The organism is uncultured Pseudoflavonifractor sp. (assembly GCF_944387275.1).
In the GTDB taxonomy this organism is placed as follows: Bacteria; Bacillota; Clostridia; order Oscillospirales; family Oscillospiraceae; genus Pseudoflavonifractor; species Pseudoflavonifractor intestinihominis.
This window is the reverse complement of record NZ_CALXEG010000021.1, coordinates 1-49,924: the sequence shown is the minus strand read 5'-3', so window position 1 is coordinate 49,924 and position 49,924 is coordinate 1. Positions and strand designations below refer to the sequence as shown.

At 64.1% G+C, this 49,924-nt stretch carries 38 protein-coding genes, 2 tRNA genes and 1 pseudogene; 17 read left to right on the top strand and 24 right to left on the bottom strand.

The features are described from left to right. Both Q0K23_RS06925 and Q0K23_RS06920 read right to left on the bottom strand, forming a co-directional pair. A tRNA-Pro gene (locus tag Q0K23_RS06925) sits at positions 1-73 on the bottom strand. Positions 74-158: 85 nt separating this feature from the next. Then, positions 159-235: transfer RNA gene (locus Q0K23_RS06920), tRNA-Pro, on the bottom strand. Positions 236-520: 285 nt separating this feature from the next. On the opposite strand from Q0K23_RS06920, the gene Q0K23_RS06915 reads away from it, so the two are divergent. From Q0K23_RS06915 to Q0K23_RS06890, 6 genes are all read left to right on the top strand, one after another. Continuing rightward, on the top strand, positions 521-1,102 hold the full coding sequence (locus Q0K23_RS06915; RefSeq protein ID WP_294519715.1) for a TetR family transcriptional regulator: 582 nt from the start codon (positions 521-523) through the stop codon (positions 1,100-1,102). A 7-nt stretch (positions 1,103-1,109) separates the two neighbouring features. Continuing rightward, positions 1,110-3,557: an RND family transporter gene (locus Q0K23_RS06910; protein WP_294519713.1), complete on the top strand. Its 2,448-nt coding sequence runs from the start codon at positions 1,110-1,112 to the stop codon at positions 3,555-3,557. After that, the gene (locus Q0K23_RS06905) at positions 3,538-6,768 is read left to right on the top strand and encodes a peptidase (protein ID WP_294519710.1); all 3,231 of its coding nucleotides are present in this window, start codon (positions 3,538-3,540) and stop codon (positions 6,766-6,768) included. The genes Q0K23_RS06910 and Q0K23_RS06905 overlap by 20 nt, the downstream gene beginning before the upstream one ends. A 138-nt stretch (positions 6,769-6,906) precedes the next feature. After that, positions 6,907-7,269 carry a metalloregulator ArsR/SmtB family transcription factor gene (locus Q0K23_RS06900; protein WP_294519708.1) on the top strand — a complete coding sequence of 121 codons (363 nt, stop codon included), beginning with the start codon at positions 6,907-6,909 and terminating at the stop codon, positions 7,267-7,269. Between the two features lie 61 nt (positions 7,270-7,330). Next, a complete protein-coding gene (locus Q0K23_RS06895) occupies positions 7,331-7,549 on the top strand; it encodes a cation transporter (RefSeq protein WP_294519706.1) in 219 nt (72 codons plus the stop codon). 61 nt (positions 7,550-7,610) lie between these two features. Then, the gene (locus Q0K23_RS06890; RefSeq protein ID WP_294519702.1) at positions 7,611-9,461 is read left to right on the top strand and encodes a heavy metal translocating P-type ATPase; all 1,851 of its coding nucleotides are present in this window, start codon (positions 7,611-7,613) and stop codon (positions 9,459-9,461) included. 44 nt (positions 9,462-9,505) lie between these two features. On the opposite strand, the gene Q0K23_RS06885 is transcribed toward Q0K23_RS06890, so the two are convergent. The 5 genes from Q0K23_RS06885 to Q0K23_RS06865 all read right to left on the bottom strand — a co-directional run bounded on the left by Q0K23_RS06885 (position 9,506) and on the right by Q0K23_RS06865 (position 17,204). After that, on the bottom strand, positions 9,506-12,226 hold the full coding sequence (locus tag Q0K23_RS06885; protein ID WP_294519699.1) for a DNA translocase FtsK: 2,721 nt from the start codon (positions 12,224-12,226) through the stop codon (positions 9,506-9,508). 173 nt (positions 12,227-12,399) lie between these two features. After that, on the bottom strand, positions 12,400-13,263 hold the full coding sequence (locus Q0K23_RS06880) for an undecaprenyl-diphosphate phosphatase (protein ID WP_294519695.1): 864 nt from the start codon (positions 13,261-13,263) through the stop codon (positions 12,400-12,402). A 174-nt stretch (positions 13,264-13,437) separates the two neighbouring features. Next, positions 13,438-15,561 (bottom strand): LTA synthase family protein, encoded by a 2,124-nt coding sequence (locus tag Q0K23_RS06875; protein WP_294519693.1) that lies wholly within the window; start codon positions 15,559-15,561, stop codon positions 13,438-13,440. Positions 15,562-15,714: 153 nt separating this feature from the next. Next, positions 15,715-16,638, bottom strand: coding sequence for a DUF4097 family beta strand repeat-containing protein (locus Q0K23_RS06870; RefSeq protein ID WP_294519690.1), 924 nt, complete (start codon positions 16,636-16,638; stop codon positions 15,715-15,717). Then, complete coding sequence (locus Q0K23_RS06865; protein ID WP_294519687.1) at positions 16,635-17,204, bottom strand: HAAS signaling domain-containing protein; 570 nt, start codon at positions 17,202-17,204, stop codon at positions 16,635-16,637. Before Q0K23_RS06865 ends, Q0K23_RS06870 begins: the two co-directional genes overlap by 4 nt. Before the next feature lie 376 nt (positions 17,205-17,580). Here Q0K23_RS06865 and Q0K23_RS06860 point away from each other — a divergent pair, with 376 nt between their 5' ends. The 6 genes from Q0K23_RS06860 to Q0K23_RS06835 all read left to right on the top strand — a co-directional run bounded on the left by Q0K23_RS06860 (position 17,581) and on the right by Q0K23_RS06835 (position 27,428). Further along, positions 17,581-20,544, top strand: a complete 2,964-nt coding sequence (locus Q0K23_RS06860) for an acyl-CoA dehydratase activase (RefSeq protein WP_294519685.1) — start codon at positions 17,581-17,583, stop codon at positions 20,542-20,544. Between the two features lie 74 nt (positions 20,545-20,618). After that, positions 20,619-21,929, top strand: a complete 1,311-nt coding sequence (locus Q0K23_RS06855; RefSeq protein WP_294519682.1) for a 2-hydroxyacyl-CoA dehydratase — start codon at positions 20,619-20,621, stop codon at positions 21,927-21,929. After that, on the top strand, positions 21,926-22,489 hold the full coding sequence (locus Q0K23_RS06850) for a GNAT family N-acetyltransferase (RefSeq protein WP_294519678.1): 564 nt from the start codon (positions 21,926-21,928) through the stop codon (positions 22,487-22,489). Before Q0K23_RS06855 ends, Q0K23_RS06850 begins: the two co-directional genes overlap by 4 nt. A gap of 135 nt (positions 22,490-22,624) precedes the next feature. Continuing rightward, positions 22,625-23,989, top strand: a complete 1,365-nt coding sequence (locus tag Q0K23_RS06845; RefSeq protein ID WP_349230854.1) for an MATE family efflux transporter — start codon at positions 22,625-22,627, stop codon at positions 23,987-23,989. A gap of 12 nt (positions 23,990-24,001) precedes the next feature. After that, positions 24,002-24,865, top strand: a complete 864-nt coding sequence (locus Q0K23_RS06840; RefSeq protein ID WP_294519673.1) for a hypothetical protein — start codon at positions 24,002-24,004, stop codon at positions 24,863-24,865. A 181-nt stretch (positions 24,866-25,046) separates the two neighbouring features. Then, entirely contained in the window at positions 25,047-27,428 is a 2,382-nt protein-coding gene (locus tag Q0K23_RS06835; protein WP_294519721.1) for a phosphoketolase, read from the top strand. Between the two features lie 54 nt (positions 27,429-27,482). Here the strand turns inward: Q0K23_RS06835 and Q0K23_RS06830 are convergent, their stop codons facing one another. The 9 genes from Q0K23_RS06830 to Q0K23_RS06790 all read right to left on the bottom strand — a co-directional run bounded on the left by Q0K23_RS06830 (position 27,483) and on the right by Q0K23_RS06790 (position 37,326). Continuing rightward, complete coding sequence (locus tag Q0K23_RS06830; protein ID WP_294519670.1) at positions 27,483-28,220, bottom strand: ClpP family protease; 738 nt, start codon at positions 28,218-28,220, stop codon at positions 27,483-27,485. A gap of 128 nt (positions 28,221-28,348) precedes the next feature. Further along, entirely contained in the window at positions 28,349-29,806 is a 1,458-nt protein-coding gene (locus Q0K23_RS06825; protein WP_294519667.1) for a sensor domain-containing diguanylate cyclase, read from the bottom strand. A 271-nt stretch (positions 29,807-30,077) separates the two neighbouring features. Further along, the gene (locus Q0K23_RS06820; protein WP_294519664.1) at positions 30,078-31,490 is read right to left on the bottom strand and encodes an aminopeptidase; all 1,413 of its coding nucleotides are present in this window, start codon (positions 31,488-31,490) and stop codon (positions 30,078-30,080) included. Between the two features lie 12 nt (positions 31,491-31,502). Beyond that, on the bottom strand, positions 31,503-32,120 hold the full coding sequence (coaE, locus tag Q0K23_RS06815; protein ID WP_294519661.1) for a dephospho-CoA kinase: 618 nt from the start codon (positions 32,118-32,120) through the stop codon (positions 31,503-31,505). 21 nt (positions 32,121-32,141) lie between these two features. Further along, positions 32,142-33,167 carry an L-threonylcarbamoyladenylate synthase gene (locus tag Q0K23_RS06810; protein WP_294519659.1) on the bottom strand — a complete coding sequence of 342 codons (1,026 nt, stop codon included), beginning with the start codon at positions 33,165-33,167 and terminating at the stop codon, positions 32,142-32,144. A 178-nt stretch (positions 33,168-33,345) separates the two neighbouring features. Then, positions 33,346-33,615: a hypothetical protein gene (locus Q0K23_RS06805; protein WP_294519656.1), complete on the bottom strand. Its 270-nt coding sequence runs from the start codon at positions 33,613-33,615 to the stop codon at positions 33,346-33,348. 29 nt (positions 33,616-33,644) lie between these two features. After that, a complete protein-coding gene (gene prfA, locus Q0K23_RS06800) occupies positions 33,645-34,712 on the bottom strand; it encodes a peptide chain release factor 1 (RefSeq protein WP_294519653.1) in 1,068 nt (355 codons plus the stop codon). A gap of 29 nt (positions 34,713-34,741) precedes the next feature. Beyond that, a complete protein-coding gene (locus Q0K23_RS06795) occupies positions 34,742-35,428 on the bottom strand; it encodes a YdcF family protein (protein ID WP_294519650.1) in 687 nt (228 codons plus the stop codon). Continuing rightward, on the bottom strand, positions 35,425-37,326 hold the full coding sequence (locus Q0K23_RS06790; protein WP_294519648.1) for an ABC-F family ATP-binding cassette domain-containing protein: 1,902 nt from the start codon (positions 37,324-37,326) through the stop codon (positions 35,425-35,427). The genes Q0K23_RS06795 and Q0K23_RS06790 overlap by 4 nt, the downstream gene beginning before the upstream one ends. An 86-nt stretch (positions 37,327-37,412) precedes the next feature. Between Q0K23_RS06790 and mtnA the strand changes: the two genes are divergently transcribed. Continuing rightward, a complete protein-coding gene (gene mtnA, locus Q0K23_RS06785) occupies positions 37,413-38,432 on the top strand; it encodes an S-methyl-5-thioribose-1-phosphate isomerase (RefSeq protein ID WP_294519644.1) in 1,020 nt (339 codons plus the stop codon). 1 nt (position 38,433) lies between these two features. Here mtnA and murF read toward each other — a convergent pair whose 3' ends face one another. From murF to tsaE, 5 genes are all read right to left on the bottom strand, one after another. Beyond that, positions 38,434-39,825, bottom strand: coding sequence for a UDP-N-acetylmuramoyl-tripeptide--D-alanyl-D-alanine ligase (gene murF, locus Q0K23_RS06780; RefSeq protein ID WP_294519641.1), 1,392 nt, complete (start codon positions 39,823-39,825; stop codon positions 38,434-38,436). A 33-nt stretch (positions 39,826-39,858) separates the two neighbouring features. Continuing rightward, positions 39,859-40,911 (bottom strand): D-alanine--D-alanine ligase, encoded by a 1,053-nt coding sequence (locus Q0K23_RS06775; protein WP_294519638.1) that lies wholly within the window; start codon positions 40,909-40,911, stop codon positions 39,859-39,861. A 367-nt stretch (positions 40,912-41,278) separates the two neighbouring features. Beyond that, a complete protein-coding gene (upp, locus tag Q0K23_RS06770) occupies positions 41,279-41,908 on the bottom strand; it encodes a uracil phosphoribosyltransferase (protein WP_294519718.1) in 630 nt (209 codons plus the stop codon). Between the two features lie 31 nt (positions 41,909-41,939). Next, positions 41,940-42,677, bottom strand: coding sequence for a tRNA (adenosine(37)-N6)-threonylcarbamoyltransferase complex dimerization subunit type 1 TsaB (gene tsaB, locus Q0K23_RS06765; protein WP_294519636.1), 738 nt, complete (start codon positions 42,675-42,677; stop codon positions 41,940-41,942). Then, complete coding sequence (tsaE, locus tag Q0K23_RS06760; protein WP_294519634.1) at positions 42,674-43,102, bottom strand: tRNA (adenosine(37)-N6)-threonylcarbamoyltransferase complex ATPase subunit type 1 TsaE; 429 nt, start codon at positions 43,100-43,102, stop codon at positions 42,674-42,676. The genes tsaB and tsaE overlap by 4 nt, the downstream gene beginning before the upstream one ends. A gap of 225 nt (positions 43,103-43,327) precedes the next feature. Between tsaE and Q0K23_RS06755 the strand changes: the two genes are divergently transcribed. Continuing rightward, entirely contained in the window at positions 43,328-44,515 is a 1,188-nt protein-coding gene (locus Q0K23_RS06755; RefSeq protein WP_294519630.1) for an FtsW/RodA/SpoVE family cell cycle protein, read from the top strand. 79 nt (positions 44,516-44,594) lie between these two features. Here Q0K23_RS06755 and coaBC read toward each other — a convergent pair whose 3' ends face one another. Continuing rightward, positions 44,595-45,800: a bifunctional phosphopantothenoylcysteine decarboxylase/phosphopantothenate--cysteine ligase CoaBC gene (gene coaBC, locus Q0K23_RS06750; protein ID WP_294519628.1), complete on the bottom strand. Its 1,206-nt coding sequence runs from the start codon at positions 45,798-45,800 to the stop codon at positions 44,595-44,597. Between the two features lie 240 nt (positions 45,801-46,040). On the opposite strand from coaBC, the gene Q0K23_RS06745 reads away from it, so the two are divergent. From Q0K23_RS06745 to Q0K23_RS06735, 3 genes are all read left to right on the top strand, one after another. Continuing rightward, positions 46,041-46,676 carry an ECF transporter S component gene (locus tag Q0K23_RS06745; protein ID WP_294519625.1) on the top strand — a complete coding sequence of 212 codons (636 nt, stop codon included), beginning with the start codon at positions 46,041-46,043 and terminating at the stop codon, positions 46,674-46,676. Between the two features lie 32 nt (positions 46,677-46,708). Next, on the top strand, positions 46,709-47,479 hold the full coding sequence (locus Q0K23_RS06740) for a type III pantothenate kinase (RefSeq protein WP_294519622.1): 771 nt from the start codon (positions 46,709-46,711) through the stop codon (positions 47,477-47,479). 148 nt (positions 47,480-47,627) lie between these two features. Next, the gene (locus Q0K23_RS06735; RefSeq protein WP_294519619.1) at positions 47,628-48,947 is read left to right on the top strand and encodes an Ig-like domain-containing protein; all 1,320 of its coding nucleotides are present in this window, start codon (positions 47,628-47,630) and stop codon (positions 48,945-48,947) included. A 65-nt stretch (positions 48,948-49,012) separates the two neighbouring features. Here the strand turns inward: Q0K23_RS06735 and Q0K23_RS06730 are convergent, their stop codons facing one another. Together Q0K23_RS06730 and Q0K23_RS06725 are read right to left on the bottom strand one after the other, a co-directional pair. After that, positions 49,013-49,639: a flavodoxin family protein gene (locus tag Q0K23_RS06730; protein WP_294519616.1), complete on the bottom strand. Its 627-nt coding sequence runs from the start codon at positions 49,637-49,639 to the stop codon at positions 49,013-49,015. 174 nt (positions 49,640-49,813) lie between these two features. After that, positions 49,814-49,924: pseudogene (locus tag Q0K23_RS06725) on the bottom strand (glutamate synthase); the annotation flags it as partial.

Below are 49,924 nucleotides of genomic sequence, written 5' to 3'. Positions count from 1 at the left end.
CCGAGTGACTGGATTCGAACCAGCGGCCTCTTGAACCCCATTCAAGCGCGATACCAAACTTCGCCACACCCGGATATTCACTTTTACCATTCGCTGACAACTTTATATCCCTCATAAAAGAAGTTGACAGTCCATTCTGCCAACTTCTTTTATGAGTTTGGTCCGAGTGACTGGATTCGAACCAGCGGCCTCTTGAACCCCATTCAAGCGCGATACCAAACTTCGCCACACCCGGATATCTCATATTGTTGTCGCTTCAGGCGACTTTGATATGATAGCACAGCTGCCCAGATTATGCAAGTGTTTTTTCGAAGTTTTTCAAAATTTTCTTTTCGTCCGTTCTATCCTCCGGCTCTCGGCCCTGCAATACACCCGTATACTAAAAGACATATGTATATTATCTTGACATTTGCAGGGTTGCATGGTATAGTGCCTCCACCTCGCGGGGCTCTTTTTCGGCCCTGTCTGTATAGATAACCTTCACATTATAATAATATGTTGTTTAAAAGGAGGCATTGCCATGCGGAACCAGCCAACTGAGGAGCCCAAAGAGGACCTGCGGCAGCGCAGAACCAAAAAGCTCCTCACCGAGGCTCTCCTGGCTCTGATGGAGGAGCGTCCCTTCAGCGAGATCTCCGTGGTGGACATCTGCCAGCGGGCCATGATCCACCGCACCACCTTTTACGCCCACTTTGAGGACAAATACGCCCTCCTCCGCTATGCTGTGGCCCGGCTCTACCGGGCCTTTGAGCCCACTGCCGAGGACCTGCGCGCCAACCCCCGGAGCTACCTCCTCTCCGTGTTTCAGAACGCCCTCTCCTTTGTGCGGGCCCACAAGGGCCTGTACCGCTCCGCCGTGTCCAGCGGGAGCATGGACATTCAGACCCTTGAGGATCTGGTGGCCGAACAGCTCCTCTCCCGCCTCCCCGCTGATGAGGCCCATCCCGCTCGGGCAGAGATAACCGCCCACTTCTACGCCGGCGGCATTCTCTCCCTTGTCCGGTGGTGGATAGAGCGGGATACCAATCTCTCTGAGGAGGCCTTACTCCAGCAGATGGACCAGGCGGGGCTGTTCCCCGAACTCTCTTCCCAGAAAGGCTGATCTTCTTATGTCCAGCGAGAAAAAAACCGTCAGTACCATGGATAAAATCGCGGGCTTCATTGTCGACAAGCGAAAGGCCTTCTATCTGGTCTTTCTGGCGGCAGTGATCTTCTGCGGCGCATCCATCAACAAGGTGGTCATCAACAGCGACATCACCTCCTACCTCCCTGCCGACACGGAGACCCGCCGGGGCCTCACCCTGATGGATGAGGAGTTCACCACCCTGGCCTCCGCCAACGTGATGGTCTCCAACATCACCTACGACCATGCCTGTCAGCTCTCCGACCAGCTGTCCCGGATCGAAGGCGTGGACTCCGTCACCTTTGACGACAGCGAGGACCACTACAGGGACGCCTCCGCCCTCTTCAACGTCAGCTTTGACGGCGAGGACGGCACCCCCGCCGTCACCCAGGCCACCCAGGCGGTCCAGGACGCCCTGGCGGGCTACGACAGCTACATCACCACCAGCGCCGGACAGTACGACTCCGCCACCCTGATGAAGGAGATGAGCTACATCCTGCTCATCGCGGCGGTGGTCATTGTGGCGGTGCTGCTCTTCACCTCCAAGAGCTACCTGGAGGTGGTGGTGTTCCTGATCGTATTCGTGGTCTCCGCCATTCTGAACATGGGCACCAACTACTGGTTCGGCTCCATCTCCTTTATCACCAACGCCATCGCCGTGGTGCTCCAGCTGGCTCTGGCCATCGACTACGCCATCATCTTCTGTCACCGGTACATGGAGGAGCGGGACAACGGCCTGAGCGCCCGGGACGCCGACGTGACCGCCCTGTCCAAGGCCATTGTGGAGATCTCCTCCTCCAGCCTGACCACCATCTCCGGCCTGGTGGCCCTGATGCTGATGCAGCTGAGAATCGGCCTGGACATGGGACTGGTGCTCTCCAAGGGCATTATCTGCTCCATGCTCACCGTGTTCCTGCTGATGCCCGGCCTGCTGATGCTCTTCAACCGGGGCATCGAGCGCACCCGGCACAAGAACTTCGTGCCCCGCATCTCTCTGTGGGGCAAGGCCGTGGTCAAGACCCGGTTCGTGCTCCCCGTTATCTTCGCCGTGATCGTGGTATGCGGCATTTACTGCTCCAACCGCTGCGACTACGTCTTCTCCACCAACTCCACCAACTCGGGCAACAAGCCCGCCTACCGCATCGCCATGGATAAGATGGACGAGACTTTCGGCTACAACAATACCATCGCCGTGCTGGTCCCCCGGGGAGACTACGACAGGGAGGGCGCGGTGCTCCGCCGGATCCAGGCCCTGCCCGGGGTCAAGAGCGCCCTGGGCCTGGCCAACATCGAGGTGGAGGAGGGCCGGATGCTCACCGACAAGACCAGTCCCCGCCAGTTCGCCGAGCTGGCCGGGGTGGACATCGAGCTGGCCCGGCTGCTCTACCAGGCCTACGGCCTGAGCGTGGAGGAGTACGGCGCCATCTTCCAGGACCCGGACAGCTACTCCGTGCCCCTGCTGGACGTGTTCCAGTTCCTGCTGGAGCAGAAGGACAAGGGCGTGGTCAATCTCAGCGGCGACCAGGCCGCCAAGGTGGAGGAGCTCCAGGACACCCTGGACGCCGGACTCAGCCAGCTCCAGGGCGAGCACTGGAGCCGGCTGGTGTTCACCGCCGACCTGCCCGAGGAGAGCGAGGAGACCTACGCCCTTCTGGACCAGATGCGCTCCATCGCCGCCGAGTACTACGGGGATAACGTGGTGCTGGTAGGCAACTCCACCAACGCCCGGGATCTGTCCGACTCCTTCTCCGGCGACAATATGAAGATCAGCGTGTTCACCGTGCTGTTCGTCATGGTCATCCTGCTCTTCACCTTTAAATCCGCCGGACTGCCCGTCCTGCTGGTGCTCACCATCCAGGGCTCCATCTGGATCAACTTCTCCTTCCCCTACCTGACCCACACCAACCTGTTCTTCCTGTCCTACCTGATCGTCAGCGCCATCCAGATGGGCGCCACCATCGACTACGCCATCGTCATCACCAACCGCTACCTGGAGCTCAAGCAGTTCATGGGACGGCGGGAGGCGGTGATCGAATCCCTCAACCAGAGCTTCCCCACCGTGTTCACCTCGGGCACCATCATGACGGTGGCCGGGTTCCTCATCGGCAAGCTCTCCACCGACTCCATCATCAGCTCCATCGGCACCACCCTGGGCCGGGGTACCCTGACCTCCATCATCCTGGTCATGACCGTGCTGCCCCAGTTCCTGCTGCTGGGCGACGCCCTCATCGAGCGCACCGCCATCACCCTGACCCGCAACCGGAAGCAGCGCTTCAACAACGGCGTGGTCCGGCTGGACGGCCACATCCGGGGCCACGTGTCCGGCTTTGTGGACGGCGAGATCAAGGGCGTCATCCGGGGCAGCGTGGACGCGCTGATCGAGAGCAAATACCAGGAAAGAGAGGTGTACGACGATGAGACGGAACACCAGTAAACGCATCGGGGCCCTGGCCGCCGCTCTGGCGCTGTGCCTGGGACTGCTGTCCCCCGCCGTACCGACCGCCCGGGCCGCGGAAAACAGCCCCAAGACCCTCTACATCTCCACCGCCGCCGAGCTGGCCCTTCTGTCCAGAGACTGCACCCTGGACGCCTACTCCCGGAACCTGACCGTGGTGCTCACCGCGGACATCGACCTCTCCGGCGTTGATTTTGCCCCCATCCCTGTGTTCTGCGGCGATTTCAACGGTGCGGGGCACACTGTCAGTGGTTTTTCCTTTACAGCAAAAGGCTCGGACCAGGGCTTCATCCGCTACCTCCAGGCCGGGGCCGTGGTGCGGGACCTGACGGTGGAGGGCACCCTCACCCCCGGCGGCAGCAAGTCCGGGCTGGGCCTCATCGCCGGGGAAAACAGCGGCACCATCTCCGGCTGCACCGTCTCCGGTACTGTGACAGGCGACGAGGACGTGGGCGGTATTGCCGGCCGCAACACGGTCACCGGCCTGATCTCCGGCTGCGTCAGCCAGGCGGCGGTGACCGGTGAGCTGCACACCGGCGGCATCGCAGGCTCCAACCAGGGCGTCATCGACGCCTCTACCGGTCAGGGCCAGGTCAACACCGCCGCAAACGAGAACGCCATGGACACCGGCGGCATCGCCGGATACTCCTCCGGCACCATCACCGGCTGCACCAACCACGCCGACGTGGGCTACCAGCACACGGGGTACAACACCGGCGGCATCGCGGGCCGCCAGAAGGGCGTCATTGAGAACTGCCGGAACCACGGCGTGATCCAGGGCCGGAAGGACATCGGCGGCATTGTGGGCCAGTTCGAGCCGGACACCAATCTAATCTACGGAGAAGACCCCACCCAGGCCCTCTCCGACGCCCTGGGCGGACTGACGCCCCTCCTCTCCCAGCTGACCGCCCAGGTCTCCGGCGCGGGCAGCAGCATTACAGAGGAGGTCTCCGCCATCAACACCGCCCTGGGCTCCATCACCGACACCGCCCACACCAGCGGCACCCAGGGCGCCGACCACGCCAAGGCCGCCCTGGACACCATCTATCGGGAGGCCCAGAACATCAACAGCGCCCTGGACAACCTGATCGGAGAGGCGGACAGTTTCCGCGCCGACGCCCACAACGCCCTGACCGGCATGGACACCGCCCTCTCCGACCTGCGCAAGGCTGTGAACTCCGGCATTACCAGCGGGGACGACCAGCTGGACACCACCCAGAGCCTGCTCTCCTTCTATCTGGACGCCATCGAGCGGGACCTGTCCACCCTCCGAAAGGAGCTGGACAGCCTGTCCGCCTCCCTGGAAAAGCTGCGGCAGTTCCAGCAGCGGCTCAATGAGATATCTGCCGACAGCGCCATGGGCCCCATCGAAAAGCTGGCCGCCATCCATGATGCGGTGGCGCTGCTCAACGGCTTCGACCTGGCCTCCCCCATCTCCGGCATCAGCGGCGCGCTGGAGGACCTCTTCATCCAGGCGGGCTTCATCCGGGACAGACTGGAGCAGACCGAGGGCAGCCTCTCCGATCTGGGAGATCAGGTCTACAAGCAGGTCAACAAGGCCCTGGACGACCTGAAGACCGCCTCCACCACCCTGGAAAACAGGTTCAACGACTTCTCCGCCGGGGCTGCGGACCGCCTGTCCGCCGTCAACAGCGCGGTCAACGTCATTGAGGACACGCTGAGTGTGTGGTATGACCAGACCGACACCGGCGGCCGGGCCGCCTTTGACAGCATCGACGCCCAGCTGGACACCATCAACACCCATGTATCCGCTCTGAACGACCAGTTCTCCGCCTCCAACGCCTCCATCACCGCCACCACTAACGCCATCATCGCCCAACTGGACGCGGTGCGGCTGGCCGCCTCCGGCCTGAAGGAGACCCCCACCAAGACCGTTGACGACGTGTCCGACAGTGAGGAGGACAGCAGCGGCAGCGGACGGGTGGTCTCCTGCGGCAACGAGGCCGCCGTCAGCGGCGACGCCAATGTGGGCGGTATCGCGGGCATCATGGCCCTGGAGCTGGACCCGGACCCGGAGGAGGACCTGGATCTGGACGCCGGGAAGCTGCTGGTGGACACCACAGCGGTCATCCGGGCCACAGTGCTGGACTGCCGCAACGACGGCGCCGTCACTGCCAAGAATGACTGTGCAGGCGGCATCACGGGCCGGGGCGACCTGGGCGCGGTGCTGGACTGCCAGAGCTACGGCGCTGTGGAGACCACAGGCGGCAACCTGTGCGGCGGCATCGCGGGCCAGGCCCGCATCCCCGTCCGCCGGTGCTATGCCCTGTGCGATCTCACCGGCCACGACGACATGGGCGGCATCGTGGGTGCAGGCCGGGACGTGGAGGAGTGCCGCGCCATGGTGCGCATCGACAGCGACGGCGAGCGCACCGGCGCCATCGCCGGCGGTATTGACGGCACGGCCCGGGACAACTTCTTTGTCCGGGAGTCCCTGGGCGGCATCGACGGCGTGGACTATGAGGGCGAGGCCGTCTCCCTGCCCTATGAGGAATTCATCGCCCTGGAGGGCATGCCGGAGGAGTTCCACACCCTTCAGGTCACCTTTGAGGCCGACGGCCAGGTGCTCAAGACCATCACCGTGGAGTACGGCGGCAGCGTCAGCACCGGCCAGTTCCCGGCGCTGCCCGAGCGTGAGGGCTGCTCCGCCGCCTGGGAGGAGGCTAACACGGAAAACATCCTCCGCAGCACCGTCATCCACGCGGTGTACACCCCCCTGGTCTCCACCATCTCCACCGGAGAGGCCCAGCCCGTCCTGCTGGCCGAGGGCAGCTTTACCCCCGACGCGTCCATCACCGCCCAGAGCTGGACACCCGATACCGCCGTCCCCCAGGGCTATCAGGTGTCGGCCGGCTATGACTACCAGATCCAAGGCATCGCCGGCGACAGCGGCAGTCTCACCCTGCGGCTCCGCTGCGGCGAAAAGGACCGGGCAGCCATCCTTCAGGACGGCAGGCTGGTGCAGGTGGACGGCAGGCGGGACGGCAGCTATCTGGTGTTCTCCGCCCCCGCCTCCGCCCAGGTGGCGGTCCTCTCCCCCACCACCCCTGTGTCCCTCATCGTCTCCGGTGCGGCGGGAGGCGCGGCAGTCCTGTTGGTGCTCCTGCTGCTCCTGCTCAGACGGCGGGGCCGCAAAAAAACCGCTGCCCAGTCTGAAAACGCTACTTAATTCCTGTTTAAGTCCGCGGTGTCTCCTCCCAGACACCGCGGACTTTTTTAAAAAATTTTCGCTTCCCTCTTGACATTCCTATGCCCGCGAATATAATAATATATGAACAATAGCTCATTTGTTTTTAGGAGGGATTCCATGGACGAGCAAACCGCCATCGAGCGCTGCGACTATATCCACGCCCACGAGGACATCATCGCTAAGGTCAACGAGAACATGCCCGACGAGGAGATTCTCTACGACCTGGCTGAGCTCTTCAAAATCTTCGGCGACTCCACCCGCATCAAGATCCTCTACGTGCTCTTTGAGTCGGAGATGTGCGTGTGTGACATCGCCCAGCTGCTCAACATGACCCAGTCGGCCATCTCCCATCAGCTGCGGGCCCTGAAGCAGAGCAAACTGGTCAAGTACCGCCGGGAGGGCAAGACCGTGTTCTACTCCCTGGCCGACGACCACGTCCGCTCCATCCTGGACCAGGGCATGGAGCACGTGGCCGAGTGAGCCGCCTTCCCTGCCCACCCCTACCCCGATAACAACAGAGATTTGGAAAGGAGTTTTCCCCATGAAGAAGCGCTACAAAATGGTGGACCTGGACTGCGCCAACTGCGCCGCCAAAATGGAGGACGCCATCCGCAAAATCGACGGCGTCCACGATGCGTCCGTCAGCTTCCTCACCCAGAAGCTGACCATTGACGCCGACGAGAGCCGCCTGGACGACATCATGGCCCAGGTGGTCAAGACCTGCAAGCGGGTGGAGCCCGACTGTACCATTGTCCTCTGATTGATTACGGGTGGCGCCCGAATCCGCCCGGAGCCGGAAGCTCCGTCTCTCAGGAGGCACTATGAACAAGAAACAGAAGCGGATGCTCTTCCGCATCCTTCTCAGCGCGGCCCTGCTGCTGGCCGCGGTTCTCCTCCCCCTCGGCAATCTCCCCCTGCTGCGCCTGGCTGTATTCCTGGTCCCCTACGGGGTCATCGGCTGGGACGTGCTGTGGCGGGCCATCCGCAACATCGCCCACGGCCAGGTCTTTGACGAGAACTTCCTCATGGCCCTGGCCACGGTAGGCGCCTTCTTCACCGGCGAGTTCCCCGAGGCCGTGTTCGTCATGCTCTTCTACCAGGTGGGCGAGCTGTTCCAGAGCTGCGCCGTGGACAAGTCCCGCAAATCCATCTCCCAGCTGATGGACATCCGGCCCGACTACGCCAACGTGGAGCGGGACGGCCAGCTGGTCCAGGAGGACCCGGAGGACGTGGCCGTCGGCGACGTGATCGTCATCAAGCCCGGCGAGCGGGTGCCCCTGGACGGCGTGGTGCTGGAGGGCTCCTCCACCATCAATACCTCCGCCCTCACCGGCGAATCCCTTCCCCGGGACGCGGAGCCCGGCAGCGACGTCATCAGCGGCTGCGTCAACCTGACCGGCCTGCTGCGGGTACAGGTCACCAAGGCCTTTGAGGAGTCCACGGTGGCCAGGATCCTGGACCTGGTGGAGAACTCCAGCAGCAAGAAGGCCAAGGCCGAGCACTTCATCACCAAGTTTGCCCGGATCTACACCCCCGCCGTGGTCATCGGCGCGGCCCTGCTGGCCCTGCTCCTCCCCTTCCTCATCCATGTCACTTGGGCGGAGAGCATCCACCGGGCCCTTATCTTCCTGGTCATCTCCTGCCCCTGCGCCCTGGTCATCTCGGTGCCCCTCTCCTTCTTCGGCGGCATCGGCGGCGCGTCCCGGCAGGGCATCCTGGTCAAGGGCGGCAACTATCTGGAGGCCCTGGCCAACACCGAGGCCGTGGTCTTTGACAAGACCGGCACCCTGACCCAGGGCGTATTCAACGTCACCGCCATCCACCCCGACCAGTGCTCCGAGCGGCACCTGCTGGAGCTGGCCGCCCTGGCCGAGTCCTACTCCGACCACCCCATCTCCCGCTCCCTCCGGGAGGCCTGGGGCATGGAGCTGGACCGGAGCCGGGTATCCGGCGTGGAGGAGCGCTCGGGCAAGGGCGTGTGCGCCCAGGTGGACGGCGTGCCCGTCTGGGTGGGCAACGGCAAGCTGATGGACGAGATCGGCGTCACCTGGCACCCCTGCCACAAGGTGGGCACCACGGTCCACGTGGCCTCCCAGGGCGCCTATCTGGGCCATATCGTCATCTCCGACCAGGTGAAGCCGGACGCCGCCCAGGCCATCCGGGACCTGAAGGCCGCCGGAGTACGCAAGACCGTCATGCTCACCGGCGACACCGCCGCCGTGGGCGAGGCGGTGGCCGCCGAGCTGGGCCTGGACGAGGTCCACGCCCAGCTGCTCCCGGCAGACAAGGTGGACCGGGTGGAGGCCCTGCTGAAGGAGAAGAGCGCCAAGGGCACCCTGGCCTTTGTGGGCGACGGCATCAACGACGCCCCCGTCCTCTCCCGGGCCGACGTGGGCATCGCCATGGGCGCTCTGGGCTCCGACGCCGCCATCGAGGCCGCCGACGTGGTGCTCATGGACGACAAGCCCTCCAAGATCGCCGTGGCCATCCGCATCGCCCGCAGGACCCGCCGCATCGTGCTCCAGAACATCGTCTTCGCCCTGGCCGTCAAACTGCTGGTGCTTTTCCTGGGCGCCACCGGCGACGCCACCATGTGGGAGGCCGTCTTTGCCGACGTGGGCGTGTCCGTCATCGCCATCCTCAACGCCACAAGGGCGCTGAAGGTCAAATAACAAAAGTGGTCCCGCCGGAGCTTCCGGCGGGACCACTTTTTACATTACATATCAAAGGGAGGCATCTCCCGGCTCTGGGGGATGGCGTCCCCCTCAAAGGCCAGCTCGTCGGGGACGGGACCCGCGTCGGGGGCTGTGTCCACCATGCCCTGGCGGAACTGCATCTCCTGCCACTGCTCCTTGGTGATGAGCACCTGGCGGGGCTTGGAGCCCTCAAAGGGACCCACCACGCCCTTCTCCTCCATCTGGTCCACCAGACGGGCGGCACGGGAGTAGCCCAGCTTCAGGCGGCGCTGGAGCATGGACACGCTGGCCATGCCGGTCTCCACCACCACCTCGATGGCGGAGGGCAGCAGCTCGTCGTAGTCCCCGCCGGCGTCCTCGGAGGCGGAGCTTCCGCCCCCCTTGCCCTGCTTGTCCTTCTCCGCGGCGTGCTTCTCGATCTCGTGGATGATGGACTCGTCATACTCGGCGGAGCCGCTCTGCTTCTTGATGAAGTCCACCACTGCGGCCACCTCCTCGTCGGAGATGAGGCAGCCCTGGACCCGCTTGGGCTTTCCGGTGCCCAGGGGGAAGTAGAGCATGTCGCCCTTGCCCACCAGCTTCTCGGCACCGGTGGTGTCCAGGATGATGCGGGACTCCAGCGAGGAGGCCACGGCAAAGGCGATACGGCTGGGGATGTTGGCCTTCATCAGGCCGGTGATCACGTCGGCGGAGGGGCGCTGGGTGGCGATGATCAGGTGCATGCCGGCGGCACGGCCCATCTGGGCCACCCGGCAGATGGACTCCTCCACCTCCTTGGCCGCCACCAGCATCAGGTCGGCCAGCTCGTCGATAACCACCACGATCTGGGGCATCTTCTCCATGCCCTCGGTGCGGGCGGCGTGGGCGTTGTAGGACGCCAGGTCACGGACGCCCACCTCGGAGAAGGCCCGGTACCGCTTCATCATCTCCACCACCGCCCACTGGAGGGCGCCGGCGGCCTTCTTGGGGTCGGTGACCACCGGGATGAGCAGGTGGGGAATGCCGTTGTAGATGCCCAGCTCCACCATCTTGGGGTCCACCATGATGAGGCGCACCTCGTCGGGGGTGGCCTTGTAGAGCAGGGAGATGATGAGGGAGTTGGTGCACACCGACTTACCGGAGCCGGTGGTACCGGCGATGAGCAGGTGGGGCAGCTTGGCGATGTTGCCCACGATACAGTTGCCGCCGATGTCCTTGCCCACGGCAAAGGCCACCTTGGAGGGGTTGTCCCGGAACTCCCGGGAGCCGATGACCTCGTTGATGTACACCGGGGACACCAGCTTGTTGGGCACCTCGATGCCCACCATGGAGATCTTGTCGGGGATGGGGGCGATGCGCACGCCGGTGGCGCCCAGGGCCAGGGCGATGTCGTCGGACAGGTTGGTCAGCTTGTTGAGCCGGACGCCCTGGTCCAGCTCCAGCTCGTACCGGGTCACCGACGGGCCCCGGGTCACGTTAACGATGTTGGCGTCAATGCCGAAGGAGCGGATGGTATCGGACAGCCGGGCCTGGTTGGCCTTCAGCTCGCCGATGGCCTCGGCGCCCACGATGCTGTCCCCCTCCTTCAGCAGGGAGAGAGGCGGATACTGATAGGCGCCGCCGCTCTGGCCCAGGTTCTTCTCCACCTCCTGGGCCACCTCCGCGGCGGCCTGGGCGGTCTCCTTGCCCTTGGCCTTGGGTACGGCGGGCTCCCGCTCGATCTCCGGCATGGGAGGCACAGGGGCGGGGGCAACGGGGACGGGCTGGAAGGGCTCGGGCTGGCGCACAGCCGCCGGACTGACGGCGGGTTCCACAGGCTGAGGCTGGGGCTCCGGCTCCGGCTGGGAGAAGGGTGGCTCCTCCTCTGCCTCCGCCGCAGAGGCGGTGAGTACCTGGTCGGGGGTGGGCACAGAGGGACGGCGGTTGAAGAGGCCGCTCTTTCTGGGCTTTTCCTCCTCCGGGGGCTGCTCGGTCGTCTCCTGGGCCGCCGCCTCAGCGGGCGCTTCATCCACCGGGATGTCGATCACGGGACGCCTGCGCCCGGCGGCAGGGGGCTTCTCAGCCGCCACAGGAGCTGGGGCGGGCGCGGGACGCCGGCCACGGGGCCGGGGCTCGGGCAGCTCCTCTTCCTCGTACTCCGGGTGGGGACGGTTGCGGATGGCGTCCACAATGTCCACAACGGTCACGTTGCACACGGTCATCACCATCATGGCCCCGCACAGCACAAACACCACGCCGGCGCCGATCTTGCTGAACACGGCGGTGAAGCCCATGGCGATGATGCCGCTGAGCAGGCCGCCGCTGGACATGGCCTGTCCCTGAGTCCACAGGGTCTTGATCAGTGCGCCGTCCCACTGGTAGCTGCCCTTGGCCAGCATCAGGTGGAGCAGCGCGCCCACCAGCACCGGGAGGAGCATGGCGCACCACACCCGCAGCCGCACAGGCCGTCCCCGGTGGAACATCAACACCACGCTGGACACCAGCAGCATGGGGGGCACCAGCCAGAAGCCGTATCCGATCAATCCCTTGGCAAGGCCGCAGAAAAAGTCGATGAAGATGGCGTGGACATTGAAATACCCAAAGGCGGCAAAGATGGCCAGCAGAAAGCAGACCACCGCCCCCACTTCCCTGCGGATGGGCTTGGGCTGGCTGACCGCCTTCTTCCGGCCGGCGGAGGCGCTCTTCCCGGCGGCGCTTGTCCGCTTGCCGGAGGAGGACGCAGTGCGCTTTCCACCGGTGCTTTTCTTTTGTGCCGTGGCCATGGAGCGTCATTCCTTTCAGGAGAGTATGGTAATGCGTACTGAACAATGGCTGAATTCCATAAAAGCAGCTCCTTTGAGCCGTTTTTATGGAATTGCGCGGCTGCCACCGCGCAAATAAACCAATCTGCGGTTTATCCAGCAGACATTATGGTAGAACGGGAGGGCGGGTCCGCTCAGGCGAAGATCACGAACTTGAGGATGCCCGCGATCAGCGACACGGCGCCCACCGCCCAGCAGTAGTAGGCAAAGTTGCCGAACTTGCCCTTGTCCGCCAGGGACTTGACCAGCCGGATGGCGAAGTAGCCCACCACGGCGGACACCACCACGCCCACCAGATAGACCGGCAGGAGGGGCAGGACCTGCTCACTGAAATTGGGGGCGGTCACGGCGTCCTTCAGCTCCAGCAGCGTGGCGCCCACCACGGCGGGCAGGGACATGAGGAAGGAAAAGCGGACGGCGAAGTCCCGGTCAAAACCTCTCAGCATGCCGGCGGAGATGGTGGAGCCGGAGCGGGAGATGCCGGGGATGATGGCCACCGCCTGGGCGCAGCCCACCAGTAGGGCGTCCACCACGGTGGCGTTCTTGGCAGTCTTGTGGCCCCGGGCCAGCCGGTCGGAGAAGAAGAGGATGAAGCCGGTGAGCAGCAGCATGCAGGACACCGGGATGGGGTTGGAGAAGAAGCGCTCCAGGGCGTCCTTGAAGAAGATCATCACGAACAGCGGCAGGGTGGCCACAATGATCAGCATCACCATCCGCCGGGCGGCAGGCGGCTTGCCCGCGCTCTCATCCCGCACCACCAGGGCGCGGATGCCCAGGAAAAACTCCCGGATCATATCCACAATGTCCCGCCAGTACACGATGCAGACGGAGATCAGCGTGCCGAAGTGGAGCAGCACGGTGAAGAGCATGTGGGTCTCCTCCATGTTCTCCATGCTGAAAAAGGCCTGGAAGAGGGTCAGGTGTCCTGAACTGGAAATGGGCAGAAACTCCGCCACACCCTGAATCACGCCCATCAGGATGGACATCAGATAATTCATAGATTTTCCTCCATACATATGTAGTCCCGCCTCATCAGGGACGGGCGGGTGCATATAGATTATATTACCACAAGCAGCCTGACATTTCCATCATTTTTCTTTGGATTATGTCAACAATCTGTTTACGGACAACAGAGCGGCGGCTCCCTGAGCCGCCGCTCTGTATGGCAATGCTTATTTCCGCTGCACCGGCTCGGTCATGGCCTGGGCGATGTAGCCCTGGCCGTAGAGAATGTCGTAGACGATGGTGCGGTAGGTCTCCACCGTCCTCTGGTCCTCCTCCGGCGGCTCGTAGTAGGGCGTGCCGTCCGCCGCCACAAAGAGCCGCTGGCGGTAGAGCAGCATATCCTCCAGGGCCATATCCACCCACTGGAAGTACAGCGGGCGGGGCACCCCGGCCCAGTCCAGAATATGCACCCCCAACCCTGTGGCGCTCAGGGTCTCGGGCACATCCAGCTCCGCGCCGTAGTTGTTCCAGACCAGGAATCGGGTGGTGTGCATCCGCTTGAGCTCCTCCGGGGACCAGGACTGGGTGTCCGCCGTGGTGGAGTAGCCCAGCTCCGAGTAGATGGTGTTCTCCTCGTCCATGGACAGCCCGGGCAGATGGTCGCCCCAGAAGATCACGATCACCGGCTCCTCGCACTGCTCAAAATAGTCCAGCAGCGCCCCAAGGGCCGCGTCCGCGTCGTGGATACCGTGGAGCAGGGCGTCGATGGAGCCCAGCTCCTCCTCCCCCAGCTTGTCGCTGGAGAAGTCCAGACCGGAGCTGTCCTCGAATTTCCCGGTGTAGTAGGGCTGGTGGTTCTCCATGGAAAGGCCGTAAAGGAGAAGTGGTTTACTCTTGTCCCGGTTCTCAAACTCCGAGATCATCATCTCGGTCAGGGCCATGTCGGACAGATAGGGCCCCTCCCGCTCCGCGTCCTCGGGGAAGTCCGGCTCAAACACCAGCTTGTCAAAGCCGATGCGCTGGAAGTTCTCCTCCCGGTTGTACAGCTTCGACGTGTAGGAGTGGACGAATTCGGTGGCGTAGCCCTGGGCTGAGAATGCCTTGATGATGGACGGCGCACGGTCGTAGGCCGTCTCGTCCTGGAGGGAGGTCAGGTCCTCCCCCTCTCCCACAAAGGCAATGGGAATGCCGGTCATGACCTCCATCTCCACGTTGCCGGTGCCTCCGGCGTATGTATTGGAGAGAAACTTGCCCGAGGGCCATTCAGCCGCCAGGGCCCGGTAGTTGGGGATGGGATCGTCCTCAAACTCCACGCCGGGCAGCACCGCCTCCGGGTCGCAGAAGCTCTCGGACATGAGCATGATCACATTGGGCTGCACCTCCGGCGCCGGCGTGGACGCCGCGTTCTGCTTCACCTTCAGCAGGATGGCGTTCATGTTGTTCTCATTGTACGCGTCCGGCTCCTGCACCGCGCTGTCCAGCACGCCGCTGTACAGGCCCGCCAGAAAGCCCAGCCGGTCGTTCCGCTCGGCCTGGATCTCTCCCCCCGGCCCGCTGAGAAAGTCCCGGGTCGCAGGCAGATTGGCCGACCCCACCATCACCAGCAGGCCGCACAGCCCCACGGTCAGGGAGGCATACCACCGGATGCGCCGGGGCCGCTTGGCAAAGAGCAGGGTCAGCGCCAGCAATCCAAGCACCGCCAGCACCGACGGGACGGTACATGCGCCGAAGCTCATGCCCGGGCGCATGAAGCCCGCGATGGTGCCCATATGGGTGGCCATGGCCAGGTCGCTGACCATCAGAGGCACGCCGTTGACCACTTCCTTGAAATAACTGACAATGGCCATGGTCAGCAGGGGGACCGTCAGGATCAGTCCGGCGGAAAAGATGCCGCCCGTTATAGCAAGCAGGATCCCTTCACAGGCCAGCAGCAGCAGGTATCCCAGCCCAAAGGCGGCCGGGTTCTGCCCGATCCAGGCCACGGTGTCCTCCACCGACTGGATCGTGATGAGCTGTGTGGCCACCAGGATGGCCAGCGGGATGAGAAAGGCCATCAGATACCACACCCAGGGGTGATACCGCCAGGGCGCCCGGGGCTTTTTCTCCCGCCTCCACAGCGAAAAACGCCGCCTGCCTCCATCCTGCGCCCCGCCGGACTCAACCGGCCCCGGGGCTATGGGCGCCGTGCCCGCGCCCTGGGGCTCCGCCGGAGCGGCCAGGGCAACCGCCCGCTCCTCTTCCGGCACAAGCCCCTCCCGCGCCATCCGGGCGGCCCGCTCGGCGTTCTGCCGCCGGCGGTTCTTGCGCCGCCGCGCCTCCAGCGCGCTATGTTTTCCCTTCTTCTTGGCCAATCGATTCACCCTCAGGGCAGAATTTTTCTTACAGTCAGGTGCTATTTTAACGTCCTTCCTCCGGCCTGTCAACGGCATTTACCGCCAAAAATCATAGATTGTCAAGAGCGCGTTCCGGGTATCTCCGGAACGCGCTCAACAGGCTGCTTTCTCTCAGGGAAACTGGACCGACACATCTCCCATTCCGCTGGACAGTTCCATGCTTCCCCGCTCACCATCCTGGGAAAAGGATGTGCCCAGGCTCCGGCCGTTCACCATCACCTGGCCCAGGTCCGTGCTCAGGCCGTACTCGTACCACTGCTCTTCCCGGGCCGGCTTCACACTGATATCGCCCAGGTCCGCCGTTACGCTGACCTTCTCGCCCAGCTCGCCCTCCAGGGAGAACGAGCCCGTGCTGCCGGTGACGGTCAGACGGTCGGCCACTGCCATGCCGGTGGCCGTCATATTTCCCATGGCCAGCTCCGCCTCCAGCTCGCCCGCCTCTATGCCCGTCAGGCTCAGGGAGCCGCAGTTCAGCGTCAGCACTGCGCTGTCCACCCGCAGCTCGCTGCCGTTCACCTCGCCCAGGTCTGCCGTAGCGGTCAGGTTGTCTGCCCGGAGGCCGTCCAGGGTCAGGCTGCCCAGGCTGCTGGCGATATCCGCGTCCGTCAGGGCAGCGCTGTCAGGCAGAAAAATCTCCACGCTGCCCCCCTTCTGCGTCGACAGCACCCCTGCGGGCCGGTCGTCCCACACCTTCAGCACACCGTCCTCCAGCGCGTACTTCAGCTCCACGCTTCCGTCCCGCAGACGCATGCCGTAGGTCTCGCCGGTCGTGACGGTGACATTGCCGGCAGACAAGTTGACCTCCAGTCTGGTGAACGGCTCCAGCTCCATATTTTTCTCCACAGACGCCACCTCCTCCATAGAATTCCAGCCGGAAAAACGGATCCCGTCCCAGCCTACGCGGATGTGCTCTTTCCCCACCGGGACCTCGATGTGGGTGTCCGCCCCCATGTACCAGCCGATCCCGGTGAGCACTCCGCCGATGAGAAACAGCGGCGCGGCAATGCCAGCGATCACCTTGGCGAATTTCTTCATGCCGCTTCCCCCTCTCTCACGCCGCCGGAGAACATGCGGCGCACCAGAGCCGCCATTCCCTTATACCAGAGCACACACAGCGCCGCGCCGCCCAGAAAGAGCAGCAGCCCCATTGCCGCCGCAAGGAAGCCCAGGCCGCAGAAGAACACCATGGTGGGGATGCTGTAAAAGACCTGGGTAAAGCCGCACCACATGCTGAAGAGCCCGCCGCCCACACAGGCCACTCCTCCGGCAGCGACGCAGACCCCTATCCCCAGCAGGCCCACCACTACCGTCAGCAGCACAGGCACCCAGATGGGTGAGAGCACGATGACCGCCGCGATCCGGCCGCCGGTCCAGCGGCGGGGTTCCCGCAGGTCCCGTCCGCCGGTCCGGGGCATGGCGCCCAGGATACGGGCCGCCGCCTCGTCCGGCGTGCCCAGCTCCTCCTCCGCCCTCCATGCCTGGTCGGGTCCTTTCTCCTCGAAGTACTCCTTATAATACTTCAGGATGCTCTCCAGCTGCCGGTTGGATATCCGGCCGGTGAGATAGTCTGAGAGCTGACCCAGATACTCCTGCTCGCTCATGTCGGTTCCCCCTGTCCCTGCACCGGCGTATGTCCTGCGACAGACCCCCAACGCGGTGATTTTATATTTTTATTATATCGGTCTTTTCTTTATGGACCATTGAGAGCTTCTTAAAATCAGATGAAAATCCGCCTGTTCTCCTGTTTTTGCGTTCTCCTTTCCCCCTAATGTCGTTTTTCTCCTTGCCCGGAAAACAATTCCTCTCTTTTGTCCCTTTTCCCACGTTTTCACCAAATTTCGTTCCGTTCCGCTTCTTAAATTTCCATGTTCGGAATACCCGGTAATTTACTAGGTTAGGCTTGTAATCTCCGCGTTTTTGTTATATTATGTAATGAACAACCGAAATAACCCACCATGGGATTTTAGGAGTGACCCTATGAGCCTGCGCATCGGTATCGACATCGGCTCCACCACCGTCAAGGTCGTGGTGCTGGATGAACAGAACAAGCTGCTGTTCCGCTCCTACGAGCGGCACTATTCCAAGGCCCGGGAGCGGGCCTGCGAGACCCTCCACTCCATTCAGGATATGCTGAAGGGACAGATGGTCCGGATGGTCATCACCGGCTCCGCCGGTCTGGGCGTGGCCAAGGCCGCCGACGTGGACTTCGTCCAGGAGGTGTACGCCACCGCCGCCGCCGTCCGCGCCTACTACCCGGACACCGACGCCGTCATCGAGCTGGGCGGCGAGGACGCCAAGATCATCTTCTTCGGCGGCGCCCTGGAGGAGCGGATGAACGGCTCCTGTGCCGGCGGCACCGGCGCCTTCATCGACCAGATGGCCACCCTGCTGAACGTCTCCGTCAACGAGCTGGACGAGCTGAGCCTGAAGCACGAGAAGATCTACCCCATCGCCTCCCGCTGCGGCGTGTTCGCCAAGAGCGACATCCAGCCCATCCTCAACCAGGGCGGCCGCAAGGAGGACGTGGCCGCCTCCATCTTCCAGGCCGTGGTGGACCAGACCGTGGCCGGTCTGACCCAGGGCCGGGAGCTCAAGGGCAAGATCGTGTTCCTGGGCGGCCCCCTCCACTTCCTCATGGGCCTGCGGCAGCGGTTCGTGGAGACCCTGAAGCTGGACGATGAGCACGCCATCTTCCCCGAGGACGGCGACTGCTTCGCCGGTATCGGTGCGGCCCTGTGCTCCTCCGACTACCCCGAGCACCCCTTTGACGACCTGCTCAAGCGCCTGGAGGAGAGCGTGGACGCCACCAATACGGTGGACACCATGCCCCCCCTCTTCACCGACAAGGCCGACTACGACGCCTTCCTGGCCCGCCACAACGCCAACCACCCCCCCGAGGCGGATATCCATACATACACCGGCGACGCCTTCCTGGGCATCGACGCCGGCTCCACCACCACTAAGGTGGCCCTCATCGCCCCCGACGGCGGCCTGCTCTACACCTACTACCACTCCAACCTGGGCAACCCGGTGGCCGTGGTGCTGGAGCAGCTGAAGGAGATCTACAAGCTGTGCGGCGACCGGATCACCATCAAGGGCTCCGCCGTCACCGGCTACGGCGAGGACCTGATCAAGAACGCCTTCGGCTGCGACCTGGGCCTGGTGGAGACCGTGGCCCACTACAACGCCGCCCGCCACTTCAACCCCGACGTGGACTTCATCATCGACATCGGCGGCCAGGACATGAAGTGCTTCAAGATCCGCAACGGCGCCGTGGACTCCATCATGCTCAACGAGGCCTGCTCCTCCGGCTGCGGCTCCTTTATCGAGACCTTCGCCAAGGCCCTGGGCTACTCCATCGCCGACTTCGCCAAGCTGGGCCTCTTCGCCAAGCACCCGGTGAACCTGGGCTCCCGCTGCACCGTGTTCATGAACTCCAGTGTGAAGCAGGCCCAGAAGGACGGCGCCAGCGTGGAGGACATCTCCGCCGGTCTGTCCATCTCCATCGTCAAGAACGCGGTGTACAAGGTCATCCGCGCCGCCAGCGCCGACGACCTGGGCAAGCATATTGTGGTCCAGGGCGGCACCTTCCACAACGACGCGGTGCTCCGGGCCTTTGAGCTGGAGCTGGGCCGGAACGTGACCCGCCCCACCATCGCCGGCATCATGGGCGCCTTCGGCGCCGCCCTGGCCGCCCGTGACCTGCATCTGAACGCCAGCGGCCTGCTCAGCGAAAAGGCTTTACAGTCCTTCACCCACACCGCTAAGCCCGTCACCTGCGGCCTGTGCACCAACCACTGCGCCCTCACCGTCAACCAGTTCGACGGCGGCCGGAAGTTCATCTCGGGCAACCGCTGCTCCCGCCCCCTGGGCAAGGAGAAGGTGGAGCTGCCCGACCTGATGAACTACAAGTACAAGAAGCTCCGGGCCATGCACGGCAAGGGCGAGGGCACCGGCGTCCGGGGCCGGATGGGCATCCCCTTCGGCCTGAACATGTACGAGAACCTGCCCTTCTGGTTTACCTTCTTCACCAAGCTCAACTTCGAGGTGGTCCTCTCCCCCGAGTCCTCCCGAAAGCTCTACATCAAGGGCCAGCACACCATCCCCTCCGACACGGTGTGCTACCCCGCCAAGCTGCTCCACGGCCACGTGGAGGCCCTGGTGGAGGAGGGCGTGGACGCCATCTGGTACCCCTGTATGTCCTACAACAACGACGAGGGCATCGGCGACAACCACTACAACTGCCCCGTGGTGGCCTACTACCCCGAGCTGCTGGCCGCCAACGTGCCCGCCCTGAAGCAGACCAAGTTCCTCAACCCCTACGTGGGCCTGTGGCGCCACAAGGACTTTGCCAAGCGCATCGCCAAGATGATGGAGGAGGAGTTCTCCATCCCCAAGCGGGAGACCCTGGCCGCGGCCAAGGCCGCCTATGCCGCCTACGACGCCTACGTCCACGACGTGCGCTCCACCGGCAAGAAGTACATCGAGTACGCCCGGGCCATGAACATGCCCATCCTGGTGGTCTGCGGCCGCCCCTACCACATCGACCCGGAGATCAACCACGGCATTAACGACCTTATCACCTCCTTCGGCTTTGTGCTCATCACCGAGGACGCCCTCTCCTACCTGGAGGGCTACGCCCCCCGGAAGGTGCTCAACCAGTGGACCTTCCAGAGCCGCATGTACAACGCCGCCCGCTATGTCTGCACCCAGCCCGACATGCAGGTGGTCCAGCTGGTCTCCTTCGGCTGCGGCACCGACGCCATCACCACCGACGAGATGCGCTCCATCCTGGAGAGCGGCGGCAAGCTGTACACCCAGCTGAAGATCGACGACATCAGCAACCTGGGCGCGGTGCGCATCCGTATCCGCTCCCTCATCGCCGCCATCGACGCCCGCAAGCAGCAGGCCCGCAGCGGCCAGGACGCCGCCAACGCCTGACAGGGCGGCCCCTTCCTCTCAGAATCCCCCACGCCCCAGGGGCGTGAATGTATGCGGAAAGGACTTAGCTTTCTATGGCAAAACTGGAATACGACAAGACCGGCCGCCTTCTCTTCACCAAGGAGATGAAGGAGGAGTACACCCTTCTGGTGCCCCAGATGCTGCCCATGCACTTCGCCATGCTGGTGCGCATCATGCAGACCGAGGGGTACAAGGTGGAGATGCTCAACACCTCCGGCAAGAGCATCCTGGACTACGGACAGAAGTACGTCCACAACGACGCCTGCTTCCCCGCCATTCTGGTCATCGGCCAGCTCATCGACGCGGTGAAGAGCGGCAAGTACGATCCCCATAAGGTGGCCCTGGTCATCACCCAGACCGGCGGCGGCTGCCGCGCCTCCAACTACATCCACATGCTCCGCAAGGCCCTGGAAAAGGCCGACCTGGCCTATGTGCCCGTCATCTCGGTGAACCTGTCCGGCCTGGAGCACAACCCCGGCTTCAAGCTGTCCCTGGGCTTTATCCGCAAGGCCGTGTTCGCCGTGTTCTACGGCGACATCCTCATGAATATCTCCAACCAGGTCCGGCCCTATGAGGTCAACCCCGGCGACACCGATCAGGCCATCGAGGACTGCATGGACTTCCTCCTGGCGGAGATGAACGTGGGCAGGGGCATGAACCACAAGTCCATGATCGCCAACTTCGAGCGCATCATCGACCGGTTCAAGGCCGTCCCCGTGGCCGGAGAGCAGAAGGTCCGGGTGGGCGTGGTCGGCGAGATCTACGTCAAATACTCCCCCCTGGGCAACAACAACCTGGAGAAGTTCCTCCTCTCCGAGGGCGCCGAGCCCGTGGTGCCCGGCCTGGCCGACTTCGTCATCTTCAAGATCTTCAACCGTGACGTGGATGTGGACATCTACGGCGGCAAGTGGATCAAGCAGGCGGTGTGCCGGGTGTTCGCCGGGTACATCAAGAAGAAGCAGCGGGCCATGATCGACACCATCAAGCGCTCCGGCCGCTTCCGCGCCCCCGGCGACTTTGACGAGCTCCATAGCTACATCAAGGGCTATCTGGGCGACGGCAACAAGATGGGCGAGGGCTGGCTCCTCACCGCTGAGATGCTGGAGCTCATCCACACCGGCGTGCCCAACATCGTGTGCACCCAGCCCTTCGGCTGCCTGCCCAACCACATCGTGGGCAAGGGCATGATCCGCAAGCTGAAGGACGACTACCCCTGGAGCAACATCGTGGCCATCGACTATGATCCCGGTGCCACCAAGATCAACCAGGAGAACCGGATCAAGCTCATGCTGGCCAACGCCCGCGGCCTGGCCAAGCAGCACGAGGAGGAGGCCGCCCGGGAGCAGGAGCCCGCCGGCGTATGAACGGCCTCCGCTTTGTAGATGCCTGCACCGACGAGCACTTCGCCGCCATGTCCCTCATCCATGCGCTGGGCTGGCGGGATACCTATGTAGGCTATGTGCCCGACGACTATATGGCCCGGGAAATTACCGATGACCGGTGGATAAAGTTCTTCCGGGAGGACTACCAGACCGGGCGCTGTCATGGACTTCTCCTTTACAGCGGCGACACCCCGGTGGCCGCCATCAACTACGGCCCCGCCCGCACGGAAAACTACAATGCAGGCACCAGCGAGGGCTCCGACTTCCCCAACGAGGCCTACCGGGGCTGGGGGGAGATCATCTCCTTCTACACCCACCCGGACCACCGGGGCAAAGGGTACGGCGGCCTGCTCTTTGAGGAGGCCCTCCGCCGTCTGAAGGCCGACGGCTTCCGCAACGCCTTTGTGTTCGTCCTGCGGGAGAACAGCGGCGCCCGGCGGTTCTACGCCGCCCACGGCTTCCAGTGGGACGGCACCCATGCAGATATTCCCTTCCCGCCTGACGCCATTTGTGTTGACTTGCGGTACACCAGGGCATTATAATAGTGCCATAAGTAAATGGCCGTCCGTTTTTCCCCTCGCCTTTTCCGGCGGCCCACAGGGATCAAAACCACTGTATCAACGGGTTTTCCTCACAGAGGGAAACCCGTTGTTTTTTACGAAAGGAAGATGAATTTGATGGAAAACAAGATGGGCACCATGCCCATCCGGCGGCTCATCATCCACATGTCCTGGCCCATGATGCTCTCCATGCTGGTCCAGGCCCTGTACAACATGGTGGACAGCTACTTCGTCTCCCTCATCGACGACAGCGCCTTTGTGGCCCTGGGACTGGCCTACCCGGCCCAGACCATGATGGTGGCCATCTGCGTGGGCACCGGCGTGGGCGTCAACGCCATGCTCTCCCGCCGCCTAGGAGAGAAAAAACCGGAGGCCGCCTGCGCCGTGGCCCTGAACGGCTACTTCCTCTATCTGCTCTCCTGGGTGGTCTTCCTCCTCTTCGGCCTGACCCTGGGTCCCCGCTTTGTGGGCTTCTTCAACAGCGACCCCCTGGTGCGGGAATACGGCGGACAGTACCTCACCATTGTGACCGTGTTCTCCCTGGGCGTATGCATGCAGTTCGCCGGCGAGCGGGTGCTCCAGGCAACGGGCAACGCGGTGGGGCCCATGATCATCCAGGGCGTGGGCGCGGTGGTCAACCTGTTCCTGGACCCGGTGCTCATCTTCGGCCTGGGGCCCTTCCCCGCCCTGGGGGTGGCGGGCGCCGCCATCGCCACAGTCTTCGGCCAGCTGGTGGGCATGGCGGTGGGCTTTGTGCTGGTGGCCCGAAACAGGGTGATCCGGCTCACCCTGCGGGGCTTCCGCCCCTGCCCGGCCACCATCCTGGACATCTACCGCATCGGCGGCCCCGCCATTGTGATGCAGTCCCTGAGCACGGTGATGACCCTGGGCCTGAACAAGATCCTCAGCCTACCCAAAATGCTGGTGCTGTACGGCGACGCCCCCGTGTTCATCCTCTCCGCCTACTTCAAGCTCCAGTCCTTCGTCTTCATGCCGGTCTACGGCATGAACAACGGCCTCACCCCCATCCTCAGCTACAACTACGGCGCCCGGCAGCGGGAGCGCATCGCCGGCGGCGTCCGCTTCGCCCTGGCCGCCGCCCTGTGCATCATGGGGGTGGGCATGGTCATCTTCCTGCTCTTCCCCTGGCTGCTCATGGGGATCTTCAGCGCACCGGAGCTGGCCATGGCCATGGGCGTACCGGCCCTGCGGATCATCTCCCTCTCCTTCCTGTTCGCCGGGGTGTCTATCATCCTGGGCGCCGCCTTCCAGGCCCTGGGCGTGCCCATGTTCAGCCTGATCCTCTCCGTGCTGCGCCAGGCCGCCATCGTGCTGCCCGTCTGCCTGTTCTTCGTGTTCACCGCCCCTGAGCTGGTCTGGTGGTGCCTGCCCGTGGCCGAGGCGGTCTCCTGCGCCGTGGCCCTTGTCCTGTACCGCTGGGTCTACCACGCTAAAATCCTGCCCCTTGGGGCAGCTTCCTGAGGAGGTCATTCTATGAAGTCCCTGCTTCCCGCGCTTCTGGCCGCTGCGCTGCTCCTCTCCGCCTGCACCGGCGAGACGGCCGTCTCCCCTTCCCCGTCCCAATCCGCCCCCGTCTCCTCTGCCCGGCCCTCCGATGCGCCTCCCAGTTCCTCGGACGCTCCGGAGGCCCCCGCCTGGTGGGAGAATATCTCCACAGAGGACCTGCCGGACACCCTGTCCGCCGCGGAGGACGTCCAGGCGGGCAGCGGCAGCCTCTACCGGCTTGCCGAGCTGCCCGACCAGGACATCGTCCTCTACGGCTACGGCGGCGACTCCGACGGCGCGCCCTGCGGCGTTCTCCTGGCCCGGGGCGACACCCTCACCCCCTTTGACCAGGTCTGCCTCTCCGCCCAGCACCCCATGCTCCCCCAGCTGCGGTGGGACGACCTGGACGGCGACGGCAGCGGGGAGCTGGCCGTGGTCTACCTGGTGTCCAACTCCGCCGGGTCCAGCGTGTTCGAGCTCCACGTCTACCGGCCCCTTTCCGACGGCGGCTGGGCGGACTGCGGCCTGCTGCCCGGCTACTACGGCCCCCTGCTGGACGGCCTGCTCTCCTTCTCCTACGACCACGATGAAAACACCGTCACCATCACCGCCGGCAGCGAGAAGATCAGCGTCTGGTATGACGGCCCCAACGAGCCCGACGGCCTGGCCCCCGTGGGCGGCCTGGTGTTTTTCCGGTACGAGGACGGCGCCTATACCGCCGTGTTCGGCCTCCAGATCACCGCCGGGGATGCGTCCCCCGCGGACATCGGCACCCTCACCGCCCAGGTGTCCTACGACGGAGACGCCCTCACCCTGACCGACTTCCGCCTGAACGCCAACGGCGGCGTCTGAGCCGTGAAAAAAGAGACTGCGCCTGTTGCAGTCTCTTTTTTCTGTTTTATGCCGACGTAACTATTGACTTCTGCCCCACAATTTAGCATAATAATAGTGATTTCAAGCGTTCGAGGAGGCTCTTCCGATGGCTAAGACCGCAAAGCCCGAATCTAAGCCCGTACTTAAATCCGCCGCCCGTATGTCAAAGCGGGGGCCCCTTGATCAGGAGCAGCTGCGCAAGATGGACGCCTACTGGCGCGCGGCCAACTATCTGTCCGTGGGCCAGCTCTATCTGCTGGACAATCCCCTGCTCCGCCAGCCCCTGAAGCCGGAGCACCTCAAGCGGCACACTGTGGGCCACTGGGGCACCGCGCCGGGGCAGAACTTTATCTACACCCACCTCAACCGGGTCATCACCCGCAACGACCTGAACATGATCTATCTGGCCGGTCCCGGCCACGGCGGCGAGGCCGTGGTGGCCCAGACCTACCTGGAGGGGACATACAGCGAGGTGTATCCCAACGTGGGCCAGGACGAGGAGGGCATGAAACGGCTTTTCCGCCAGTTTGCCTTCCCCGGCGGCATTCCCAGCCATGTGGGCCCCGAGGCCCCCGGCTCCATCAACGAGGGCGGCGAGCTGGGCTACTCCCTGTCCCACGCCTTCGGCGCGGTGATGGACAACCCCGACCTGATCGCCGCCTGCGTGGTGGGGGACGGCGAGGCCGAGACCGGCCCCCTGGCCGCCGCCTGGCAGAGCAACAAGCTCATCAACCCCATCACCGACGGCGCCGTGCTGCCCATCTTCCACCTCAACGGCTTCAAGAGCGCCGGGCCCTCCATCTTCGGCCGGATCACCCACGAGGAGCTGGAGATGTACTTCAAGGGCTGCGGCTGGGAGCCCCGGTTCGTGGAGGGGGACGACGCGCCCCAGATGCACCAGACCATGGCCGCCGCCCTGGACTGGGCGGTGCGTGAGATCAGCCGCATCCAGGAGCACGCCCGCACCCAGAACGACCCCACCCGGCCCCGGTGGCCCATGATCGTGTTCCGCTCCCCCAAGGGCTGGACCTGCCCCGTGTCCCTGGACGGCTTCCCGGTGGAGGGCACCTGCCTGGCCCACCGCATCCCCTTCCCCGCCGACGCCGCACACCCGGAGCATATCGCCCTGCTGGAGTCCTGGATGCGCAGCTACCACCCGGAGGAGCTCTTTGACGAAAACGGCCGGCTCGTCCCCGAGCTGCGGGAGCTGGCCCCCGTGGGCAACCGGCGCATGGGCTCCAACCCCCACGCCAACGGCGGCCAGGTCCTCCGGGACCTCCGCCGCCCCGACTTCCGCAGCTACGCGGTGGATGTCCCCTCCCCCGGCGACCACCTGGGCGAGGACATGCACCAGCTGGGCAAGTACATGCGGGACGTGGTGCGCCTCAACATGGAGGCCAAGAACTTCCGCATCTTTGCCCCCGACGAGGCCAAGTCCAACGGCCTGGAGCCGGTCTTTGAGGTGACCGGACGGCGCTGGAACACCGACTTTATGGAAAACGACCTGAACCTGGACACGGAAGGACGGGTCATGGACGCCATGCTCTCCGAGCATATGTGCCAGGGCTGGCTGGAGGGCTACCTCCTGACCGGGCGGCACGGCGCCTTTGTCAGCTACGAGGCCTTTATCCGCATCGTGGACTCCATGGTCTCCCAGCACGCCAAGTGGCTCAAGGTGGCCTCCCAGCTGCCCTGGCGGCAGGATATCGCCTCCCTGAACTACGTGCTGGCCTCCAACGTGTGGCAGCAGGACCACAACGGATTCACCCATCAGGACCCCGGCTTCCTGGACCATGTGGCCAACAAGAAGGCGGACGTGGTGCGCCTCTACCTGCCCCCGGACACCAACTGCCTGCTGTCCACCTTCGACCACTGCATCAAGAGCCGGAACTACGTCAACGTGATCATCGCCTCCAAGCACCCCCGGCCCCAGTGGCTCACCATGGACCAGGCCGTGAAGCACTGCACCCAGGGCATCGGCATCTGGCAGTGGGCCTCCAACGACCAGGGCGCTGAGCCCGACGTGGTCATGGCCTGCTGCGGCGACACCCCCACCCTGGAGACCCTGGCGGCAGTGACCATCCTGCGCAAGTACCTGCCCGAGCTCCACATCCGGGTCATCAACGTGGTGGACCTGATGAAGCTCCAGCCCCACACGGAACACCCCCACGGCCTCACCGACGAGGACTACGATGCCTACTTCACCACCGACAAGCCCGTCATCTTTGCCTTCCACGGCTACCCCACCCTGGTCCACGAACTGACCTACCGCCGCCACAACAAGAAGCTCCACGTCCGGGGCTACAAGGAGGAGGGCACCATCACCACCCCCTTTGACATGCGGGTACAAAACGACATCGACCGCTACCACCTTGTGATGGACACGGTCAAGCGTCTGCCCCAGCTGGGCAACCGGGGTGCCTTCCTCATCCAGCTCATGCGGGACAAGCTGGTGGAGCACCGCCAGTACATCACCACCTACGGCGAGGACATGCCCGAGATCAGAGACTGGAAATGGAACAACGGCAAGGGGATGGAATGATCCTCTGCCTGCAAACGCGCCCCCGGAGGCTGATGCCTCCGGGGGCGCTGCTTCTTAGCGCTTGAGCGCCGCCATCCGCCGCTGCCGCTCCTCCTCCATCATGCCGTGGAGGCAGTCCAGCGCGTCGGAGAGGCCGCCGATCCGGTCGATGAGGCCGATCTTCACCGCCTCCTCCCCGTAGATCACGCTGCCCACATCCGCCGCCAGCTCCCCGGTCTGGAGCATCATCCTGGTAAAGGTCTCCCGGTCCACATGGCTGTTCTGGGTGACAAACTGGATGATCCGGTCCTGGATGCGCTCAAAGTAGTAGAAGGTCTGGGGCACGCCGATGACCAGGCCGTTGAGACGCACCGGGTGGATGGTCATGGCGGCGGAAGGCGCGATAAAGGACACCTTGGCGGACACCGCCAGCGGCACGCCGATGGAGTGTCCGCCTCCCAGCACCAGAGACACGGTGGGCTTGCGCATGCTGGCAATCAGCTCGGCGATGCCCAGCCCCGCCTCAATATCGCCCCCCACTGTATTCAGCAGGATGAGCACGCCGTCCACCTCGCTGCTCTCCTCAATGGCCGCCAGCAGAGGCATCACATGCTCATATTTGGTGGTCTTGGCGTTGGAGGGCAGCAGTTGATGGCCCTCGATCTGCCCCACAATGGTGAGGGTGTGGACGGTGCCGCGCTCCGTCTTGATGGTGGCCGAGCCCATATCCACGATCTGCTGCTGGCGGTCGCTGAGCCCGCTGTCCTCCTCCCCGCGCTCCGCTGCTCCGGTCTCCCTGGTCTCTTCTGTCATATACAGCACCTCCCTGTGTACTGCCCCTAGTATTTGCGGACACAGGGAGTTTCATCCGTAAAAAAGGACTTGGCGGGATACCCTGCCAAGTCCTTTTCTCATCTTCTGTTTTCCGGGGCGCAGCGCCTTCAGCCCTCCGCCTGGAAGACCGCGTGCCCGTTTCCCCCGGCCCGCTTGGCCTCGTACAGGGCCCGGTCCGCGTTTTCATACAGCAGCGTGAAGTCCTTGCCGTGGCGGGGATAAAATGCCGCGCCGATGCAGCACGACAGGGTCTCCTGGGGGATCTCGTCCACACTGATGCCCCGGATCCGGCTGTTCACCGTGGACATCAGCCGCTGCACCACTTCCGGATTGCCCACGTTCTTCAGAAACACCATAAACTCGTCTCCGCCCACACGGCCCACGATATCCGTCTCACGGAACACGCCCCGCAGGACCTGCGCCGTCTTCTTCAGCACCAGATCTCCGGTGGCATGTCCGTAGGTGTCGTTGATCTCCTTGAAGTGGTCCAGGTCCACCATCAGCAGCACCTGGTAGCCCTTGCACCGCTCCTCGTTAAGCCAATCTGTAATGCTCCGGGCGGTGCTCTCCTTGTTGAGCAGGCCGGTCAGCGAATCCTCCTCCGCCTTCCGCATCAGCCTGCGCCGGTCTCTGGCGTTGATGTGCTGGATGGACACCAGCAGCGCGCCCACGCCCAGCAGGAACGCCGCGCCCAGCAGCAGATCATAGTGGGCGATGAATTCATAGCCGGCCTTGGCGTCCTCCTCGCTGACCACATAGCAGAGCACCCAGTCGTTGCAGTCCAGAGGCTCGTAGGCCAGATAGCTGCCCACGCCCTGGTTGTCCACGATGATGCTGCCGCTGCTCCTGTTCTGAAAGTCCGTACGCATCTGGTCCAGGGAGCCCTTGGAGAAGTTCACCTTGCCATATGCGTCGAAGAAATACCGCTCCGACCAGTCGGCCTCGGCAGTGCCTGTGCTCACAATAGAGCCGTCCGCCGTCACGATAAAGGAGTAGCCCTTCCCCTCGTAGATATCCGCGAACAGCAGGCTGCTCAGGGCGCCCACGTCGTAGGAGCCGCCCAGTACGGCTGTGACCTGGCCGTCCCGCTCCACGGGCACTGCCAGCACCACTTTGTTGTCCCCGTCCACCGAGCTGGAAAGCGGGTTGCTCATGGCCCGCTGGCCGCTCATGGCGGTCTGAAAATACGCCCGGTCCCCCACCTGAGTGACGATCCCATCGCTGCTGTATCCCGTCCCGTCCGGCAGGATCAGCATGGTCCGCCCAAAGGTGTCCGTGGAGGACAGGGACTGAAGGATGTCCTCCATCTGCTCCACGGTCAGCTTCTGGGGCTGCATGCCGATATAGCTGGATGCCACCTCCAGCGTATTGAACTGGAGCTCAATGACCGCTTCAAAATGATAGCTCTGCTGCTGCACATTGGACTGGAGCAGCTCCACTGTATTTTGATTGACCGCACTGTCCACTCGGGCGAAGAACACCATAAATGCCGTTGCCAGGTAGCACAGGAACACGGCTAACGCAATCGCATATCTTAGGCTGTTCTTGCTTCGGTGCCAACCCATGCCCTCACCTGCACTTCCGCTAAAACGATTAACAAGATTATAGCAAAACTATCGGCTTCTTGCAATTTAAACAGCTGATTTTCGCTCTCTTTTTTTCTTCCGCTGTGACTTAAACCGCCCTTTTCCGTCTAAAACAAACATTAACTGTCATTTTTCGCCATAATTCCTCACATTTCGAGAAATCCATTTTCTGAATCTTTCGGCCGCTCCCTGCCGGGTGCATGCAAAAATGGGCTCCGCACAAGTACGGAGCCCATTTTTTCCTGTTCAGTTACCGCGCCTCAAAGACAGCCTTCATGCCCTTGTAGGTCATGTAGCAGTCCAGCTTGCTCACGGTCTCATAGGGGGCGTGCATGGAGAGCACGGGCACGCCGGCATCCAGGGTGTCGATGTCCCGCTCGGCCATGTACACGGCCACGGTGCCGCCGCCGCCCTGGTCCACCTTGCCCAGCTCGGCCATCTGCCACACCACGCCGGCCTCGTCCAGAATGCGGCGGGTATAGGCCACCAGCTCGGCGGAGGCGTCGGACGCGCCCGACTTGCCCCGGGCGCCGGTGTACTTGCACAGGCCCATGCCCCGGTTGATATAGGCGCTGTTGCGCTTCTCAAAGACCTCGGCAAAGTTGGGGTCGTAGGCGGCGCACACGTCGGCGGACAGGCAGAAGGACCGCTCGTAGCAGGCCTTCAGGGCCACGCCCTGGGCGTCGCACAGGTCGCTCATAAAGGTGTCGAAGGCGGCGGACTTCATGCCGGACACGCCCTCGGAGCCGATCTCCTCCTTGTCGGCCAGCATGCACACGGCGGTGCGGGCGGGCGCGCCGTCCAGGGAGAAGAGGGCGGCCAGAGCCGCGTAGCCGCAGACACGGTCGTCGTGGCCGTAGGAGCCGATGAGGGAGCGGTCAAAGCCGATATCGCTGGCACGGAAGGCGGGCACGGCGGTCAGCTCAGCGGAGATGAAGTCCTCCTCCACGATGCCGTACTTCTGGTTGAGCAGGTCCAGGATGGCCAGCTTCACCCGCTCGGAGCCCTCGTCGTCCTTGAAGGGACGGCTGCCCACCAGCACGTTCAGGCTCTCGCCGGGAATGGCCTCGGCCAGGGTCTTCTTGCTCTGGTCCGCCGCCAGGTGGGGCAGCAGGTCGTCCACGGTGAACAGGGGGTCCCCCGCGCCGTTGCCCACGGCCACCTTGATGACGCTGCCGTCCTTCATGGCGATGACGCCGTGGAGCTCCAGGGGGATGGTCACCCACTGGTACTTGCGGATGCCGCCGTAGTAGTGGGTCTTGAGGAAGCACATCTCGGTGTCCTCATAGAGGGGGTTCTGCTTGATGTCCAGGCGGGGGGAGTCGATGTGGGCCGCGCCGATGTTGACGCCCTCGCTGAGGGAGGCGGTGCCCACCACGGCCAGCATGATGGCCTTGCCCCGGTTGACCCGGTAGAGCTTGTCGCCGGGCTTGACGGCCATGCCGCGGACAAAGGGCTTGAAGCCCCGCTCCTCGGCCTGGCGGACGGTCTCGTCCACGCACTCCCGCTCGGTCTTGCCCGCGTCCAGGTACTTCTTATAGTCCTCACAGTAAGACTTCATGGCGGCCTCGTCCTCCGCCGTCAGGCGGTCGTAGCCGTTCTTGGGCTGGTAGAGCAGGGCCTCACGCCGCAGCTCACCCGCGGTCTTCTGTTTCTCTTCCATCTTATTTCCTCCTTACTCGGGGCGGGACTCCGCTCCGAGATTCAGTATTTTTTCAAACAGGGCCTTTGCCTGCCGGGCAAACTCCGCCTCTTCCCCGGTGTTCTCCAGCACTGCGGTGCAGTTGGCCCGGAAAAAGGCGTCGCTCTGCTGGGCCTTCACCCGCATGCGGGCGTACGCCTCGGAAATGCCGTCCCGGGCCATGATGCGCCTCACCCGCACCTCCGGCGGGGCCAGAACACCCACAACCGCGTCGCACAGATCGCCCAGACCGCTCTCGATGAGGGCGATGGCGTCCACGGCGGCCAGAGGCCGCCCTTCCGCCCGGGCGGTGCGGAGCAGCTCCTCCACCCGCTGGCGCACATACCGGTGGGTGATGGCGTTCAGGTCGGCCAGCAGGGCCTTGTCCTGAAAGACCAGAGCCCCCAGCTTCTTCCGGTCCAGCCGCTGTTCACTGTCTAGGATACCCCTTCCGAAGCGTTTCGTCAACTCGTTTCTCATGGCGGCGCTCTCTTCCAGCAGCTGGTGGTACACCTGGTCGCAGTCGATGACGCAGCCGCCCAGGTCGGTCACCGCCCGGAGCGCGGTGGTCTTCCCCGCCCCCGTGGGGCCGGTAATGCCGACGATTTTCATGGTCCTCACCGCCCAGGTCTGTTATGTCGTCTCGCTCAGATCCACGATATGGAACCCGGCCGCCTTGTTCAGCCGGTTGGACACGGCCAGGCCGATGCCCCCGTCGTCCGGACACTGGGACCAGATCTCCGCCGCGTCGGTGCTGTCAAAGTACCGCAGGGCGTCAAAGACCCGGCGGGCCTGCTCCTCCTTGTCGCCGGCGGGGCCCATGGTCTCCACCAGGTGGCCGGGGAAGTCCCCGGCAAACTCGTCAAAGCAGATGACCCCGCTCTTGGGGCCCAGATGGTCCCGGATGTAGGCCGCGGTTCTGTCCGCCGGGCCCTTCACCACCGTCACCGGCGCCTTGGGGGCGTAGTGGCGGTACTTCATGCCGGGGGCCCGGGGATGCTCGTCCTTGCCCATGAGCCGGGTGACCGCCTGGTCCACGGCCACCTCTCCCAGGGCGTCCCGGAGCTGCTCCAGGGTCACGCCGCCGGGCCGCAGCAGCCGGGGAGGCGTCAGAGTCAGGTCGATGATGGTGGACTCCACCCCCACGGTGCAGGGGCCGCCGTCCACAATGCCGTCGATCTTCCCGTCCATGTCCTCCAGCATGTCCGCCGCGCTGGTGGGGCTGGGCCGGCCGGAGGTGTTCCCCGAGGGGGCCGCCACCGGCACCCCGGCCGCCGCGATGATGGCCCGGGTCACCGGGTGGTTGGGGCAGCGCATGCCCACCGTGTCCAGCCCGGCGGTCACCGCGTCGGGCACAATGGGCTTGCGCCGGAGGATCATGGTCAGGGGGCCCGGCCAGAACTTCTCCGCCAGGGCGTAGGCCGCGGCGGGGATGTCCTCACAGTACCGCTCCAGCCAGTCCGCCGAGGGGACGTGGAGGATCAGCGGGTTGTCCTGGGGACGGCCCTTGGCCGCAAAGATGTGGGCCACCGCCTCCGGGTCCAGTCCGCTGGCCCCCAGGCCGTAGACCGTCTCGGTGGGAATGCCCAGCAGGCCCCCCCGCTTCAGGATCTCCGCGGCCGCCTGGGTATCCTGGGCCGTCAGTCGTTGTGTTATCACGCTCGTTCGCCTCGAAAATCAGATTTCAGTTCCAGCCGTCCGTGCTCCGTTCGGTGCAGGCCTGGACCAGGCCCACAATGCCGGCGGTAATCAGCGCCATGCCGGAGAGAATGTTCAGAATCGCAGTCACCTTTTTCATACCAGGGGCTCCTTTCTTTCATTCCGTCGGTTGGATGGTTCAGCCGTAGATATTGGAGGCCACGCCGGCCAGCTCCAGGGCGGTGTCCCGGGGGAACCCGGCGCCGCACAGATAGCCCCGCACCGCCACGATGCAGTGCTTGGGGTTCACCTTCTCGTCCTCCAGCTCCAGCTCCAAATAGTGGCCCTGCTCGTCGTCTCCCGAGCCGGTGAGCCAGCCGTCCTCCTCCAGAAGGTTGGCCACGGCCAGCTTGAACTCCTCCTGCTCCATTCCCTTGGGCAGTCCGGAATAGTGAATCAGCATTTCCATTGTAAAAATCTCCTTTCGCGGGATGGCCCTTAGTCCGCCTCTCCGCTCTGTTTCAGCCGCTCCGCCTGGTCGGCGGTGATCAAACTGTCAATAATCTCATCCAGGTCGCCGTTCATCACGTCCTCCAGCTTGTAGAGGGTGAGGCCGATCCGGTGGTCGGTCAGGCGGCCCTGGGGGAAGTTGTAGGTCCGGATGCGCTCGTTGCGCATGCCAGTCCCCACCTGGCTGCGCCGCTCCTCGCTCCACTCGCTGCTCACACGCTGCTGTTCCGCCTCGTAGAGCCGGGAGCGGAGGATCTGCATGGCCTTGTCCCGGTTCTGGAACTGGCTGCGCTCCTGCTGGCACTCCACCACCATGCCGGTGGGCTTGTGGATCAGCCGGACGGCGGAGGAGGTCTTGTTGATGTGCTGCCCGCCGGCGCCCGACGAGCGGAACACCTGCATTTCAATATCAGCCGGGTTGATGTCCACGTCCACCTCCTCGGCCTCGGGCAGCACCGCCACCGTGACGGTGGAGGTGTGGATCCGTCCACCCGACTCGGTCTCGGGCACCCGCTGCACCCGGTGGACGCCGCTCTCAAACTTCAGGCGGCTGTAGGCCCCGGCCCCCTCTACTGTGAAGGAAATTTCCTTTATCCCTCCCAGCTCGGTCTCGTTCAGGCTGGCCACCTCCACCTTCCAGCGGCGGGTCTCGGCGTACATGGAGTACATCCGGTACAGGGACGCGGCGAACAGCGCCGCCTCCTCCCCGCCCACGCCGGCCCGGATCTCCACGATGACGTTCTTGTTGTCATTGGGGTCGGTGGGCAGCAGGAGGATCTTCATCTTCTGCTCCAGCTCCTCCGACTCCGCCTTGGCCTGGGCAAACTCCTCCTGGGCCAGCTCCTTCATGTCCGGGTCGGACATGAGGCCCCTGGCCTCCTCCATGTCCCGCTGGCGCTGCATATAGCGCCGGTAGGTGGTCACCAGAGGCTCCAGCTCGCTCTGCTCCTTATTCAGCTTTGCCACCAGCGCCGGGTCGGCGTAGGTCTCCGGGGCGTTGAGACGGGCCACCAGGTCCTCATAGTGGAGCTCCAGGCTCCTGAGCTTGTCCAGCATGTTAACCTCCGTGTCTTGTTCGGCTGTCCTCAGCCGAGGGTATGGGCTGCGCTTCCCTGAACGGCCTGCCCCTGGGGGACCTCACGGTCCAGAAGGAAGGACTTGACCAGGGCCAGGGGCTCCCGGAAGAACATGCTGATCCGGGACGGCACATGGCTGGAGGGCGCGGCCAGGGTGGACACATTGCCGTATCCGAACCGCTCCGCCAGCATCCGCGCCCGGGAGAGATGAAATCCGTTGGACACGATCAGCACCCCGTCCTCCGCCGGGTCCACGCCCAGATACTCCAGGTACGCCAGGGAGTACCCCAGGTTCTCGGCGGTATTGTGGGAGTTGTCCTCCAGATAGATGTATGCCTCGTCATAGCCGGCCCCGGTCAGGTAGTCCGCCATGCAGGCGGCCTCGCTCTCCGGCTCGTCCTGGCCCTGCCCGCCGCTGACAATCACCGGGATAGGGTTGTCCAACTCGTTCAGATAGTCCAGCGCCGTGTCCAGCCGGTCCTTCAGCAGCAGAGAGGGGCCGCTCTCCTCCACCTTGCAGCCCAGAATGATCATCACCCTGGGCGTGCCCTGGATATGGGTCCGCTCCCCGGCGTACACAATGCCCGCCAGAATGGCGAAGCAGATCAGGCCCAGCCCGATCAGCCCGATCAGGACCCGCAGGAGGGGATGGAGCTTCTTCCCGCCGTAGGGATGGTATGCGCTCTGCCGTCTCATCCCTGGGCCTCCTCCAGCTGGGCGGCCAGGGTCTCCCACTTGGTATATAGGGCGGCAATTTCGTCCTCCAGGGCCTTCTGCTCCTCGTACACCTTCTGGAGCTCCAGGTAGTTGGAGGCCACCTCCTCGGCCTTAAGGGACAGCTCGTACTGCTTCTCCTCCGCCTTGGCCACCGCCCGCTCCGCCGCCGCCACCTGCTTCTCCAGCTCCTTGGTGCCGCCGGGGCGCTTGGGCTTCTCCTTCTTGGGCTTCTCCTCCTGGACCACTGGCGCGGCCTTGGCCTGGGCCTGCTTCCGCTGCCGGGCGGCCTGGAACTCCTGATAGGTGCCCTCAAAGTCGGTGATGTGTCCGTCCTCCAGCATCCAGATGCGGGTGGCGAAGCGGTTGATGAAATACCGGTCGTGGGACACGAAGAGCAGGTTGCCTTCGTAGTCCTCCACCGCCTCCTCGATCCACTCCCGGTTGGCCACATCCAGGTGGTTGGTGGGCTCGTCCAGAATCAGCAGGTTGATCTTCTCGTCCATCAGCATGCACAGCCGCAGGCGGCTCTGCTCGCCGCCCGACAGGGCGGACACCGGCTTGAACACGTCCTCCCCCTGGAAGTTGAAGGCGGCCAGCCGGTTGCGGGCGGTCTGGGTGGAGCAGTCCAGGTCGTAGATCATGGTGTCCACCAGGCTGCGCTCAGGATGGGAGAAGTGGATGATCTGGGGCAGATAGCCGATCTTTACCGTGGGGCCCATACGGATCTTGCCCTCGCTGGGCTGCTCCTCCCCCATGATGATCTTGATCAGGGTGGATTTGCCGGTGCCGTTGTCCCCCAGCAGGGCGATGCGCTCGCCCCCCTCCACCAGCAGGTTCACATCGGAAAACAGGGTCCGGCCGTCAAACCGCTTGGCCAGGCCCTTGATGACCATCACCTCGTCGCCCCGGAAGTCCCGTTCGCCGAAGCGGATGTCCAGTTTCCGGTCCTTCTTGGGCTTGTCGGTGGTGCGCATGCGCTCGATCCGCTTCTCCATGGAGAAGGCCCGCTTGTGCAGCTTGTCGTTGCCCATGAAGGCCCACAGGTGGAGCTTGTCCGCGGCTTTCTCCAGCTGCTCGATCTTGGCCTGCTCCTTCTCGTACTGCCTCAGCTTCTCCTGGTAGCGGCGCTCCTTCTCCACCACGTAGAAGCTGTAATTGCCCTCGTAGAACTCGGCCTTGCCGTCCACGATCTCAATGACCCGGTGGACCACCTTGTCCAGGAACCACCGGTCGTGGGAGATGGCCAGCACCGTGCCCTTGAACTTGTCCAGGTACTCCTCCAGCCACTCGGTGGCCCGCAGGTCCAGGTGATTGGTGGGCTCGTCCAGCAGGAGGATATCGGTGTCCTCCAGGATCAGGCGGCCCAGGTTCACCCGGGTCTTCTCCCCGCCGGACAGGGCGGAGAAGAGCTGCTCCCGCATGGCCTGGGGAATTTCCAGGCCGTTGCACACCTTGTTGAGCTCAGTGGCGGTGTCGTACCCGCCCTTGGCCTCAAAGGCGGCCGACAGCTCCCCGTACCGCCGCAGCAGGGCCGGGTCGCTGCTCTCCCCCATTTTGGCGGTGAGGTCGGCCATCTCCTGCTCCATCCTGTGGAGCTTGGAGAAGGCCGTGTTCAGCACGTCCTCCACGGTGTACTCCGGCGGATAGACCGGGATCTGGGAGATGAGGCCCACCGTCTTGCCGGGGGCGGTCATCACCTGCCCGTCGTCGTAGTCCATCTCGCCGGTGATGATCTTGAACACCGTGGTCTTGCCCGCGCCGTTCTTGCCCAGCAGGCCGACCCGCTCTCCCTGGTCCACCTGGAAGGTGAGGCCGTCCAGTATCTTTTTGCCTACCTCAAACTCCTTGGTCAGGTTTGAGACGGATATATCTATCATTTCTTGTCTCCTGTCAGTCCTTTGTGCTACAATGATTCTATCACCGGCCGCCCCAGGGACGGCCGAAGCGCTTAGGAGGCTTCGCTATGGATGCAATTCGCTGGGAAGGAAATACACTTTACCTCCTCGATCAGACAAGGCTTCCCGTCCAGGAGGACTGGATCGCCTATACGGATTTCCGGGCCGTGGCCAAGGCCATCACCGACATGGTGGTGCGGGGCGCACCCGCTATCGGCGTGACAGCGGCCTACGCCTACTGTCTGGCCGCCATGGAGTTCCGGGACGCGCCCGACTTTGCCGCCGCCATGGAGGAGGCGGAGCGGGTGCTTGCCGCCAGCCGGCCTACCGCCGTCAACCTGTTCTGGGCTCTGCGCCGCATGGCCGACTGCCTGAAGGCCAACGGCGGCACGCCGGAGGCCATTGACGCCCTCATCCGGGAGGCCAAGGCCATCCACGAGGAGGACGTGGCCATGAACCACGCCCTGGGCGACTTCGGCGCGGCAGTGGTGCCCCACCACGCCCGCATCCTCACCCACTGCAACGCCGGCAGCCTGGCCACCGGCGGATACGGCACGGTGCTGGGCGTGGTTCGCTCTGCTTTCAGTCAGGGTAAAGTGGATATGGTTTACGCCGACGAGACCCGTCCCCTGCTCCAGGGCGCCCGGCTCACCGCCTATGAGCTGGTGAAGGACAACATCCCCTGCACCCTCATCACCGACAACATGGCCGGCTTCCTCATGGCCCAGGGCAAGGTGGACCTGGTGATCCTGGGCTGCGACCGGATGGCCGCCAACGGGGACTTTGCCAACAAGATCGGCACCTACTCGGTGGCGGTCAACGCCCGCTACCACGGCATCCCCTTCTACACTGCCCTACCCTCCTCCACCATTGACCTGTCCATTGAGGACGGCAGCGGCATTCCCATCGAGGAGCGCCCCGGCGTGGAGGTGACCCACCTGGCGGGGGTCCAGACCGCGCCCGAGCAGGTACAAACCTGGAACCCGGCCTTTGACGTGACCCCCCACCAGCTGCTCACCGGCATCATCACCGAAAAGGGGGTCGTCTACCCGCCCTTCAAGGAGAACCTGGCCAAGCTCTTCGGCTGACTCAGGGCTCCTGGGTGATGCTCTTCAGGTATTCCGTCAGATCTTCAAACGCCATGCCCCGGGAGGCCTTGACCAGAATGGTCGCGTGTGGTTTCACCACCTGCGCCAGGACGGGCAGGGCCTCCTGCTTTGTGGCGCAGTAGTGGACCTCCGGCACCTTGGCCTCAGCCGCGGCGTCGTAGATGTTCCTGGCCAGCTCGCCCACGGCCACCAGGCAGTCGATGCCCGCCTTGCCCAGATAGGTGCCCACGCCGGCGTGGAGGGCGGGGGCCAGGGTGCCCAGCTCGAACATATCCCCCAGCACGGCGATCTTCGGCGACCCGTGGGTCTTGGAGAGCACCTCCACCGCCGCCCGCATGGACTGGGGGTTGGCGTTGTAGGTGTCGTTGAGGATGGTGATATCCTCCCCCCGCTGGATGATGTTCATGCGCATCTTGGTGGGGGCGAAGTGGAGCACGCCCCGGCGGAACTCCTCCGCCGTGACGCCGAAGTGCTCCCCCACCGCCGCCGCCATCAGCGTGGGGTAGATCATGTGGCTGCCAAGGGCGGGAATCTCCACCTGGCAGCTGGTGTGAGGGGTTTTTACTTCACAGCGTACATTGGACGTGCCGTCGCTCACCAGGTTGTCGGCGGTATAGTCCAGCCCGGTCGCGCCGCCGCACCAGAGGATGGGCCCGGGCAGCTTGCCCTCCAGGGTACGCAGCAGCGGGTCGTCTCCGTTGAGCACCGCCAGACAGCCCGGCTTGGCGTGGCTGAAGATCTCACACTTGGCCTTGAGGATGTTCTCCCGGGAACCCAGGTGCTCGATGTGGGAGTCGCCGATGTTGGTGATGAGGCACACGTCGGGCTGGGCAATGGCGGACATGACCTCGATCTCGCCGGGGTGGTTCATGCCCATCTCCAGCACGGCGATCTGGTAGCTCTTGTCCAGCCGGAACAGGGTGCGGCAGGTGCCGATGTCCGTGTTCAGGTTGCCCTCGGTCTTGAGCACCTTGTAGTGCTCCCCCAGGACGGCGGCCACCATGTCCTTTGTGGTGGTCTTGCCCACGCTGCCCGTCACCGCCACCACCGGAATGTCGAACTTCTTCTTGTACCAGACCGCCAGGTCCCGCAGGGCCCGCTGGGTGTGGTCCACCCGGATGTAGCACTTGCCGGGCAGATAGCTCTCCCGGTCCCGCTGGGTGAAGCAGGCCGCCGCGCCCCCCTCCAGAGCGGAGGTGATGTAGGCGTGGCCGTCAAACTGCTCGCCGATGAGGGGGACAAAGAGGGAGCCCGGATGGATGGTGCGGCTGTCTGTCTCCACCCGGCTGATCTCCAGGTCCAGGTTGTCAAAATCGCCCAGAATCCGGCCCTTTGCCGCCGTGAGAATATCCCGTATGGTGATCGGTTCCATATGCTTCTCCTTGTGTCCAGTTGTTTTCCTGTCTTACCGGCCCTGCTTCCGCGCCGCAAGGGACGCGTCCACAATGCGCTGGCACAGCGTGTTGTAGTCAATGCCCACCGCCGCCGCCTCCTGGGGCACCAGGCTGGTGGGGGTCATGCCGGGCAGGGTGTTGATCTCCAGGAACCAGGGCTCCCCGTCGGCGTCCAGGATGAAGTCCGCCCGGGAGTACACCGACAGGCCCAGGGTCTCATAGACCCGCACGGCCGCGTCACGCAGCTTCTGCTCCGCCTCGGGGCTGATGTCCGCCGGGCAGACCTCCTCGGCCGCGCCGGGCTGGTACTTGTTCTCGTAGTCATAGAACCCCTGCTTGGGGATGATCTCGATGGCGGGCAGGGCCTTATCCTCCAGGATGGCCACCTGGAGCTCCCGGCCCCTTACGTACTGCTCCAGCACGGTCCGCCCCCCCAGGGACAGGCCGTCGGTCAGGGCGGCGCGGAGCTCCTCCGCCGTGTGGGCGATGGACACGCCGATGGAGGAGCCGCTGGCCACCGGCTTCACCACCAGGGGCAGCCGGGCGCTCTCCACCAGCTCGTCGATGTCGGCGGCGGTGTAGGACACGGTCTTCCAGCCGGGGGTGCTGACCACGTCGGCCACCATCCGCTTGGTCAGGTCCTTATCCATGGCGATGGCGCTGCCCAGGTAGCCGGAACCGGTGTAGGGGATGCCCATCAGGTCAAAGGCGGCCTGGACCCGGCCGTCCTCGCCGCAGGAGCCGTGGAGGGCCAGGAACACCAGGTCGGCCATGCCGCACAGCTCCAGCACACCGGGGCCGAACATGCTGTTCCCGCCCTCGGTGCGGCTGGCCTTCACCGCCGCCAGGTCGGGGGCCTGACGGCTCACCCGCTTGTGCTCCTCGGAGATGGGCGCGCCGAAGAGGCCGGACAGCGCCGCCCCCTTTTCCTTCACGCCGAAAAACATGTCCACCAGGGCCACTTCATGGCCCAGACTGGTGAGCGCCTCGGCCACCATGGTGCCTGTGGACAGGGATACATTCCGCTCCGGCGAGAGCCCGCCGGCCAAAACCACGATTTTCATTATAGGAAACTCCTCTCGGAACAGTCTTTCTTATGTTTACGCACTTGGAAAATATTATAGCACTTCCTCTTTCAATACTCAACCGTTTTCTCCCTGTCAGCGATGAACCGGGAAAATTTTCTGAAAAGGCAGCGGCCTTCCGGTTGATCGCCGGAAGGCCGCTGTCTGTATTATGAAGCTGTATGGGTGTCTTACTTGGTGCCGAAGATGCGGTCGCCGGCATCGGCCCCAGCCGGCTGACACCGGCCGTGGACCCCAAATCTTACATCCTCGGGGCAAATGAATTGCCCCTGCGGCAAGGTTTTGCCTACCGCAAAACGCTTGAACGCGCCAAAAGGCGCGGCGCCGGGCGACGCCGAGGGAAAACTTACTTCGTGCCGAAGATGCGGTCGCCGGCATCGCCCAGGCCGGGCACGATGTAGCCGTGGTCGTTGAGCTTCTCATCCACGGCGGCACAGTAGATATCCACGTCGGGATGGTCCTTATGCACCCGCTCGATGCCCTCGGGGGCGGCGATGATGTTCATCAGCTTGATGTGCTTGACGCCGTAGTTCTTGAGGAACTGGATGGCGGCGGAGGCGGAGCCGCCGGTAGCCAGCATGGGGTCCAGGATGATGACGTCCCGCTCGGAGATGTCGTTGGGCATCTTGCAGTAGTACTCCACAGGCTCCAGGGTCTGGGGGTCACGGTACAGGCCGATGTGGCCCACCTTGGCGGAGGGGATCAGGGTGAGGATGCCGTCCACCATGCCCAGGCCGGCCCGCAGCACGGGCACGATGGCCAGCTTCTTGCCGGACAGGGCCTTGAACTTGCCGGTGGCCACGGGGGTCTTGATCTCCACTTCCTCCAGAGGCAGGTCGCGGGTGGCCTCGTAGCACATCAGCGTGGCGATCTCAGACACCACCTCGCGGAAATCCTTCACGCCGGTGCGCGCGTCCCGCAGAATGCTCAGCTTGTGCTGCAGAAGAGGGTGGTCCAGCACATGTACCTTATCCATCTTTTCCATCGTCAACGTCCCCTTTGTATGTTTATTTCGTGGTCGCGGCGGTCTCCGCCCGCTTTTGCGTGCGTTCCCGTTCCAGCCGCTCCCGCTCCGCCTGGGAGAGGCGGTGATAGTCGGGCGCAAGGTTCTGGGCTGTGGTCAGCGTGCCCGCCCGCGCCTGCTCCAGGGCGGCCCGGGCCACGCCCCACGCCGTCTGAAGGCGCAGATGGGGCGGCGCCATGCGGAACTCCGGCCCACACCCGTTCAAATTATTATAGCATAACCCGGCTCCGTCTCCAACTATTATTTGCGGCTTTCCGCTGTTTTTTAGCTCCTCCCCCAGCTGGGCCAGGCTGATGGCCCGGTCCGGGGTCAGACGCACCGGCGCGCCGTCCACAGCGGCGAAGCGGGCGTTGTACACCTGGTTCCGGCGGGCGTCCATGACGGCGCAGATCTCCGCGCCCTCCATATGGGCCACCGTCCAGGCCATGGCCTCCAGGGTGGACACCCCGGCGCAGGGCTTGTCACCCGGCCAGGCCAGGCCCTTGGCCGCCGCCACGCCGATGCGCAGGCCGGTGAAGGACCCGGGCCCCGCCGCCACTGCGATCACATCCACGTCCTCCAGCTTCACGCCGCACCCGGCCAGCATGGCCTGGCACATGGGCATCAGGGTGACGCTGTGGGTCAGGCCGTTGTTCTGGAAAAACTGGGCCAGCAGCTTCTCGTCCTCGCACAGGGCCACAGAACAGGCCACCGCCGAGGTCTCCAGCGCCAGGATCTTCATGCCGCGTCCCCTCCTTCTATGGTAATCAGCCGCTGATTGTCGTGGGTGCCCCGGCGGATGTCCACCCGGATGCAGTCCCCCTCCAGGGCGTCGGAGACATTCTCGCTCCACTCCACGGCGCACACGCCGCCCCGGACCAGGTAATCTTCCCAGCCGATATCGAACAGCTCGTCGGAGCTGCCCAGGCGGTACATGTCAAAGTGAAAGAGGGGCAGACGGCCCCCCTCATACTCATTGACAATGGTAAAGGTGGGGCTGGTCACCCGCTCGGTAATGCCCAGGCCCCGGGCCATGCCCCGGACAAAGGCGGTCTTGCCCGCCCCCAGGTCCCCGCTGAAGGCCACCACTGCCCCCGGCGCCAGCTTGTCCGCCAGAGCCGCCCCCAGCGCCTCGGTCTCCGCCGGGGAGTTTGAAACGTATTCCATATCACACCTCGGATTCCTGCCAAAACGGCCCGCTGGGCCCTCCGGCAGTCTTGCTTCTGTGGGTCATTATAACATATGTGTGAACACTGCGCAAAACTTGTTTACGCTTTTTAAAAAAGATGGTAGAATAATGCGTGCTGAGCAGAACTGTACCCATGGAACGCCCCGGCTTTCCATGCAAAACAGGTCGGCTCTATCCCCATTCCCCCGAAAGGAGGCCCCCTCTTGTCCTGGATTACCGACTCCCTGCGGGAGTTCTTCCGAAAGGGAGATCTTCTGCTGCTCACTTTGTGCATCGCCGCCTCCGCCTACGGCCTGGTGCTGGTCTACAGCGCCACCCGCTACATCGGCGGTTATCGGAATATTATCGTCCAGTCCGTCGCCGTGGCGCTGGGCATCCTGGTCTACATCTTCATCTCCTCCGTGGACGTGGAGCTCATCACAGAGCGGTCATGGAAATTCCTGCTGGCCTTCAACTTTGTGTTCGTGCTCCTCACCCGCACACCCCTGGGCGTGAACGTAAACGGCAACCAGAGCTGGATCCACATCCCCGGCTTTCCGGTGAACCTTCAGCCCGCGGAGATCGTCAAGCTCTCCTTTGTGCTCCTGCTGGCCTGGCAGTGCGTCAAGCTCCGGGAGCGGGGCCTCTCCCGGCCCACGTCCATCCTGCAGATCGCCGGGCACACCCTGGTGATGGCGGGGCTCATCGCCGTCTCCTCCGGCGACTTCGGTATGGTGCTCACCTACCTGTTCATCTTTGTGGTGGTGGCCTGGGCGGGCGGCGTGAAAAAGCGGTGGTTCCTGCTGGCCATCGTGGTGTGCGTGGCGGCGGTGGTGCTCATCTGGCCCCACGTCAGCGACGACTACCGCTTCCAGCGCTTCACCGTGGTCATCGACCACCTGACCGGCAACCAGGAGACCCTCTACGAGCAGACCCAGGACATCGGCTGGCAGCAGACCCGCAGCATTATGGCCATCGGCAGCGGCGGCCTCACCGGCATGGGGTACCTCCAGGGCCCCCAGACCCAGAGCCTATACAAGACCTCCCTTCCCGCCCGGGAGACCGACGAGATCTTCGCCGTGTGCGGCGAGGAGTTCGGCCTGGTGGGCTGCGTCCTGCTGCTGCTGATCCTCTCCCTCATCATCCTGCGGTGCATCTGGGTGGCCAAGCGGGCCCGCAGCCTCCAGTCCGCCCTCATCGCCATGGGCTTCGCCGGCATGCTGCTGGCCCAGGTGGCGGTCAACGTGGGTATGTGCCTGTATATCTTCCCTGTGGTGGGCCTGACCCTCCCCTTCATCAGCTACGGCGGCTCCTCCGTCGTCACCATGTACGCCGCCATGGGCCTGGTCTCCAGCATCAAAATGCGCTCCCTGCCCAGCTGGCTGTCCGACCGGAGCAATCTGCAATCCTGAATTTTCTTCAACGCCCAAGAACGGGGGCCATCCCTCTTCCGGATGGCCCCCGTTCTCTGTTCTCAGTACCTGTAAAGTTTTATACCTGTTCAGCCTTTTCATGGGCCTTGGCCGCGTCCAGAATCCGGTTGGCCGCCGCCTCCTTGCTCATCAGGGGCAGCTCCTCCGCGCCGCCGGCGGTGATGAGGGTGATCACGTTGGTGTCCACCCCGAAGCCGGCCCCCGCCACCTTCAGGTTGTTGGCGCAGATCATGTCCACGTGCTTCTTCTCCAGCTTTGCCCGGCTGTTTTCCAGCAGGTCCTTTGTCTCCATGGAGAAGCCGCAGATGAACTGGCCCGGCCGCCGGTGGTCCCCCAGGTATTGCAGGATATCCCTGGTGCGGGTCAGGGGGATGCTCATGTCCCCCTCCTTCTTCTTCACCTTGTCGCCGCTGTACGCCGCCGGGGTGTAGTCCGCCACGGCGGCGGCCTTGAAGATCCAGTCGGCATTTGCGCTGCGCTCTGCCACCGCGTCGAACATGTCGGCCGCCGACACCACCGGCACCACCTCCACAAAGGGCGGCGGGTCAATGGCGGTGGGGCCGGAGATCAGCGTCACCTCCGCGCCCCGCAGCATGGCCATTCTGGCCAGGGCGTAGCCCATCTTGCCAGTGGAATGGTTTGTCAAATAGCGCACCGGGTCCAGGGCCTCCTGAGTGGGACCCGCCGTCACCAGCACCCGCTTGCCCTCCAGGTCGTGGGGCAGGGCCAGGCGGCGCAGGATGTGCTGGAGCAGCTGCTCCGGCTCGGGCAGCTTGCCCGCCCCCACGTCCCCGCAGGCCAGGCGGCCCGAGGCGGGCTGGATCACCTCCCAGCCGTACCGGCGCAGGATGTCCAGATTGTCCTGGGTCACCGGGTTTTCAAACATATTGGTGTTCATGGCAGGGGCGATGAGCTTGGGGCACTTGCAGGCCAGCACTGTGGTGGTCAGCATGTCGTCGGCCAGACCGTGGGCCAGCTTGGCGCATACGTTGGCCGTGGCGGGCGCCACCAGCACCAGGTCGGTGCGGTGGGCCAGGGACACGTGCTCCACCTGGTGGACAAAGTTCCGGTCAAAGGTGTCCACCATGGTCCGGTTCCCCGTCAGCTGCTCAAAGGTCAGGGGGGTGATGAACTCGGTGGCGTGGGCCGTCATGATGACCTCCACGCAGCAGTGCTGCTTCACCAGCGCGGAGGCCAGCGCCGCCGCCTTGTACGCGGCGATGCCGCCCGTTACGCCCAGAAGAACCGTCTTTCCCTGCAGCATGATATAACCCTCATTTTCCGTGAAATGCGGAGGCGTGCACAGCCTCCACCGGCATTATGACATAGAAACCGCCCCTTGTAAAGCGCCCTTTTCTCCCTTTGAGCGGGGCGCGTTTGCCCCTTCCGTCTTGCAAAGCCTCCCCGGCTCCGGTATAATAGTGGGTCGGAATGCGCGGCAAAGCTGCGCTTCGAAATTGCGTTGCATCCTCATGAGAGGAGCGACAGCAGGAGGTAATTGAATATGAAAAACCGCAGGAAAGACGCCAAATGGATGGCCGGCGTGGCCATGATGGCAGCCATTGTCGTGCTGCTGGCCAACACCCCCCTGGGCATGATCCCACTGGTCATCACCAAGGCCACCACCGTCCACATCCCCGTGATCCTGGGCGCCATCCTCTTCGGGCCCCTGGCGGGGGGCATCCTGGGCGGCGTGTTCGGCATCTGCTCCGTCATCATCAACACCTTTACCCCGGCCCTCACCTCCTTCGCCTTTTCCCCCTTCATGAGCACCACCGGCCTGCCCGGCGCGGTGAAGGCCCTGTGGGTGGCGGTGGGCTGCCGGGTCCTTATCGGCGTGGCGGCCGGCTGGCTGTGGAGGGCCCTGTCCCGCACCAACATGAACAGCTGGACCGCCCTGTCCATCGTGGGCTTTGCCGGCTCCATGGTCAACACGGTGACCGTCATGGGCAGCATCTTCCTGCTCTTTACCCAGCAGTACGCCCAGGCCAAGGCGGTGGCCCTGGAGGCCGTCTCCGGCCTGATCCTCACCACCGTGGTGGTCAACGGCATCCCCGAGGCCATTGTGGCCACTGTTCTGGTGGCGGTCATCGGAAAAAATCTGCTCCGGTTCGCCAAGCCCCGGCTCCAGGCGGCTTGAGCGCCACAACTGTTTTTTGGAGGTGAAGCCCCATGCTCTTGGCCATTGATATCGGAAACAGCAATATCGTCATCGGCGGCATTGAGCACGACCAGATCCGCTTCGAGGCCCGCATCGCCACCGACCACATCAAGACCTCCGACCAGTACGGCGTGGAGATCAAGAACCTGCTGGACTTCTTCAGCGTCCCCCTGTCCCAGGTGGAGGACTGCATCATCTCTTCGGTGGTTCCGCCGGTGTTCAACTCCGTGCGCACAGGGCTTGTCAAGCTGACCGGCCTTACACCTATGGTGGTGGGTCCCGGCATCAAGACCGGGCTGAACATCCGCATGGACGACCCCAGCTCGGTGGGCAGCGACCGCATCGTCATCGCCGTGGCCGCCCTCCAGCAGTACGCCCCGCCCCTCACCCTGGTGGACATGGGCACCGCCACCACCATTGAGGTGGTGGACTGCGGCAACACCTACCTGGGCGGCTGCATCATCCCCGGCGTCCGGGTGTCCGCCGAGGCCCTGTCCAACCACGCCGCCCAGCTGCCCGGCATCCAGCTGGACAAGCCCCGCCGGATCATCGGCAAGAACACGGTGGAGTGCATGCGCAGCGGCATCATGTACGGCGCCGCCGCCATGCTGGACGGCATGCTGGACCGCATCGAGGAGGAGCTGGGCAAGCCCACCACTGTAGTGGCCACCGGCGGCATCGCCCAGTTCATCGTCCCCCTGTGCAGGCGGGACATCAAGCTGGAGAAAAACCTGCTCCTCAAGGGGCTCAACATTCTCTACAAGAAAAACAAGAAGGGCTGAACCACAGCCCTCAGGCCTGTATGGGCGGCCTGCCGGGATGTACCGGCAGGCCGCTCATTTTTTCCATTTGTCTTAGCATAATCTCTCTCCATTGGTAAAGAATAAGGCTGAATCCAGTCCCCATCCATTTACCAAGGAGGTCTTTTCCGTGAAGCATCGTGCATTTCTGCGCCGCTCCCTTCCCCTGCTCTCCATGACAGCCCTGCTCCTCACCTTCGCCCTGCCCGCCTCTGCCCTGTTCGGTCTCGGTGAGGAGGCGGAGACCCCGTCGGTGGCCGCCTTCTCCAAGAACGGCCCCGTCGGCAGCGCCATCTCCTTCTCCGCCGACGATTTTGTGGTCCAGAGCGGCGGCGCCCTGGACGCCATCGTCATCTCCACCCTGCCTGACCAGGCCGCCGGCGTCCTGACCCTGGGCGGACAGCCCCTGAACGCCGGGGATGTGGTGACCATGAACGCGGTGTCCGGCCTGTCCTTCCAGCCCCTGACCGGCTCCGCCGTCACCTCCGCCGCCTTCTCCTTTACCCCCGTGTTCTCCTCCGGCGTCTCCGGCAGCCCGGTGGAGGTGAACCTCCACCTGCTCAGCGAGGCCAACAGCGCCCCCATTGCGGAAAACCTGGAGCTGTGCACCTATAGGAACGTGGCCATCACCGCCAGCTTTGCCGCCACCGACCCGGAGGGCGACCTGCTCACCTTCCAGCTGGTGGAGAAGCCCGCCCGGGGCGCCGTCACCATGCCGGAGGACGGCTCCAACGAGTTCGTCTACACCCCCTATGAGAACAAGACCGGCAAGGACTCCTTCACCTACGTGGCGGTGGACGCGGTGGGCAACACCTCCGCCCCGGCCACGGTGAAGGTGAAGATTGAGAAGGCCTCCACCAAGGTGACCTACGCGGACATGGACGGCATCCCCGCCTATAAAGCGGCCATCCGCCTGGCCGAGGAGGGCATCTTTGTGGGCGAGTGCATGGGCGGAGAGTACTTCTTCAACCCCGACACCCCCGTGTCCCGCAGCGAGTTCCTCACCATGACCATGAAGGCCGCCGGGCTGGACGCCCTGGAGGACGTGACCACCACCGGCTTTGCCGATGACGCCGCCATTCCCACCTGGGCCAAGGGCTACGCCGCCTCCGCCCTGAAGGCGGGGGTGGTCCAGGGCGCCGCCGATGAGGCGGGCCGCATCGTCTTCAACGCGGAGGACACCATCACCCGGGCAGAGGCCGCCGTCCTGCTGGACCGGGCCCTCCAGGTGTCCGACGTGGCCGAGACCGGGGCGCTGGTGGACGAGCTGGTGCCCGCCTGGGCGGTCCAGTCCGCCGCCAACCTGGAGACCTGCGGCGTGCTCACCGCCGACAGCGCAGGCGCCCTGGGGCTCAGCGAGCAGCTCACCCGGGCCGATGCGGCCGAGATGCTCCTGGGCGCCCTGGAGGTGCTGGACGCCAGGGACAGCGGCGGCTGGTTCAACTGGTAAACATCTTTGAAAACAGGACCGCGCCGGGCGATGTGCCCGGCGCGGTCCTGCTGTGTATGTGGTTTTTACTGTCCGGCGGGACGGATAAAGTTGGTGAATGTCCCCCGCTCCTGCTCCGGCATGGGCGCCTTCTTCAGCTGTTCGATCATCCACACCATGTTCCGGCCGATGTTGCGCATGGTCTGGAGGCCCTCCAGGTCCTGGCGCACCTCCTCCGGCGAGCGGCCGTGGACCATGTTCCAGTAGGTGCCCGACACCACGGGCATGGAGGTAATGCCGAAATATTTGTTCACTGCGTCCAGGGAGGCGGTGGTCCCCGCCCGCCGTGCGGACGCCACCGCCGCGCCCGGCTTGCCCGCAAAGGGCGAATTGCCCGAGCTGGCGTAGAACGCCCGGTCCAGGAAGCTGAGCAGGCGGCCGCTGGGGTGGGCGTAGTAGACCGGCGTGCCGAACACAAAGCCGTCCGCCTCCGCCGCCTTCTCCAGGAATTCATTCACCCCGCCGTCGGCAAAGACGCATTTGCCCTTCCCGCTGCACTGGTTGCAGCCGATGCAGTCCCGCATGGGCTGTCCGCCCAGCTGGAAGATCTCCCACTCCGCGCCCAGCTCCTGGGCCGCCGCGCCGATCTCGCTGAGGGCCGTATAGGTGCAGCCGCGCTGGTTGGCGCTTCCGTTTACCATCAGAATCTTCATGTGCTCGTCCTCCTTACAGCATTTCTGCCTCTACTTTATAACATCTCTGTCCCCTATTGCAAGTACGCACCCCTTGGATAGCTACTATCCCGCAGGTAAGTACCCCCTGACAGACAGCAGGACAGGGCCGCATCTGCGGCCCTGTCCCATTTTATGTACAGGCTATGCGCTTTTTCACTTGGACAGGTAGGCGTTGATCTGCTCGGCGCCCTTCTTGCCCGCGCCCATGGCCAGGATGACCGTGGCCGCGCCGGTCACCGCGTCGCCGCCGGCGAACACGCCCTC

Excerpts from the sequence above, each read along its gene's own strand:
- Q0K23_RS06915 (WP_294519715.1), top strand. The coding sequence starts at position 521 with ATGCGGAACCAGCCAACTGAGGAGCCCAAAGAGGACCTGCGGCAGCGC.
- Q0K23_RS06910 (WP_294519713.1), top strand. The coding sequence starts at position 1,110 with ATGTCCAGCGAGAAAAAAACCGTCAGTACCATGGATAAAATCGCGGGC.
- Q0K23_RS06905 (WP_294519710.1), top strand. The coding sequence starts at position 3,538 with ATGAGACGGAACACCAGTAAACGCATCGGGGCCCTGGCCGCCGCTCTG.
- Q0K23_RS06900 (WP_294519708.1), top strand. The coding sequence starts at position 6,907 with ATGGACGAGCAAACCGCCATCGAGCGCTGCGACTATATCCACGCCCAC.
- Q0K23_RS06895 (WP_294519706.1), top strand. The coding sequence starts at position 7,331 with ATGAAGAAGCGCTACAAAATGGTGGACCTGGACTGCGCCAACTGCGCC.
- Q0K23_RS06890 (WP_294519702.1), top strand. The coding sequence starts at position 7,611 with ATGAACAAGAAACAGAAGCGGATGCTCTTCCGCATCCTTCTCAGCGCG.
- Q0K23_RS06885 (WP_294519699.1), bottom strand. The coding sequence starts at position 12,226 with ATGGCCACGGCACAAAAGAAAAGCACCGGTGGAAAGCGCACTGCGTCC.
- Q0K23_RS06880 (WP_294519695.1), bottom strand. The coding sequence starts at position 13,263 with ATGAATTATCTGATGTCCATCCTGATGGGCGTGATTCAGGGTGTGGCG.
- Q0K23_RS06870 (WP_294519690.1), bottom strand. The coding sequence starts at position 16,638 with ATGAAGAAATTCGCCAAGGTGATCGCTGGCATTGCCGCGCCGCTGTTT.
- Q0K23_RS06865 (WP_294519687.1), bottom strand. The coding sequence starts at position 17,204 with ATGAGCGAGCAGGAGTATCTGGGTCAGCTCTCAGACTATCTCACCGGC.
- Q0K23_RS06860 (WP_294519685.1), top strand. The coding sequence starts at position 17,581 with ATGAGCCTGCGCATCGGTATCGACATCGGCTCCACCACCGTCAAGGTC.
- Q0K23_RS06855 (WP_294519682.1), top strand. The coding sequence starts at position 20,619 with ATGGCAAAACTGGAATACGACAAGACCGGCCGCCTTCTCTTCACCAAG.
- Q0K23_RS06850 (WP_294519678.1), top strand. The coding sequence starts at position 21,926 with ATGAACGGCCTCCGCTTTGTAGATGCCTGCACCGACGAGCACTTCGCC.
- Q0K23_RS06845 (WP_349230854.1), top strand. The coding sequence starts at position 22,625 with ATGGAAAACAAGATGGGCACCATGCCCATCCGGCGGCTCATCATCCAC.
- Q0K23_RS06840 (WP_294519673.1), top strand. The coding sequence starts at position 24,002 with ATGAAGTCCCTGCTTCCCGCGCTTCTGGCCGCTGCGCTGCTCCTCTCC.
- Q0K23_RS06835 (WP_294519721.1), top strand. The coding sequence starts at position 25,047 with ATGTCAAAGCGGGGGCCCCTTGATCAGGAGCAGCTGCGCAAGATGGAC.
- Q0K23_RS06830 (WP_294519670.1), bottom strand. The coding sequence starts at position 28,220 with ATGACAGAAGAGACCAGGGAGACCGGAGCAGCGGAGCGCGGGGAGGAG.
- Q0K23_RS06825 (WP_294519667.1), bottom strand. The coding sequence starts at position 29,806 with ATGGGTTGGCACCGAAGCAAGAACAGCCTAAGATATGCGATTGCGTTA.
- Q0K23_RS06820 (WP_294519664.1), bottom strand. The coding sequence starts at position 31,490 with ATGGAAGAGAAACAGAAGACCGCGGGTGAGCTGCGGCGTGAGGCCCTG.
- coaE (WP_294519661.1), bottom strand. The coding sequence starts at position 32,120 with ATGAAAATCGTCGGCATTACCGGCCCCACGGGGGCGGGGAAGACCACC.
- Q0K23_RS06805 (WP_294519656.1), bottom strand. The coding sequence starts at position 33,615 with ATGGAAATGCTGATTCACTATTCCGGACTGCCCAAGGGAATGGAGCAG.
- prfA (WP_294519653.1), bottom strand. The coding sequence starts at position 34,712 with ATGCTGGACAAGCTCAGGAGCCTGGAGCTCCACTATGAGGACCTGGTG.
- Q0K23_RS06795 (WP_294519650.1), bottom strand. The coding sequence starts at position 35,428 with ATGAGACGGCAGAGCGCATACCATCCCTACGGCGGGAAGAAGCTCCAT.
- Q0K23_RS06790 (WP_294519648.1), bottom strand. The coding sequence starts at position 37,326 with ATGATAGATATATCCGTCTCAAACCTGACCAAGGAGTTTGAGGTAGGC.
- mtnA (WP_294519644.1), top strand. The coding sequence starts at position 37,413 with ATGGATGCAATTCGCTGGGAAGGAAATACACTTTACCTCCTCGATCAG.
- murF (WP_294519641.1), bottom strand. The coding sequence starts at position 39,825 with ATGGAACCGATCACCATACGGGATATTCTCACGGCGGCAAAGGGCCGG.
- Q0K23_RS06775 (WP_294519638.1), bottom strand. The coding sequence starts at position 40,911 with ATGAAAATCGTGGTTTTGGCCGGCGGGCTCTCGCCGGAGCGGAATGTA.
- upp (WP_294519718.1), bottom strand. The coding sequence starts at position 41,908 with ATGGATAAGGTACATGTGCTGGACCACCCTCTTCTGCAGCACAAGCTG.
- tsaB (WP_294519636.1), bottom strand. The coding sequence starts at position 42,677 with ATGAAGATCCTGGCGCTGGAGACCTCGGCGGTGGCCTGTTCTGTGGCC.
- tsaE (WP_294519634.1), bottom strand. The coding sequence starts at position 43,102 with ATGGAATACGTTTCAAACTCCCCGGCGGAGACCGAGGCGCTGGGGGCG.
- coaBC (WP_294519628.1), bottom strand. The coding sequence starts at position 45,800 with ATGCTGCAGGGAAAGACGGTTCTTCTGGGCGTAACGGGCGGCATCGCC.
- Q0K23_RS06745 (WP_294519625.1), top strand. The coding sequence starts at position 46,041 with ATGAAAAACCGCAGGAAAGACGCCAAATGGATGGCCGGCGTGGCCATG.
- Q0K23_RS06740 (WP_294519622.1), top strand. The coding sequence starts at position 46,709 with ATGCTCTTGGCCATTGATATCGGAAACAGCAATATCGTCATCGGCGGC.
- Q0K23_RS06730 (WP_294519616.1), bottom strand. The coding sequence starts at position 49,639 with ATGAAGATTCTGATGGTAAACGGAAGCGCCAACCAGCGCGGCTGCACC.